A 43,611-nucleotide genomic window follows, 5' to 3' on the forward strand; every position below is an offset into this window, starting at 1 on the left:
GTGACTGTCGATCATCGACATGGCGAGCAACCGCAGAAAATTTGCAGAATTCTAGCATGGCACCTGTGGCACCGGTTTACCGCGATAATCGCAACGCGGATAATCTGTGCGACTATCTATGCACTATGCAACGTCAAACTGCGCGCCGTTGCCACTTGACTTTCCCACGAGGCCTACCTTGCTCGAAACGCTGCTGCCGATCGCCCTGTTTGTGTTTTCAACCAGTATCACACCCGGGCCGAACAACCTGATGATGATGTCGTCCGGCCTCAATTTCGGGGTCGGTCGTTCAATGCCGCACTTCCTAGGGATCTGCCTCGGTTACCCGGCCATGATCATTGCCATCGGCCTTGGCCTCGGCGCACTGTTCAGCCAGTATCCGATATTGCACGAGGTGGTTCGCTGGGTTGGTATCGCCTACCTGCTTTATCTGGCATGGATCATTGCCAATACGCGCGAGGTGGGCTCTGCGGAAGGAAAGAAGCCATTTACCTTTTTACAGGCAGTGGCTTTTCAATGGGTGAACCCCAAGGGCTGGATTATGGCGGTGGGCGCACTTGCGGCGTTTACCACACCGGACGGCGCCATGCTGATGGAGGCCGGACGCATTGCCCTGGCGTTCATACTGATCGGCGGCCCCTGTATCGTGGTCTGGTTGATGTTTGGCGTGGGCCTGAAACAACTGTTCAAAGAACCCCGTTACCTGAGGTTTTTCAACATCACCATGGGCGTGCTGCTGGCCGCCAGCGTAATCACCATGATCCGCTAACGGCGCAAACGCACACTCACATTCAGCGGTCAGCCACCTGTGCTGCCCGCCCCACTTCCAGCTCCACGCGGAAGTTTTTCACCATCTGGCGCAGGAACAGTTTCGGCGCAAGCTTGTACAGGTAGGCCCCCAGCAGGGATTTGTCGCGCGGGAACAGGCGCTCCTTGCCTGCGACCAGTGCGCGGACGATCTCACCCGCCATCCAGTCGGCACTGCGCACCTGGCCAATGGTGCTCTGGGCGTGTTTGGCGCGACCACCGTCGCCCGCCAGGGCGTTGGTGTCGATATTGGTGGCGACGAAGCTCGGGTAGACCATGAGTACACGCACGCCTTCTTCGCGCACTTCCTCGCGGAAGGTCTCGAAGTACTGGTGCAGCGCACTTTTGGCAGCACAGTAACCCGCACGCCCCAGTACCGGCATCCAGCCTGCCATGGAGCTGATATTGATGACGCAGCCAGAAGCCGCGCGCAGCTCTCCCATCAGGCCCTGTGCCAGCTCCACCGGCGCGTGGTAATCCACCGCCATCACCCGACGGATGACCGCGTTGCTGGTCTGGGTCGAGAGACTTCGGTGGGTGATGCCGGCGTTATTCACCAGCAGGTCGACCGCACCGTAGAGGTTGCGCAGTCGTGCGCACAGTTCCGCCACCGCGCTTTCCGAGGACAGATCGGTAACGAATACATCCGCGTCGATATTCCGCGCCTCCAGTTCCCGCGCACGCGCGGCCAGGGCTTCCGCATCCATATCGACCAGCGCGAAGCGCACCGGCCCCTGGGCGACGAAGGCCGTTTCAAGCGCGCGCACCAGTGCCCAGCCGAGCCCACCGGCAGCACCGGTAACCACAAAAATCTTTTCCCGGTTCTGCGGAGTGATCAAGGGGGCGCTCATGCGGCCTGGCCTCCCGCCACCGTTGCAGTTGCGGGATCGGCATGGGTAACCCGCGCGCTGCCCGCATCAACATCGACACCGAGAACGTTTTTTGCGAAATAGGCGAAGGCTTCCGCAGAGGTTTTGCGCGGGCGGTAGCCTAACTCGCTCTTCAGGCGGGTATTCAGCAATACCGGACGGTATTGCAGAAACATCACCTGTGCCGGTTGCACATTGCCGAATCGCAGTCCGTAGCTGATACCCAATAACATTTTCACCAGCCACACCGGTGGACGGCGCAGGGGCTTGTTCAGCAGGCGGGCGATTTCCGCAGGCGTCAGCGCACCATCACCGGCCAGGTTGTAAATGCCGCTGGCATCTTCGACCACCCCGTGCTCGATCGCGCCGACGACGTCTTCATCCCAGATAAACACAAACGGTGAATTGTGGCCGCCGGGATCGAGGATACTGCTGCCAGTAAACAGGTCGCTGATCTTGCTGTTGGTGGTGGCGCCGATAATCGAGCAGGGACGGAGGATGAGCTGACGTAACTGCGGATGCTTCTGGCGGTAATCCGCCAGCATTTCCTCCACCAGACGCTTGTGGTCCGAGTAGGCAAATTCAGGGTTGCCGCGCAGAGGGAGATCCTCCGTGAGCCAAGCGGGATTGTCCGCATGGTAGCCGTAGGCCGCACCGCTGCTGGTCAGGGTCAGGTGGCCCACGCCGGCGGCGATACAGGCTTCCAGTACATTGCGCGTGCCGTCCACATCGATACGGTACTCACGCGCGCGATCGCGACCAGAGGCCATGACCGAGGCCAGGTGCACCACATGGGTAATGCGCTCGGCACGCATCAGCTCCGCCAGCGCCGCATCGCAAATATCCATCTGGAAGATGGGGAACGCCGCCTCGCGCTGTGCGATATCGACACCGACCACGTCCATACGTGTCGCCAGCGACTCCCCCAACAGGCGACCGACATAGCCTGCCGCCCCGGTAATCAATACCCGCTTATCACTCATGTTCTGCTCTTCTTGTTATGGCCAGAGTTGTTATGGACCAGGTTGTTATGGGCCAGAGTTTTTGGCCTGGCTGCCAGCGCCGGCCGCGCCAGCGAAATCTTCAGATCGAATCCGCGGCCTGTGCATTCGCGCCCGCAATGCGCCGATCGCTGTAGTTCCAGTAGCCGGCAAGACTGAGCCCGGACACCAGATGCCAAACGCCCCAGAAGCCCGCCACCACCAGCATCTCCCCGGACCCCGGGTAGAAAGTGAACAGAATGGCGAGCGCCAGTCCCGAGTTCTGGATGCCCACCTCCATGGTCACCGCCCGCCGATCCCCCTGGGGCAGGCGCGCCCCGCGGCTGGCGAGATCGCCAATCATGAAAGCAATGGCATTGTGCGCGATCACCAGCACCAGTACCGAGCCCGCAATCTGCAGTGCGGTCTGCCAGTGCTTGCTGAAGGAGATCACCACAAACAGCAGGAAAACGAACAGCGATGCGGTGCGGAAATGCCGCTCACTGCGCTCGGCAAAGCGCGGGAAGCGCCCCCCCACCAGCATGCCGAGCGCCATGGGCAGCGCCAGCACCAGCACCACCATCAGCACCATGTTTTCCGCCGGCAGGTGAATGGCCTGCAGGGCTTCACGGGTGTTCGGGTTGAGGCTGCCGTAGAGGGCGAAGTTCAGCGGTGTGAGCACCACTGCGGCGAGACTGGATATGGCCGTCATGCTGACCGAGGTGGCCACATTGGCGCGACCGATCCAGGTCATCACATTGGAGAAGGTACCGCCGGGGCAGCAGGCCACCAGAATCATGCCAAGCGCCAGTCCGGGGCTGATGTCCAGTGCCCAGGTGCCGAAACAGGTAATGGCCGGCAACAGCAGGAACTGCGCCACCATCCCGGTCACCGGCGCCACCGGGCGGCTCAGCACACGGCGGAAGTCCGCGGTGCGCAGCCCCAGCGATACACCAAACATCATGAATGCCAGCACGGCGTTGAGGGCGATCAGCGCCGCCGGCGACATCTGGAAACTGTCGATAGAAACGGATAAAGCGGGATTCAAGTTATTCATTGTCCTGGCGACCTCAGCGGGTCGCTGCGGCCGGATTGGCTGAAAACTGTGCAGTATCCTCAACCCGGTGGTCACCGAGCAAGTCCCGGGTGTGACCAGCCAGTGCCTTCAGGTAGCTGTCCTTGTGCACGTAGTAGGCCATACGCTCCAGCTTCAGGTACTGCATGCCGCCATCGGCGCGTTCGCCCGCCTGGGCACGCTTTACCTGCTTGAGCTTCTCGGCAGAGGCTGCACCCGACGCCAGCTGGCGGATATACAGGGCCACCATCTCCGCCTGGCGGTTGCGCCCTTCCCAGCCGAGTCCCGCGGCCTCCACCATGCCCATCAGGAACAGGTTGTCGTACTCCGGATGGAACACATTCAGATACAGGCGCGGGGCAAAACCCTCCCAGTTGAGGTGGGCAGCATCGATAAACGGATAGTGCAGCTTGTAGCCAGTGGCCATCAGGATCAGGTCGTACTCGCCAGTGCTGCCGTCGGTAAAGGTCACGTTGTGGCCATCCACCGCAGTAATGTCCTTGCGCACCTTGATATCACCGTGGCCGATATGGTGCAGGATCAGGGAGTTGATCACCGGGTGCGACTCGAACATCTTGTAGTCCGGCTTTGGCAGGCCGTACTGCTCGGGCGTACCCAGCATGAATTTCGACAGCGCGGCACTGATACGCTGCTGGATAAAGCGCGGCAGTTTGATCTTGCCACCCACCGCGTCGGTGGCCTTGCCGCCGATAAACTTGGGCAGGAAGTAATAACCCCGGCGCAGGCTGATATCCACGCTCTTGGCGCGGTGCGCCGCGTCCACCGCGATATCCGCACCACTGTTGCCACAGCCCACCAGCAGCACGCGCTTGCCCTCGAACATGGCCGCGTCGCGGTAATCCGCGGAGTGCAGCAGTTCACCGGCGAACTCACCAGGCAGTTGCGGCATATTGGGATGATGCAGGGTGCCATTGGCGATCAACAGGCCGCCGAACACTCGGGTCTGCTCTTCGCCCTTGCAGCGGGTGGTAATGTGCCAGTCTTCGCCGATGCGCTCGCAATTAAGCACTTCGGTTTCAAATTCATAGTGGCGGTACAGATCGAATTTCTGCGCATAGGCGCGGAAGTAGTCACGCATTTCGCGGTGACTGGGGAACAGTGCCACCTCATCGCCCATGGGGAATTCTGCGAATTCGGTCATGCGCTTGGACGAAATCAGGTGGGCGGATTCGTACATGGTGCTGGTGGGGCTATCGATATCCCACAGACCACCCACATCGCTGTGGATCTCGAATCCCACACAGGGGATTCCGTGCTTGGCCAGATTGCGTACACTACACAGCCCCATGGGGCCGGCGCCGATAACCGCGAAAGGTTTCATTCCCGCCAATGGCTTCATTATTGTTCTCCCACTATTACCTGTCAGGGTGAACGCCGCGCGTTCCAGCTGACTTTCTTGTCATATCACGTTGGCGATCAATATAACGTGACATTCCCAAAGGCCGTCGTCATAATCGGGCAGCATCTGGTTAATTTCGGACAACCAAATTGAACACCATCGACAGCAGAAGTGTCACACTCAGCTACACGCGAGCAGTTATCAGCGCTTTGGAGCGACTTCAACTAAAGCTCCCGCCCAAAGCCCAAGCACTCCTGACCGCCATTAACGAAAATGAGCGCGTCCCCATGAACGTCCAGGAAGAGATCTGGCTGGCGGTACAGGACGCGCACCCGGACCCATTGCTGGGTATTCGCCTGGGGCAGGCCATGCAGGGCAGCCAGATGGGGCTGGTGGGCTACCTGTTGATGACCCAGAAAAATCTCGGTGCCGCACTGGAGCAGCTGCTCATTTACCACCCGCTGCTGGGCGAGGGCGGCCAGTTCGAGATGCGCCGTGGCAGTTTTTATGTGGAGCTGTGCTACCGCCCCAACTACCTGCGCTGCGCGCGCCTGCGGGTGGAGACGGTGCTGTCCATTTGCCTGGCCCAGGCGCGCGTCATGACCGGGCGCGAGTTTCAGCCCCAGAGCGTACTCTTTGCCTACCCTACCCCGTCACTGGCAGTACAACAGCAATACCAGCAACTGCTGCAGGCCCCGGTACAGTTCAACGCGGAATCATCCGGCATTCGCTTCCGCCCGCAGGATCTCGAAATCCCTCTGGTCGCCGCCGACCGCCAGGTGATGGCACGCCTGAAACCGGAAGCAGATGCCCTGCTAAAAGCGCTTACCAGCAAGAGCCTGCAATTGCGGGTTGCCCACCTGCTGCAGCAGGAACCACAGCTGAGTCGCGAACAGGTCGCGGCGCGCCTGTGCATCAGTCCGCGCCACCTCGGCCGCAAACTGCTGGAGGAAAACGCGAGCTTCCGCGCGATCCAGGACGAAGTGCGCAGCCACTACGCCTGCCAGTGGCTGCGGGAGGGTGAAAAGACCAATGTGGATATCGCCGCCGCCCTCGGTTACTGCGACGAAAGTGCGTTCGGCAAAGCTTTTCGGCGCTGGACCGGTCTCTCACCCAAGGCATTCAAATCCGCGCAATCCTCCTGAGCGCGAGCACACGTCGGGACTAAAGTTACAAGGACCAGTGACAGGGATTAGACACATGGATGCTGTGTCACCACCAGGGGTTCCGATGCCGCTCCAGCCCGATCTCTCACAGCCGATCTCACTCGGAAAAAACAAGCTTACCGAGGCTGCCGCGGGGCAAAGCAATACCGGACAGCTGCTGCCGCAGATGTTGAACCGCCACGGCCTGATCTGCGGCGCCACCGGCACCGGCAAAACCGTCACCCTGCGCTATCTGACAGAACAACTGAGTGCTCGCGGCATCGCCACACTGGTAACCGACCTCAAGGGCGACCTGAGCGGTCTCGGCGCCGCCGGCGGCGATAGCGAGAAGGTGCGCGAGCGGCTGCCCCTGTTTGATCTCGACGAACGCTACTTTCGCGCCTTCCGCCTCACCCTCTGGGGCGCCGGTGGCCTGCCGATGCGCACCACCCCCAGCGAGCTGGGGCCGGAGCTTATCGGCCGCATGCTGCATCTGAACGACAACCAGCAAGGACTGATGCAGCTGCTGTTTCGCATCGCCGACCAGCAGGGCCTGCTGTTACTGGACTGGAAAGACCTACTGGCGCTGATCGACTACGCCGACCAGAACCGCAAGGGACTACTGGCGGAATTCGGCACTATCTCCGCCGCCAGTCTCGGCGCCATCAAACGCAAGTACCTGGCACTGGAACTCCAGGGGGCCGACGCCCTGTTCGGCGAGCCGGCACTGGACCTCCACGACCTCATCGATAGCGATACCATCCACCTGCTGGACGCCAGCGATATGCAGCCCGCGGTGTACGGCATCCTGCTGTTGTGGCTGCTGGCGGAACTCTATGAAAACCTGCCGGAAGTCGGCGACCGACAGTTGCGACTGGTACTGTTTTTTGACGAGGCCCACCTGCTGTTTGATGACCTGCCGAAAAACCTGCGCGAACAAGTGGAGCGGATCGTAAAGCTGATCCGCTCCAGGGGTGTCGGTATATTTTTTATCACCCAGAACCCGCTGGATATCCCCGAAGACATCCTCGCGCAACTGGGCAACCGGGTGCAGCATGCGCTGCGGGCCTACACCCCGAACGAGCAGCGCGCGGTCAGGGCCGCCGCCAACAGTTTCCGCGCCAACCCAGAAATCGACACCGCGCAGGCCATCGGCGAACTGGGCGTGGGCGAAGCGCTGGTGTCCTGCCTGGATGAAAGTGGCGTACCGCAACCGGTATCTCGCCTGCTCATCCACCCGCCCGCCAGCCGCCTGACGCCGCTGGACAACCGGGAACGCAAGGTGGTGATGCACGACAGCCCATTGCACAGCAAATACAGCCAGAAACTGGATCGGGATTCCGCCTACGAGCAGCTGCAGCGGCGCCGCGCGCAGGCAGAACCGGGGGCATCACAAGTGAGCAAGCCACGCGTAACCACCAGCAAACCAAGTGCACTGGAAAAATCCTTCGACAAGATGGCGGCGAGTTTCGGTCGCCAGATCGGCAGGGAGTTGATGCGCGGTATCATGGGCGCGCTGACCGGTCGCAAGCGCTAAGGCACGCTTTGCCAGACTGGTAACCAGGGAAGATTCAGGAGAGTTTGCAGGAGGAAAAGAAGCTGTCCAGCGCCGGCAACAGCCGGTTGAGCCCCATGTACACCACCTTCGGCTCACGTACCAAAGGCAGAAATGCTCCGGGGGCTGACAGATCCCGGGCAAAGCGGCGCCGATGATGCGCCACCTGCCCAAATGGGTCGGATTAATTTCCGCTGGAAATCACCGCTTTATCAGGGGCAAAAAATCGCAAAATCCCTCAGCGGGCAGCAGTGGCCTGCTGAGCCGCACGCGCCTGCTCCAGCGCCACCAGATCCTGCAGCCACACGATGTCGGTTACCGCCACTTGCTGACCGGTATATTGCGCCAGCGCCGCGCTCACCTGCTCCAGATTCTGCGCATCGATCTCTTCACCGCCGCTCACCGCTTCCAGCGGCAGTTCAATCCACGCCTGGCCGTTCTGGTCGACCACTTCTTTTGCCTGCGGCTCATTCGCGGTCAGATGACGGTCAATGGCGGAAGAACCGCCCGCCGGCAGGTAGATGGTGCCGTTGGTGATATCTACGGCAAACGCAACAACACCCGGCAGGATGCCGAACAGCAGACCAACACCATCGAGAATCACCACCACCGGATCTACACGACCACCAGACTGACCTTTACGCTCAGGATAGAGGAAGTAGCCACACGCGGTGAGGTTCAGCACCAGGGTCAGCAGACAGGAGGCGGCGATGCCGCGCTTGAGGGATCGGTTCATGAATTTGTTTCCTCTGTGGAATCCCGAAGTCATTTGCTCAGGGGCGCAAGAATACCCGATTTGGCCGAGGGGCCGAAAGTGGCGCCAATTCGCTCTTTGTGCACCAGGTCGCAGGCGCGGCGGGACATCATCGGTATTCTCGTATCAATTCCGTTACCGCCCCCAGACAGCGGCGGAAAAACCAAAAATAATGCCCACCGGGCAACCGTTTGCAAAACGCTACATCCACAACAGCCCCAGCCTGCGGGCTTTCAGGAGTAATCGCCATGCCGCACTTCCGCCTTTCCATCCTGCGCCGGGTTCTACGGCCAATTGCCGTGCTGTCGCTACTGACCCAGGTGTTTTTGATCGCCGCCTGCGCCGCCCCCGGCCAGACCCGCGACGAGCAGCGCCAACATATCCAGAGGACAGAGCGGCAGGTGCTCGACGATCTCTACCGCCTGAAGCCGGACCTGCGCAGCGATGTGGCCCGCGCCCCCGGCTACGCGGTGTTCAGCAACGTCAACCTGAACCTGCTGCTCGCCAGCGCCTCCACCGGTTACGGGATAGCGGTGAGCAAATCCGGTGAACGCACTTACATGAAGATGGGTGAGGTGGGCGTTGGCCTCGGCATTGGCATCAAGGATTTCCGCGCGCTGTTCGTATTCGACTCGCCGGAAGTCATGAACCGCTTTGTAGAGCACGGCTGGTCCTTCGGCGGCCATGCGGATGCGGCGGCGAAGGCCCAGGACAAAGGTGTCGCCGTGGGCGGTGAAGTGGTGATGGACGGCATGCGCGTCTACCAGCTCACCGAAAGCGGTGTGGCACTACAGGCTACCCTCAAAGGCACCAAGTACTGGAAAGACAGCGAACTGAATTTCGATTGACGCCGTTTTTGCCAAGGGAGTGGCCATTTCAGAACTGCATTAACTGTCTAAAAGTTAACCGATTTAACGCCAAGTTTTCGCTCCCCGGGGACGGTGCGAAGAAAGCCTGCCTAAACTTTAAACAGCACCTGCTGAGGTATGTCAGGGAGCAGTACAGGGTTTCTGAAGGTGTAATTGTGGTTCACACCGTGCAGTGACCAGGGCAGTGAGTAGTCGTCATTGGTCTGACGCCAGAAATTTTTAGGGAGCAGTAGTCTCAGCAGGTGCCGCCATGGAATGGCAGAAGCGCGGTGTTCGCAAGGGCACCGCGCTTTTTTATTGCCGCGATAATATTGGTTGTGGAGTTACTATTACCCAACCAAAAGCACCGCAACAAAATATTTCACTCAATGGGTGCCCGACAGCAGAAAATTACTCCAAGCTGCCGTGAACTATCCTGAATTTTTGTTACGAATCTGTATCCTGCTAACCAGTCCCCAAAGCAACCCGGATACACCATAGTTTCCCGGTTATACCCACCTTATCGCCAAGATTACTGCGGAGCTCACGCATGCACATCAGCAGCGCCTTTGACAGCGGCAACATCAAAGTCATCAACAAAGACAGCAATCCCATCGAGCTGGCTATCCGGATCGACAACCAGTCCGACTTCTACCAGTGGTTTCACTTCCGCCTCGAGGGCGAAGTGGGCAAGCAGTACCCGCTGCGCATTACCAACGCGGGCAAGGCAGCCTACCCGGCTGGCTGGGAAAATTACCGGGTCTGCGCCTCTTACGACCGCCACAACTGGTTCCGTATCGATGCACAGTACGACGGCAGTGTGCTGGATTTTACCGTGGAGCTGGACCAGCCCAGCATTTACCTCGCCTATTTCGCCCCCTTCTCCTGGGAGCGGCATCTCGACCTGCTGTCGTGGGCTCAGTCCGACGAGCGCGTACAGGCTGAGACCCTCGGCCAGACCCTGGACGGGCGCGACATGACCATGCTCACCATCGGTAACGCGGAGACCGCCAAGCGCAAAGTGTGGATGATTGCCCGCCAACACCCCGGTGAGACCATGGCGGAGTGGTTCGTGGAAGGTTTCCTCGAAGCCCTGCTGGACGACGCCAATCCCGCCGCGCGCAGCCTGCTGGCGAACACCGTGTTTTACGTGGTGCCGAACATGAACCCGGATGGCAGCGTGCGCGGCCACCTGCGCACCAATGCGGCGGGCGCCAACCTGAACCGCGAGTGGCAGTCTCCCACTATGGAACGCAGCCCGGAGGTCTACCTGGTGCGTGAGCGGATGCTGGCCACCGGTGGCGATATGTTCCTCGACATCCACGGCGACGAGGCCCTGCCCTACAACTTCGTCGCGGCCTGCGAAGGCATTCCCGGCTATGACGAGAAGCACGCGGCGCTGGAGAACGTCTTCAAGCAGGCGTATGAAAAATCCAGCCCAGACTTCCAGACCGAACAGGGCTACCCGCTGCACGGGCCCGGCGAGGCCAACATGACCGTGGGTACCAACTGGTGCGGACACCAGTTCCGCACCCTGGCGCTCACCCTGGAAATGCCGTTCAAGGACAACGCCAACCTGCCCGACATGGTGGAAGGCTGGTCTCCGGCGCGCAGCCGTCAGTTGGCCAAAGACATCCTGTTCCCGATCCGTGAAACTCTCGCGTATATGGACGGGTCCAACTGACTCAGCCAGAACAGTAATAACAACACCATAAGACAAGAGAAGGAAACGACCATGCAATTGCCCCAACACTGGCGGCGCCTGGCCCTGCCACTGGCCCTCGCGGGCCTGGCAGCCATCGGCGGCTGCGCCAAGAAAGAAGCCGAAACTGCATCTGCGCAAAGCGATATGCCAACGGTGAGCGAAGCTCAACAGCCAGCAGATATTGCCGCCACCGCGGAAACAGCGACCACCAGCCAGCCCACTCTGAGCGCGGAAGAACAAGCGGAAGTTGCCGAACTGGCGAAAGACCTGCACAAGCACATCGCGGTGCTCGCCTCCGACAAATTTGAGGGCCGCGCCCCCGCCACCAAGGGCGAGGAGCTGACCGTTAACTATCTCGCGGACGAGTTCAAGAAACTCGGCCTCGAGCCCGGTACCAAGGACGCCGAGGGCAACCCGAGCTGGTTCCAACAGGTACCGGTGGTGGAAATGAACATCGAAAGTACCCCGCTGCTCATCAAGGGCAAGGACTTTGAAAAGTCGCTGCAACCCCTGAGCGAGATGGTGACCTTCACCCAGCGCCAGGTACCGGAGAGCAAACTGCAGGACAGCCCATTGGTGTTCGTTGGCTACGGTATCGTCGCCCCGGAAAACGACTGGAACGATTACGCCGGCCTGGACATGAAAGGCAAAACCGCAGTGATTCTGGTCAACGACCCGGGCTACGCCACCCAGGACAAGAACCTGTTCAACGGCAACGCCATGACCTACTACGGTCGCTGGAGCTACAAATTTGAAGAGGCTGCACGCCAGGGGGCCGAGGGCGCGATCATCATCCACGAGACGGGTGCCGCCGGTTACCCATGGGAAGTAGTCAGTGGCAGCTGGTCCGGCGCACAGATCAGCCTTGCGGCAGATAACAAGAACGCCGACCGCGTGGCTGTAGAAGCCTGGATGACCGGCGACGCAGCCAAGGAACTGTTTAGCGCCGCCGGCCTCGATCTGGCGCAGGAAATGGATGCCGCCAAGCAGCGCGGCTTCAAGCCCAAGGCGCTGGACCTCAGTGCTTCGGTAGACCTGAAAAGCAAGGTGCGCACGTCCAACTCCCGCAACGTGGTGGCCAAGCTTCCCGGCAGCAAATATCCGGATGAAGCCGTCATCTACACCGCACACTGGGATCACCTGGGCGTAAACAACCACGCTGATGGCGGCGACCACATCTTCAACGGCGCGGTCGACAACGCCACCGGCACCGCCGGCCTTCTGGCGATGGCACAACAGGTATCCAAACTGCCACAAGCGCCCGAGCGCTCGCTGGTATTCGTTGCTGTGACCGCCGAAGAGTCCGGCCTGCTGGGCTCCAAGTACTACGCGGAAAATCCGGTGGTACCGCTGGAGAAAACCGTCGCCGGTATCAACTTTGACGCCATGGGAGTCCTCGGCCCGATGCGTGACGTGATCGTGGTTGGCTACGGCAACAGCGAACTGGAGAAGTTGCTGGAGACAGCGGCGTCCAAACAGGGCCGCTACCTGGCACCGGAAGATCATCCGGAGCGCGGCTACTTCTACCGCTCAGATCATTTCAGCCTGGCCAAGAAAGGCGTGCCCATGCTGTATTTCGATTCAGGAACTGACAGCTTCGAGCACGGCCGCGACTGGGCGCAGAAGAAAGGCGAAGAGTACACTGCACACGCCTACCACAAGCCTGGCGACGAGTACGATCCACAGTGGAACCTGGAAGGTGCCGCGCTGGATCTTGCCCTGGGTCTCGATCTCGGCCTGGAGCTCGCCAACAGCCGCGACTGGCCAAACTGGTACAGCGGTAATGAATTCCGTGCAGCGCGCGACGAAAGTGCAGAGACCCGGAAATAATATTGGACAAGAAGCCAATAAAAAAGGGCGCCATTTGGGCGCCCTTTTTTTATCAGAAATTAATAGTCAGGTTTATTTTTCCTGATCCTCCAACAGACTGCGTCGCTCGCTATAGGTAAGCATCTCCTTCTTTGCCACCAGCCAATAGGTTACCCCCAGCGCCATAACCACCGCTGCAATACCCAGGATATACATTGGCCCTGTATCATCCAGATCAAGAACGATAACCTTCCGCGCGATCGCCATCAGTGCCGTCGCCACCACCAGCTGAATAGGAATCACATTGGACCCCAGGTAAAGACGAATGTTGATGAAGATCTCGATGGAGATAAGCACCAGCATAATCGCCCCAAACACATCAAATAGATCGTTGTGGTCCAGTAGCAGCACCGGCTCGGTACTCAGGCGCTGATAAAGCACCCAAACCACATCCGCGACACTCCACATGATTACCAGAGCCATCAACACGGATAGAAAGCGTACGGAGCTGCGGATGACAATATGCAATACACGAATCAGCGGATCTTCGTGCTCCGCAGGCAACTCCTCGTGGATCAAGGTAGGCCGCTGTTTTTGCTGTGCCATTTCGCGCTCAACCGTAAATTTTTATCTCCTAGTTATAGCGCAGTAACCTACTGTCCGGTGTCACACGCCTTAACATCATTGTCGCACGATGAAAATTTTGCATAAAAAAAACCCGCTGCAAGCAGCGGGTTTTTAGTGGTGGAAGCCTTCACGCTCAGGCGCTGACTTCCGCCTCAACCTTTTTCAGTTCTTCATCGCGAAGCTCACGACGCAAAATCTTGCCCACATTGGTTTTCGGCAGATCTTCGCGGAACTCGATATTTTTCGGCACCTTGTACGCAGTCATGTTTTCACGGCAGTAGGCAATTACCTCTTCCGCAGTCAACGAAGCATCCGCTCTCACCACGAACAATTTGACCGATTCACCGCTGCGCTCATCGGGAATACCCACGGCGGCAGCCTCGGTCACTTTCGGGTGCGCGGCGACGATATCTTCGATTTCATTTGGATAGACGTTGAATCCGGACACGATGATCATGTCCTTCTTGCGGTCAACAATCTTGATGTAACCGTCATCCTGGATAACCGCCATATCACCGGTTTTCAGCCACCCTTCCGCATCGATGGTTTCAGCGGTGGCTTCCGGGCGCTCCCAGTATCCCTTCATTACCTGCGGGCCGCGAACACAAAGTTCTCCCGGGGTGTTGTTCGGCAGGTCATTGCCGTTTTCGTCAGTGACCTTCACCTCGGTACCCGGCACAGCAATGCCCACCGTACCCAGCTGTACGGCTTCCGCGGGGTTGAAGGAAACCACTGGCGAGGTCTCGGTCATACCGTAGCCCTCGGTAACCACACAACCGGTCATTGCCTCCCATTTTTCTGCGGTGGCGCGAGTCAGCGCCATGCCACCGGAACAGGTGGTGTGCAGCTTGCTGAAATCGAGATCGGCGAATTCCGGGCAGCGCATCAGACCGTTAAACAGGGTGTTCAGGCCACAGAAACCGGTGAAACGCTTGCCCTTCAGGGTTTTCACAAAGCCCGGGATATCGCGTGGATTCGGGATCAGCAGCGAGTGATTGCCAGTGGTAAACAGGCACATGCAGTGAATGGTAAACGCGTAAATGTGGTACAGAGGCAGCGGAGCGATATAAAACTCCTCGCCCTCTTTCATGGAGTCACCCAGGGCTTCTCGCACCTGTTCCATGTTCGCAACCAGGTTGCGGTTGGTAAGCATCGCACCTTTGGCAACGCCGGTAGTACCACCGGTATATTGCAGCACGGCGATATCGTCGGGAGTGCGCACCACATCCTGATGCGGCTTCTTGGCACCGATTGCCATGGCATCGCGGAAATCCACTTGGTTAGCAAAATGGAATGCCGGCACCATTTTCTTGACGTACTTCGCCACACTGTTGATCAACACGCGCTTGAGCGGTGCATGCAGGTCGGCAATTTCGGTAACGATGACCTGCTCTACGGATGTCTCCGGGATCACCGCGGACGCGGTATCGGCAATATTGGCCAGCACGACCAGGGCCTTGGCACCGGAGTCATTTAGCTGGTGCTTGAGCTCACGGCGGGTGTACAGCGGGTTGGTGTTGACCACAATGAGGCCTGCACGCAGTGCACCAAATACAACAACGGGGTATTGCAATACGTTGGGCAGTTGTACGGCGATACGATCACCGGGCTTGAGATTTGTGTTGTTCTGCAGGTAGGAGGCAAAGTTGGCGCTGAGCCGGTCGATGTCGCCAAGAGTAAGCGTGTGACCCAGGCAGGTAAACGCGGGCCGCTCAGCATATTTCGCCGTGGCACTGGTGAGCACGTCAAGAATACTGCGTTCGATGTCCAACTTATTTCTCCCAATGTTGTTTTTGTGGTGCTGTCCGCCAGACTGGCGCCGAACCTTATCCTGCGAATTATCGCTCACGCTGCAGAACGAAGAAACCTGTACCGTGCAGCTCCACTGGAATACGCCAGCAAAACACTACGAGCCGATACGAAATTCCTTGTCCGTTTATAGACGAAATCTTAAGGACACGGTTATGCGAACAGATAATTATTGTATGTTTTGATAGTTATCCGATGAATATTCTAGAAAGTGGAAAACAGGTCTGCCAATGCTGCCGCCAGTTCGCGATTACCGGCGTAGCGAATATCCCCCAGCAAAAAGGCATGCCGAGCACTCAGCTGGCCGTCGATGATGTCATTTAGGGTCTGGAAAGACATCTCGAGTTCCAGGTCAGCAGATTCTACCTCCCCAGAATTCTGTACAGCATGGATGGCGCCGTCAGCATCATCTGAGCGCTGTACCTGCAAGTAAAAATCACTGCCATCTGGCAAACGAAACTGTACCCGAGTGGTTATGGGCAAACAAGGTAATGCCTGCAGCCGCTCGAGAATGTGCGCCGGTAATTGCATCGGTGCTCCGGATATTCTTTCATCCCGCTTTCACCGCCATTGGTAAAAGCCAGATTCAAAAACACCGCCGCTGTTTCCAGCGGCGGTGTTTAAAGTGACATCAGGCTCAGAATACGAAGTGTTCCGCATCCAGGCTCATCAGGTTGTCAGCTCCACTCTGCATCGCAATCGCGTGATACGCGGTGCGCGGCAGGATGCGCTCGAAGAAGAAGCGCGCGGTAACGAGCTTGGCGCGGTAGAAGTCTTCTTCCGCAGTGCCCGCGGCGAGTTGTTCGTTCGCCACTTTGGCCGCCAGCGCCCACAGGTACGCCTGTACCGCATAACCGGAGTACATCAGGTAGTCCACGGATGCCGCACCGACTTCGTCGGGGTTTTCCATGGCTTTTACGCCGACATTCATGGTCAGCTCGCCCCACTGCTGGTTGATTTCCTGCAGTTTGGTAACGAAAGGTGCCAGTGCCTCGTTGTCTACCTCGGCCTTGCAGAACTTGTGCACGACTTTGGTGAATTTGCGCAGCAGTTCGCCCTGGCTCATCAGTACCTTACGGCCCAGCAGGTCGAGCGCCTGAACGCCAGTAGTACCTTCATAAATGGTGGAGATACGGGCATCGCGAACGTTCTGCTCCATACCCCACTCGGCAATATAGCCGTGACCGCCGAAGCACTGCATACCCAGGTTTGCGGATTCGTAACCGGTTTCAGTCAGGAACGCCTTGGCAATCGGGGTCAGGAACGCCAGCAGGTCGTCTGCTTCTTTACGCTCTTCCTCGCTGCCCACCTGGGTGCGGTCTACCTGCTGCGCGCACAGCATGACCAGCATGCGACCACCTTCGGCAAACGCCTTCTGGGTCAGCAGCATACGGCGCACGTCCGGATGCACGATGATCGGGTCGGCCGCGCCATTCGGGTTTTTCGGGCCGCTCAGGGAGCGCATCTGCAGGCGGTCTTTGGCGTAGGCCAGTGACTTCTGGAAGCCCGCTTCGGCGTGCGCAACACCCTGCAGGGCAGTACCCAGACGCGCGGTATTCATAAAGGTGAACATGCAGTTCAGGCCTTTGTTCGGCGGGCCGATCAGGAAGCCTTTGGCGCCGTCGAAGTTCAGCACCGCGGTGGCGTTGCCGTGAATACCCATCTTGTGCTCGAGGGAACCACAGGTCACGCCATTGCGCTCACCCAGGGAACCGTCTGCGTTCGGCAGGAACTTGGGTACGATAAACAGGGAAATGCCCTTGGTCCCAGCGGGGGCATCGGGCAGGCGCGCGAGAACGATGTGGACGATATTCTCGGCCATGTCGTGCTCACCGGCGGAAATGAAAATCTTGGTGCCGGAAATGGAGTAGGAGCCGTCGTCATTGGGCTCGGCCTTGGAGCGCAGGATACCCAGGTCGGTACCACAATGCGGCTCGGTCAGACACATGGTGCCAGTCCAGCTACCCTCGACCAGTTTGGTCAGGTAAGTGTGCTTCTGCTCGTCGGTACCGTGGGCTTCCAGGGTATTCATGGCGCCATGGGACAGGCCGGGGTACATGCCCCAGGACCAGTTCGCGGTACCCACCATCTCACTCAGGATGGTGCCGAGGGACGGCGGCAGACCCTGGCCACCGTGATCAACGCTGTGCGCCAGAGAAGGCCAGCCGGCCTCAACGAACTGCTGGTAGGCTTCCTTGAAGCCCTCCGGAGTGGTGACTTCACCGTCTTTCCAGGTACAGCCCTGCTGGTCACCGATCTGGTTCAGGGGGGCGAGCACGTTTTCACAGAATTTGGCGCCCTCTTCCAGGATGGCGTCCACCACATCCGGACTCGCATCTTCATAACCCAGAGACGCATAGTGCTGATCCCAGTTCAGCAGCTCGCGCATGGCGAAGCGCATGTCGCGCAGCGGAATCTTGATCTCGCTCATCCTGATTACCCTCTTCTAGCAATTTTTACTCAGTGGACCTGATGGAGTTCACGGCGTTTACCAGGGGTATCGAAAGGCGATACCGGGCCGTCACACCTGTGACTCAACTTTTGGTTTTATTCATATTAGTTGCAAATGGGCAAAAGCCACTATGGCGAAAAATGCCCAAACCACTAACAAAATACGGCGGACAAATGACCGACATGATGCTGACGGATGAGTCACAATGAGAGGCGATACCAGCTGAAAAAAACGCTAAAAGCCCACAGCGATGCGAGAAATATCCGCCAATGTAACGGCGTCAGATACCTGCGGATGTCGAGCGGGGGCTTTTGCGGTACTCGCCGGGGGTAACCCCCGTCCACTTCTTGAAGGCACGGAAGAATGCACTGGCCTCATCGAAACCGAGCATTTCCGCAATCTGGGTGTTGGAGAGATCCGGGCAGCTTAGATAGTGGAACGCGGCTTCCATGCGGCACTCGTCCTTCAACTTCTGATAGGAGGTATTCTCCTGCTGAAGTTTGCGCCGCAATGTAGTTACCGACATATTCAGGCGCTCGGCAACCGCTTCTGCCGCCGGCATGGATTCGCTCACATCCCGGTTGAGAATGGTCTTCACCTTGGTCTTGATACTGTTGGCATTGCCATCGCTGATGACCAGATGGTAGGGCGCGGTGCGGATAAAATCCTCCACGGTCTGGGGGCTCTGCACAATCGGGTAATCCAGGTAGCGACTCTCGTATTCCAGCGCATTGCCAGGCTGATCAAACATCAGCTCCCCCGCCTCACTCTGGGCGAGAGCGAGGAACTCCTCCGGGCAGGGAAAAGAAAAGTGCAGTTTCGCCAGCGGAATCTCCCGACCAACCAGCCAGCAATAGAAACGGTGCCACACCGCCAGAGTGGTGCGAATCACCCCGGGCGACGTCTCGGCGATCAACTGGTCGAACTCCCCCGGTGCCAGGGAACTGATGCCCTGAATGACCACCCTGTCACGGTCTCCATCCCGCCGCAGCACCGGCTTGACGCGGAACCCCCGGCAGATTTCCATAAATTCCGCGCTCAGGGTAATTGCCTGGCGCACGGTGGCGCAGTTCACCACCGTAAGGCACAGCAGGCGAAAGGACCCGGAGCGCACGCGACCGCCACTCAGCATTCCGAACCACTCGTCCTGCGCGAGCCACATCACCCGCTGATAAAGGCGCCCGTATTTGACGGCGGAAAAAGCCGCAGTGTCTTCCAGGTCCTGCTCGGAAATATCCACCGACGCCAGCAACTCGCCGCGGTCGCACCCGTGCTTAGAGGCCTCGTCCAGCAGTCGCTGCACATAGGCAATGGGAATGCGGATATCGTCGTTGGCGCTTTCCATTTTCGCGGCTAATTCCCGTCGGGCTCCCGATTCTGCGGACTCAATACTGGCCTGGTGGCCGCGGTTTCACTTATCTCGGCGATTGCGCAACCAGTTCAGCAGCGCACCGAACCCCAGCGCGAAGGCGACAATAGCCACGAGAAACAGCAGCATCAGCACCAGATAGCTGAGCACATCCGCCACCGGCAGATCCCAGCTCCAGATTGCAGCGGCAATAAAGGCGATGCATGCAAGCACACTGGTAATGAATGAACGGCGGCGTTTGTTGGCCATAGCAGCAACACTTCCAGTGAGAAATGAATGGATGGTCGGCGGCGGGCGCCAACACTACCCTTTGAGGGTGACTATCACTAAGGATAGGTACTTGGCACAGGGGTATGCCGGCGACACGGCGCCGAATCCTGCAACATCGCGACATCACTGTCAACGAAACGGCGGCAACCACACAGCCAACAATAGGGAAAGCGGCCTGATTTCACGATTGAGGTCGAGGAGATGTGCCCATGAACGATCGACTTGTCTATCGACAGGAAGATAGGAAAACACTCCGCAAGCTGGCACTTTGGATCGGGTGCATGATGCTGCTCACCGTTTTCATTTTGCTCGGCATTCTGGTGCTGAGCTGAAAAGCTATCCCGGGCACATCGCCCGCCGCGTCCCTGACGCCACAGGCAACCAAACTAACAGCGCGTCAGCCTACCCATTCACTTTCCACCAACGATACCGCCACAACTCAGGCGAGCCGGATCCAGCAGCTGTTCCAGCTCAGCGCGGGATAAATCGGTCATTTCCACGGCCACTTCCAAAACCGGGCGTCCGCTGGCATAGGCATTTTTCGCTATCTCTGCCGCCTTCGCGTAGCCAATAACGGGGTTGAGCGCAGTCACCAGTATCGGGTTTCTCGCCAGCGCCTCGCGCATACGCGCTTCGTTAACGGTAAAGCCGCTAATGGCCTTGTCCGCCAGCAGGCGCGCTGAGGCCGTGAGAATCCGCACACTTTCCAGCAGCGAAAAAGCGATCACCGGCAACATCACATTGAGCTGAAAATTGCCACTCTGCCCCGCCACGGTAATGGTGGTGTCATTGCCCATCACCTTGGCCGCCACCATCGCCACCGACTCAGCAATAACCGGATTTACCTTGCCGGGCATGATGCTGCTGCCGGGCTGCAGGGAAGGCAGTGCGATCTCGCCAAACCCCGCCAGTGGCCCGCTATTCATCCAGCGCAGATCATTGGCGATCTTCATCAGCGCCACCGCCAGGGTTTTCAGCTGTCCGGACACCTCCACCGCAGTATCCTGGCTGGAAATGGCGGCAAACGGATTTTCAGCGGGACGCAGGGAAACCCCGCAGGCACTGCTCAGCTTGCGTGCAAACATTACCGCAAAATCCCTGTGCGCATTCAGCCCGGAACCCACTGCCGTCCCCCCCTGCGCCAGCGCCTCCAGGCGCGGCAAGGAGGATTCAATCCGCTCCTTGCACAGCTTGATCTGCGCCGACCACGCCAGCAGCTCTTGCGCGAGGGTGACAGGAACCGCATCCATTAAATGAGTGCGCCCGGTTTTTACGATGCCATCCACCGCTTCAGCTTTCGCGTCAATCGCGTCGATCAAATGCACCAGCGCCGGCAACAACCGATTCTGCAACGCGAGCAAAGTAGAAAGGTGAATCGCGGTTGGTATCACGTCATTACTGCTCTGGCACATATTGACGTGGTCGTTGGCGCTGACCGTTTTACCGGCCGCTTCGGAAGCGAGATGCGCGAGCACCTCGTTCACATTCATATTGGTACTGGTACCGGAACCGGTCTGGAAAACATCGACCGGAAATTGATTCTGGTAATCCGCATCCGTGAGCTGGTCGCAGGCCTGAACGATGGCCTCTGCCAGGTCCACATCCAAAATTCTCAAACGGCTATTGGTTTCTGCCGCCGCGCGCTTGATCGCCACCACCGCGCGCAGAAATTCCTGTGGCAGCCGATAATCACTCACCGGAAAATTTTCGACCGCGCGCTGGGTCTGAGCGCCATAGCGCGCACCCTGCGGGACCCGAACCTCCCCCAGACTGTCTTTTTCTATACGGAAACTATCTGCGCCGTCAGACGACTTAGCGGGCATGAATCACCTCTGTCGCGCTGTAGACAAATGGGCACACAAATCGTGCAAACGGAAAACCGTCACAAATTTAGCGTGCAGTGCGGGAAATTGGAAATCTGAAGATTGAAATTCAATCAGACGCTGACGCGACCTTCCTGGGTCCACTCACAGCGCACCTGCATCTCACCGCAGCCGGGTTCGTGATAGAGGCCCGCAGCCTCCCAGTTGAAAGAGTGAGTGCCGGAGAGTTCGGTTTCCAGGTGCACTGTAGCGGAAACCCAGTACATACTGCGCAACAGTTCTTCGAATTTCTGAATCCAGTGATTCCATTCATATTCGATCGCGCGATAGGACGCGCCGAAGTGAATCACATCAGTCTGATACTGGGACTGCTTGACCTTGATGGTCGGAATGGAAAACATGTCGCGGCAAAGAAAAGGCCACTCGTCAGCGCTGGGCAGCGCCAGAATTGCTTCGCGATTGACCCGGCGGCGTTCGCTGCCGCCAGTCAGGCTGTTGCTGTCTTTGATACAGCCGTAAACGATGGATTCCTGATCGCCCTGAATCACGCTGCGCCAACCCCTACCCTTACCTGCCGCGCAAACAAATTTGTCAGCAGGCACTGTCGAAAAAACTGATTTCCGCAACTGTAACGGCGCTCAAGCCAGAAAGCCACCTTCGAATGGCGTCAAATTCACGATTCGATCGCATTTCAAACAACCCGCCACGGACAGGATAATTTCCCATCAAAATCCGTGGCGGTATCGCTATCAGATCTCGATGCCCCGCTCCCGCAGCATCGCCATGAGCCCCTCTTCATCCAGTACAGGAAGATCCAGCTCACGCGCTTTGTTCAGCTTGGAGCCCGCGCCGGGGCCCGCCACTACCGTGTGGGTATTGGCGGAAACGCTGCCGGCAACCTTCGCACCGAGCCGCTGCAGGTAATCCTTCGCCTCGCTGCGGGAAAGGGTTTCCAGCTTGCCGGTGAGCACCCAGGTCTGGCCGGCGAGCGGTTGCTCACCAGCTTCCTGTACTTCATCTTCCCAGTGCACGCCGGCCTGCTGTAGCGCAGCGACTTCCTCCAGGTTGTGCGGCTGCTCGAAGAATTCGGCCACATAGTGGGCAACCACCGGCCCCACATCCTCCACTTGCTGCAGAGCCTCGGTATCCGCCTGCATCAGTTTTTCCAGCTGGCCAAAATGCCGCGCCAGGTTGCGCGCAGTGGCCTCGCCCACTTCGCGGATGCCGAGGGCATAAAGGAATTTCGGCAGTGTGGTCGCCTTGCTGCGCTCCAGCGCATCCAGCAGGTTCTGCGCGGATTTCTCGCCCATACGCTCCAGTGCCACTAGCGGCTCCAGAGACAGGTGATAGAGACCGGAGACGGATTTGAGCAATCCTTCATCCACCATCTGCTCCACCAGCTTGTCGCCGAGACCATCGATATCCATCGCCTTGCGCGAGGCAAAATGTTTGATCGCCTGCTTGCGCTGGGCGCTGCAGATAAGTCCACCGCTGCAGCGCGCGACCGCTTCGCCGGGCGAGGCTTCCACTGGCGAGTCGCACACCGGGCAGTGGCTGGGAAATTCGATATCCCGCGCGTCGGCGGGACGGCGGCTCTCCACCACGGAAACCACCTGTGGAATCACGTCGCCAGCGCGGCGGATAATCACCGTATCGCCAATTTTCACTCCGAGGCGCTCGATTTCATCGCGGTTGTGCAGGGTGGCGTTGGAGACGGTTACGCCACCGACAAACACCGGCTGCAGGCGCGCCACCGGGGTAACCGCGCCAGTGCGGCCCACCTGGAATTCCACATCCAGCAGCTCGGTCATTTCCTCTTGCGCAGGGAATTTGTACGCGGTGGCCCAGCGCGGTGCCCGCGCCACAAAGCCGAGGCGCTTTTGCAGCGCGATGCTGTTGACCTTGAAAACGATACCGTCGATATCGTAAGCGAGCTGCGCGCGCTTCTCACCGAGCCTGCGGTAATATTCGATACAGGCCTGGATATTTTCTGCTACTGCCATTTCGCTGTTGATACGGAAACCCCATCGGTTCAGCTGCTCGAGAATTTCCGTGTGGCGTTCCGGCAGATCGCCACCCTCCACAAGGCCGACACTGTACACGCACAGTTCCAGCGGACGCTGGGCAGTAATCCGCGAGTCCAGCTGGCGCAGGCTACCGGCAGCGGCATTGCGCGGATTAACAAAACCTTTCACCCCCGCTTTCTGCGCCTTTTCATTCAGGGCGGCGAAGCCGGCCTTGGGCATATAGATTTCACCGCGTACTTCCAGCACCGCTGGCACATCATCGTCCAGCAGTTTGAGTGGCACCGAGTAGATGGTGCGCACATTCTGGGTGATATCTTCTCCTACAGTGCCGTCACCGCGGGTAGCCGCGCGCTCGAGAATACCGTCGCGGTACAGCAGGCTGACGGCGATGCCGTCCAGTTTCGGTTCGCAGGCATACTCCACCGGATCACTGCTGTTCAGACGATCGCGAATACGGCGATCGAAATCCTCCAGCTCCTCATCGCTGAATGCGTTGTCCAGCGACAACATCGGCATTTCGTGACGGATCTGGGTAAACGCCGCAAGCGGTGCGGCACCCACCCGCTGGGTAGGGGAATCACTGCTGATCAGCTGCGGATATTCATTTTCCAGCGCCTGCAATTCGCGCAGGCAGCGATCGTACTCGGCATCCGGAAGCTCCGGCGCATCCAGCACGTAGTATTGGTAGTTAGCGCGGTTGAGAATGTCATGCAGTTCCAGAGCACGTTGCTGCGTCTCCGGGGGAATAGTTTTTGTCATTTTAGGTCCGCAAAAATGGGGGATTCTTGCCGGTGGAGAGGGGGTGGTATTCCGCAGGTGCCAGCTGGCCGCCAGGCTCTTCCCGTTTGAACCGGGAGTGCCCACTTGCGAGCTGGCGCCTGCGTATATCAGTCGTTACTACGGACTTCAGGCCTGCGCCCTGGCCAGGGCCTTGCGACGCTGAAATTCCATCACTCGCTGACGGTAGTGCTCCGCTGTCTGCGCAGTAAATACGCTACGGTTTTCGTCCTTGAGCTCTCCTGCCAATTGCTCGGCAATGTAGCGGGCGGTAGTCAGCAATGTGTTGAATGCCTTCAATGCCTCCACTTCCGCCGGCAGGGCCAGGAACAGGCTGACACCCGGGGTGGTGAAGTCTTCCATGGCAGACATGTCAAATGTGCCCGGCACCACGATATTCGCCAAGCTGAACAGTGCCGGTCCCTCACCATCCTCACCGGTGTGATAGTGGAATATATTCATATCACCAAAGCGCATTCCGCTGGCGAACAATACGCGCAGCAGGTCATTGCCCTCAAAGCAGTCGCCTGCCGGCGCCATGATATTCAGGATCAACACTTCTTCCACGGCACGCTCCTTGCGGGCGACGGCTTCGCGCTTGCCGGCGCGACCTTTGGCCGGCGCCTCTGGCTTTTCATGGTTTTCCCGCGCCGGGGTTACCGCTTTTTTAAGGTCCGGGAATTTGAGTTCCGGCAACTTGATTTCGGCACTGGCCCACAGGGATTTGGTTGTCCGCGGTTTATCTTCCGGCGCATCGACCGGCGCGACAGGCTCATCCACGCTCGCATGTAGTGAATCCAGGCTTACAGACTCATCCAGCGAGGGTTCGCGACGACCGCCAGACACCGGCTCATCCGCCAGACTGGCAAGGGGATCGACATCACCGTGCACAGCAAATTCGGCTTCCCGTCCAACTTCCGGGGAAGCTACGCCGGCCGGCTCTGGCAAATCCTGCTCGGTGGACGCCTGCCAGAAGTGCGGCTGCGATTCCTCCCGAGGAGCCTGCTCCACGTACCCGGACTCATCATCAACGATGGAATCCATCAGTACCGGCACCTGCTCATCCAGATTCAGGCTTGCCTGCTCCGGCGCACGCGTGGACGCTGAACGCGGCTCAGCACGGGGCTCCGAACGCATGGGGGAAACGTCGACAGCATCCTCAGATTCCCTGCGATCGGGGCGACTGCCCGCCAGCGGCTTGCGCGAGGAATGGAAGTTCTGCTGCACCTGACGATTGACCTGACTCGCATCCTCCGGCTTGCGGCGCTGCACCACACGCACGGTGCCGGGCAGTTCCGCAGCAATCTGGCGGCGCTTTTCCAATTCTTCCGGGTCGATATATTCCAGCGGTGAATCTGCCAGCGCGGAGCCGTAATCCGGGCCGTCATCACAGGCGAAGTCTTGCGCGGCATGCGAAAAGCTCTCGCTTACCCTAGGGGACGGACGCTCGGCAGATTCCACCACTCGGGGTGGGGAGAGAACATCGTTGTCGTAGTCATCCACACCCCGACGCATGGAACGGGACAGGTTACGCGACACCTTCATGCTGTCGCGGTGCTTCAGCCAGGCCCGGCGCGCGCCGTCCAGTACAACGGCAAACAGCACCAGTGCCAGCAGATTGATCAGCCAGTTATCCATTTGTGCTCCCCTCTCCCTTTGCCGACTTCCATTGACTCCGCCAAGCCAGATTCCACTCGCCGCAATTCACCGGGATCTTCCGGTTACAACCATTTTGAACCTTCATCACGCAGACGCCAGCTCCGCGGCTTCCTCTACGTTTACGGATACCAGACGGGATACGCCCGGCTCGTGCATGGTTACACCCAACAGTTGATCGGCCATCTCCATCGCGATCTTGTTGTGAGTAATGTAGATGAATTGCACGTGCTCGGACATTTCTTTCACCATCCGCGCATAGCGACCCACGTTGGCATCGTCCAGGGGCGCATCCACCTCATCCAGCATACAGAAAGGCGCCGGGTTGAGACGGAAGATGGAAAATACCAGGGCAATTGCGGTCAGCGCCTTTTCACCACCGGAAAGCAGGTGGATGGTACTGTTCCGCTTGCCCGGTGGGCGCGCCATGATGGCGATACCGGTATCCAGCAAATCATCACCGGTCAGTTCCAGATAGGCGTGACCTCCACCGAAGACTTTCGGGAACAGTTCCTGCAGGCCGCCGTTCACCTGATCGAAGGTTTCCTTGAAGCGGGTGCGGGTTTCCTTGTCGATCCGGCGGATCGCATTTTCCAGGGTTTCCAGCGCATCGTTCAGGTCGCCGAACTGGCGATCCAGGTAGTGCTTGCGCTCGGATTCCTGCTTGTATTCGTCGATCGCTGCCAGGTTGATGGGACCGAGACGGGAGATCCGCGCGGCCACCAGTTCGATGTCCTGCTGCACCGCGTCTATCGTCAGCTCTTCCGGAAGCTCTTCCAGCAGCTGCGCAACATCGTGATCGGATTCGCGCAGCTGCTCTACCAGGCCGTTGCGCTGGGTCTCCAGGGACTTGGCTTCCAGGCGCTGCATTTCCAGCTGGGCGCGTACGCCCTGCAGGGCAGATTCCGCTTTCTGACGCTCCTGTTCGTGGCCGCGCAGAGTGGTTTCCACCTCTTCGAGCTTCTTGCGCGCTTCAACCAACTCCTGCTCGACGTCGATGCGCTGGGCGAGCTTTTCTTCCAGCTCGCCCTGGTAATCCTGTGACGGATCCTGGGCCTCTTCCATCTGCAGATGCAGTTGTTCACGGCGCTCCTGCAGCCGCTCGACCTGCTCCCGCAGCACCTGCAGGGTGCGCTCCAGCGATACTTTTTGCGTGCGCACGGATTGCTCGCGCATGGCCAGCTCGTGAGAGCGGTCCTTGTCTTCGCGGGCGCGCTGGCGGGCGGCATCGAGGGCTTCGCGCAGGGCCTCGCGGCGCGCCAGCATGGTTTCACGGCGATCGGTATCGTCGCTCATGGCCTCAACCGCCTCCTGCAAGGCGATGCGGGCCTCGGAAATGGATTCGGATTCGGCCTCTTTCTGCTCGCGTACCTCGGCAATTTCCTGCTCGATGCGGCGGCGGCGCTCGTCCATCTGCTCCTGGCGCGCACGCTGTGCAGACAACTGGCTGCGCAGGTCGCCGGTGCGGCGATTCAGCTGTTCGGCGTTGTTGCGGGCCTGTTCGATACCGGTTTCGAGCTCGCCGGCGCGGCTGCGCAGCTGCTCGCGCTGCTCGGTCAACTCCTCGATCCGCGCCTCGCATTCCTCCAGAGACCGGGAGAGATTCTCCAGCTCCTGCTTTCGCGCCAGCACCCCGGCCTCGGCATCGGCGCCGCGACTGACCCGCAGCCAGTTGGGCCCGACCCACAGGCCATCGCGGGTGACGATGGACTCGCCCCCGTTCAGCTGGTCGCGCTGGGCCAGTGCCGCGTTCAGGTCTTCCGCGGTATAGATGCCATCAATCAGTCCCGCCAGGGACAGCGGCGCCTCAACTACGTCGGCCAGTTTGGGCAGGCTGCCGGCACGGGAAGACGCCACACTGCGGCCGTCGACAAATACCGCCTGGCCGCCCTCGAAGCTTGCGAGGGATTCCTTCAGGGATTCTATCTGGTCAATGCAAATCGCTTGCAGCTGGGCTCCGAGCACGGTTTCCACCGCGGTCTCCCAGCCGGATTGCGCGCGGATCTGCTCTGCCAGACGCGGGCGACCCTGCAGATTGTGCTGCTCCAGCCAGCCGGCAACCGCCTTGCCCTGCCCCATAGCGGCCTGCTGCAGTGCCTCGAGGGAGGCCTGGCGTCCGCGACTGGTCTGCAGTTGCAGGCGCTCTTTGTCGAGATCACTGGCGATGTCGGTTTCCTGGCGGCGCAGGTCAGACAACTGCTCCACCTGCTCGGAAATGGAATCGCGCAGCTCACTGAGCTGCATCTCCATTTCCGCCAGCTCTTCATTCTGCTGTTCCAGTTCGCTATCGTCGGCGGAACCGCTGAGGCTTTCCAGTTCACTCTGCAGTTTATTGATGCGATCGCGCAGGCGCTGGGAGGAAGTTTCCAGGTGCTGGATACGGGACTGCTGAACTTCCGCGCGCTGACGGGAGTCAGAGGCGCCCTGATTGAACTGGTCCCACTCGTTCTGCCACTCGCGCATCTGGTCTTCGGCGGTGAGCAGGGTCTGGGCAGACTCTTCTTCTGCCGCCTGGACCATATCCAGGTCCGGCACGATCACTTCCAGCTCGGCCTCAAACTCCAGCGCCCGCTCCTGATCCGCCGCCAACAGCGACTGGGATTCCGCGAATTCCTGCTCGGTGCGTGCGAGATCCGACTGCAACCGGGAATTGCGCTCCCGGGCGTGGGAAATGCTCTGCTCCAGACGCGCGATATCCGCGCCCACGGAGTAGAAACGGCCCTGCACTTCGTTGAATGCATCGGAAAATTCGTGATATGCGACGCGCTGGGTTTCGATCCCTGTGTCACAGCTCACCTGGCGGGTCACCAGCTCTTCCACGGTGAGTTCGAGCTCACCGATCTGCTGCTGCTTGGCCCGGGTCTGATCGTCCAGTTCGCGATATTTCAGTGCCTGCAGGTGCGCTTTGTGGGTACGCTCTTCCTCTTTGAAGCGGCTGTACTTCTCCGCTGCCGCGGACTGGCGCTCGAGGCGCGACAGCTGGCGATCCAGTTCGTCGCGGATATCGGTGAGACGTTCCAGGTTTTCCTTGGTGCGACGCATGCGGTTTTCGGTGTCGCGGCGGCGCTCCTTGTACTTGGAGATGCCCGCGGCTTCTTCGATAAACACCCGCAGATCTTCCGGCTTGGCCTCGATCAGCTTGGAGATCATCCCCTGCTCGATGATGGCGTAGCTGCGCGGCCCCAGTCCGGTACCCAGGAACAGGTCGGTTACGTCGCGGCGGCGGCACTTTTCACCATTCAGGTAATAAATGTTCTGCCCGTCGCGGGTTACCTTGCGCTTGATGGAAATTTCGCTGAACGCCGCGTACTCGCCGGTGAGTTTGCCGGCGGAGTTGTCGAACACCAGCTCAATGGAGGCCTGACCAACAGGCTTACGGCCACTGGAGCCATTGAAGATGACGTCGGTCATGGAGTCGCCGCGCAGGTTTTTGGCGGACGATTCCCCCATTACCCAGCGCACGGCGTCGATGGTATTGGACTTGCCACAGCCGTTGGGGCCGACCACGGCGCTGAGATTGGAGGGGAAGTAAACGGTGGTCGGGTCAACGAAAGACTTGAACCCGGCCAGCTTGATGCACTTCAAACGCATGGTCTTGAAACTCGGTAATACACGGCGTCCGTACGGTCACTGTGCACCGCCGCCGAACGCTCTTCGTTGTAATCTCCGGGTGATCCGGACACCTAATTCAATAGATAGACGCCAAATCGCCGCTTTGTTTTTGCAAACCGCCGATTGTACATGGCTGCGGGCAGGGTTTCAGCGCTAATTTTGACCGCACAGGCCAAAGCCCGCGGCCACGCTAGTGGTTCCGGGTTAGCGGTCGCGGGGCGTGCGCGAAACCGTCACATTTGCTGGTCGATGGCGATATGCACCGGTTTCGACCAGTCGCTGCGGGGCAGCAACTTGATTTCGCCCTGCCAGTCACCCGGGGCCGGGCGAGCATTGCCATTAATGGCGAGGCGCGCCACCACCTGCACCTGGTCTACCGTCTTGAGGCTGCGTCCAGGCATCATCGCCTTGGACTCATCCAGCACCACTTCCGTCGGCAGGTCTGCCGCGGCGAGGCGCACGATGGCGAGCGGCATGGGACTTTCTTCGGTGCGAGCGTAAATAAAGACCGGGGTATCCGGGGAAGCCTGCACCGCCTCGGACAGGGTGACCTTGACCGAAATACGATTCTCACTGCCAGAGACAGCTGACTCTTCCGCGCCGGATGTGGACGCCGCGGGCACCTGAGCAATCGGCTGCTGCAGCTGCCCGCCGCCGGCTTCTGCCAGCGCCTGCTCCGCGCGAGCAACACCGGCAGACAAAGCTTGGGCGGCACTGGAGCCTGGGGGCATCTGCGCAAGCGCGCGCTGCCAGTGGGCGCGCGCTGCGGCAAAGTCTTCGCGCTCGAATGCGGCGATACCCGCTAACCCGAGCGCGGTGGCATTATCCGGCTGCGCCTCCAGCACCAGCGCCACCTCCTTAACAACTTCCGGTGACACCTGCGAACCACTGGCAAAAAACAGCGCCTGCGCAAGCTCCGCGCGGACATTCGCAGCCTGAGGCTCGCGCGCGACAATATAGCGGTACTCGGCAATCGCACCAGCCAGATCATTGCTGACCAGCAGGCGCTGTGCCAACACATAGCGGCTGGTCAGATCTTCAGGATGGGAGCCTGCACGAGCGCGCAGCTGCTGTGTAATGCGCGCTTCCGCCACCAAATCGGTTGCACCGGTCTGACTGGCGGCAATATCGCGATACAGAGCGAGATCGCTGTAAGAGCCCCAATAGAAATACAGCCCAACCGCGGTAAACGGCAACAGGAACGCCAACGCAAACAACAGACCGCGCCCTCCCTGACGCGCAGCGGCCATACGGTAACCACCACCCTCTTCCGAAAGCAGTTTGCGCGCGAGCTCGGTTTTGAGCGACTGGTACTGCGTCTCATCCACCACACCGCTGGCCCGCGAGGCCTCCAGTTCGGCAAGATGCTCGCGATACAGCACCGCGTGCGCCTGCAAATCAGCGCTAGCGTTCGAATCCACTGCATTTGCCCCGGGCGCAACTGGGCGCAGCAACGGCCAGGCGATAATAGCCGCCAGAGGCAACAGCAACAGGGCCAGTATTAACCAGAGATCAGTCATTGTTTTTGCCTCCGCGCTGCTCACCGGTATTCAGCAACTCTTCCAGACGCCGCTGCTCTTCTACGCTCAACTCCTGCGCGTCTTGATCCTGCCTGCCGCCGCGACCGTTGCGCGAGCGCACGACAATAACGATCAACGTAAGCAGTCCTAACGCAGCGAACACACCGGGCGCGAACCACAGCGCCATGGTGTTACGTTGCAGTGGGGGTCGATAGAGGACGAAGTCGCCATAGCGCGCCACCATATAATCCTGGACTTCCACATCACTGAACCCCTCCTCCAGCAAACGGCGAATCTCGCGGCGCAGGTCCATGGCCACCATGGAGTCAGACCCCGCCAGATTCTGATTCTGACACTTGGGGCAGCGCATCTCCTCAATCAGCACCTGATAGCGCGCCTGTAGTTCTGCACTGGACAGAGGCTCTACCTCCACCGACGCCCAACTGGCACCTGCGCACATGACCACAGCCAGCAGCAATGTCCGCACAGCGCCCAGCGGCTTCTTTTCGATCTTGTTCAGCACTGATCTTCTCCAACGGAAAGTCGGGCGATTATAGCAGTGCCAGGCCGCCCCGACACACCCGCTCAAAACCGGCGCAGGAAGGGCCGAAGACCGCCATAACCCATTGAATAACAATATTTTTTTCAAAAAGCGTTGACGCCCCAAAAAATATCATTACTATACGCAGCTCCTGACGCGGGGTGGTTAGCTCAGTTGGTAGAGCGGCGCCCTTACAAGGCGTAGGTCACAGGTTCGACCCCTGTACCACCCACCACTCCCTTTCATCTGCTTGGCAGAGTTTCAAAGGGTGATCAGGAATGCGGACCGGTAGTTCAGTTGGTTAGAATGCCGGCCTGTCACGCCGGAGGTCGCGGGTTCGAGTCCCGTCCGGTCCGCCACATACGAAAAAGGCTCACACGAAAGTGTGGGCCTTTTTCGTATGTGGCGGATTCACCCGCAATAAAAAGGACCCCTAAGGGCCCTTTGAGACTGTGAGTCGAGACCGCGGAAATGTCTCAACCCTCACCAAACACCTGACCAATCAACACACTACCCCGGGCCACCGGGTCCTTTCGGATCAGCGCCTCTTCTTCACCGATACGAGTAAACAGCGTAGCCATGCTGCTATCCAACACATAGCGCTCTACGTCCATATTCGGCTTGTTGGCAATGGGCAGGCTTTCGTACACCGACAGCATGCTTTTGTACTGCTCATAGAAGCCGGTCTTCTGCAGGTTGGCTTCAACAATCGGCTGGAACCGTGAGCGCAGCGCACTTTCGGTCTGCCCGCGGAAATAATTGGTTGCAGCGGTGTCGCCACCACGAACAATCCCCAGCGCATCATTGACCGTCATCCCGGCAATGGCCTGCTTGAATACCGGCGCCGCTTCAACCGCTGCCTGCTCAGCCCCCCGGTTCATCGCCTGTTCGAGCTGATCCACATAGCTGCCAAATCCGTATTGGCGCAGGCTATTGGCTACGGGCTGAGCGGATGCCGGTAACCGCAGGTTAAATGCACCCTGCTGTGACAACCCCGCACTCGCACGGTCGGTACTGGCATTCAGCGTATCCTTAATAGCGCGGGACAGTCTCGAATCGGTATCGTAGCCGGCATTTTTGGCAACCTGATTCCCCAGGTCCACCCACGGGGAAACCGCTTCCATATTCTGGCAACCCGCCAGCGCGCCCATCATCGTGCCAGCTAACATTCCGACAACAACCCAACCATGCTTCATGGAAACACCTTTCAATCAAGAAAAATAAAATACTACCGGTTAACAAAAGTCGCGGCAGTGACGCGCTTCCGAAACCACCGGACTGAGCGGCATTAGAATTCAGCGCACCACTGTCGTCAAAAAAATTGAAAAGAATTTTTCTCCAACAGTTGCATCTCTCAAAACTATCATTAATATACGCAGCTCCTGACGCGGGGTGGTTAGCTCAGTTGGTAGAGCGGCGCCCTTACAAGGCGTAGGTCACAGGTTCGACCCCTGTACCACCCACCACTCCCTTTCATCTGCTTGGCAGATTTTTCAAAGGGTGATCAGGAATGCGGACCGGTAGTTCAGTTGGTTAGAATGCCGGCCTGTCACGCCGGAGGTCGCGGGTTCGAGTCCCGTCCGGTCCGCCACATACGAGAAAGGCTCATACGAAAGTGTGGGCCTTTTTTGTTTCCATCCAATAAATTCAGCCATGTATTAAAGGCTGCCAAAAAATTCGCGCGATACTTAACAGGAAATTAAAAGTTGCCGAATTTTCGTCGACTCCTGTTGTGCGACGAAATTCGAAGTCAGTCGAGCAACTCAAAGCCCTCAGCCTGCAATTGCAACTGCAGCATGGGCCAGCGATCCTCAGGAAGAACCACATCGAGTTCAACACGAGTACCGTAATCGGCACTACCGCATTCACCACCCTGCTGTGTCACCAGAAAACGCAAACGGGACTCACCAGAAAAATCACAAGCGATACGCAGGGGTAAACGCGGCACATACTGCTTAAGCTCCGCAAGCTGCAATGCTGCACCCACAGCGCCGCGATATGCACGCATCAGGCCGCCCACCCCGAGCTTGGTTCCACCAAAATATCGAGTAACGATAGCGCCCACATTACCCACTTCCTGCTTCAGCAACAGTTCCAACATGGGTCTGCCAGCGCTGCCGCCAGGCTCACCGTCGTCATCTGCCTGCATCACTTCAGGATTCGCGGGATTGCCGATCACCAGCGCGGTGCAGTGATGGGAGGCATCGGGGTAACGGGCGCGGATGCTTTCCAACTCACGCAAAAAAGCCGCTTTATCAGTTACTGGCCCCAGCCAGCAGATAAAGCGGCTCTTTTTTTCTTCCGTTTCAGTGACAACGGGCGAGCAGGGAATCTGATAGCTCACCAGAAAATTCGTCCCAGGATTGTTTTTGCAGCTTTTCATACAGAGGTTGCAGCTTGGTCTGCCACACCCGATCGTCCACCACACCTACGTGCTTACAGCGAATGGTACCGCCGGCATCAACCAAGAAAGTTTCTGGCGCGCCGAAAACACCCAAATCGAGTGCCAGGCGCCCTTCCACATCGGCGACAGAAAACAAATAGGGATCGTGGAATTTATCCAGCCACTGCTGCGCTGCGGCATTGTCATCCTTGAGGTTGATACCGACGATGGGCACACCCTCTTCGGCCAACTTGTTGAGATAGGGATGCTCCACCCGGCAGGAGATGCACCAGGTAGCCCACACATTCAACAACAGTGGCTTTCCGGGAAGATCCGCCTTGCTTAATTCGCGCGCGCTCTCCACATCCTGCAGCGCAAATTCCGGCACCGGTTTGTTCACCAGTGCCGAGGGCATATCCTGCGGGTTCAGGGAGAGACCGCGCCAGAACAGCAGTGCCAGCGCGGCGAATATGATCAGTGGCAGAAAGAGTTTCAGCCTTGCCATCAGTTGTGTGATTCCTTATTAACCTACCCGGATCAGGTGCCGGCCAGTGATCCGCTTTGAGCCCCAGTCACCACGGCCTTGCTCGCGCGCGCCGCCTTCACTTTGCGATAGCGTTTATCGGCCACCGCAATGGCACCACCCAGGGCCATCAACGCAGCGCCCAGCCAGATCCAGACAACGAATGCCTTGTATTGCAGACGCACCGCCCAGTCTCCGGCCAGGTTGTCCTTGTCCATTGGCTCGCCCAGGGCCACATACAAATCGCGGAACAGGCCGCTGTCGATTGCCGCCTCTGTCATCACGTTACCGCCGGAAAGATAGCTGCGTTTCTGCGGGTGGAGCTCGGCAATCATTCGACCACCCTCACGCACCAGGATCACCCCTTCGGACGCGCGATAATTGGGCCCACGCGCCTCACGCACACCCTCGAAAGTAAACTCGTAGCCGGACATTTCCGCGCTCTGCCCCGGCGACATGCGCAGATCCTTTTCCACGCTATAGACCGTAGTCAGCGCAACACCCAGCACGGAAATCGCAAGACCGATATGCCCGAGGTGCATGCCGTAATAACTCGCGCGCTGGCGCTTGAGACCAGCCCACAAAGAGTCTGCATTGCGGGATTTGGCCAGCACATCGGCGACACTCGCGGCGATCACCCAAAGGCCCGCAAAAATACCCAGCAAGGCCCCCCAGTGAAAATCACCTGCCAGCAGGGTCAGCAGCGGTGCGCCAATGATGGCGACCAGCGCCGGCAGGACCCAGGCTTTTGCCAGCTTCTGCAGCTGACTGTCTTTCCAGTTGGCGTGAATACCGAGCCCGAGCAACAGGCACAGCACCAGCATCAGCGGTATAAAGAACAAATTAAAGAACGGCGGACCCACGCTGATTTTGCCCCAGTTGAGCGCATCCGCCAGCAGCGGATACAGGGTGCCAGTGAGCACCACTGCCATGATCAGCACCAGCAGAACATTGTTACCGAGCAGGAAGGTTTCCCGTGCCCGCGCGGAAAACACGCTGCCCGCACTCACGGTCGGTGCGCGCACGGCAAACAGCAGCAGCGAGGTACCTACCACGATAGCGAGGAATACGAGAATAAATCCCCCACGCAGCGGGTCGGTTGCAAAAGCGTGCACTGAGGTCAGTACCCCAGAGCGAACCAGGAAGGTTCCCAGCAGGCTGAGACTGAAAGCAAAGATCGAAAGCAGGATGGTCCAGCTGCGGAACAGTCCGCGCTTTTCTGTGACCGCCAGGGAGTGCAACAGCGCTGTGCCGACCAGCCACGGCATGAAGGAGGCATTTTCCACCGGGTCCCAGAACCACCACCCGCCCCAGCCCAGCTCGTAGTAGGCCCACCAGCTGCCGAGCGCGATCCCCAGGGTCAGGAAAGACCAGGCCACCGCCGTCCACGGACGCGCCCAACGGGCCCAGGCACTGTCGAGGCGCCCTTCGAGCAGTGCTGCGATGGCAAAGGCAAAGGCCACAGAGAAGCCCACGTACCCCATATACAGCAGCGGGGGATGGATGATCATGCCAGGATCCTGCAACAGCGGATTCAGGTCGCTGCCGTCATTGGGCGGGAATGGCAAGATGCGGTCGAACGGATTGGAGGTCAGCAGGATAAACAGGAAAAACCCGATCAGCAGCATACCCAGCACGGACAGCACCCGTGCCACCAGCACCGCCGGTAACTGGCGGCTGAACAGGGCCACCGCAGAGGTCCAGCCCGCCAGCATGAGCAGCCACAACAGAATCGAACCCTCGTGGCCACCCCAAACGGCGGTCACCTTGTAGATCATGGGCAGAATGCTGTTGGAGTTCTGCGCCACGTAGGCGACGGAAAAGTCGCTGTTGACGAAGGCCACGGTCAGGCACACAAACGATAACAGGGTGAACGCAAGCACCCCGAGCGCCAGTGGACGGGCGGTCTCGATCCACAGTACACGCCCGGTGTAGGTGCCAAGTAGCGGCAGAACGGCCAGCGCCAATGACAGCAGCAGGCCGACGATCAAGGCAAAATGGCCGAGTTCCGGACTCATATCTTGGCATCTCCCTGGCAACTGGCCTTGCCGGACATCGATTCCGCCACTTCCGGCGGCGTGTAGGATTCGTCGTGTTTTGCCAGCACCTGATCGGCGCGAACAAATCCACCTTCCTGCAGTTTGCCGGTCACCACGGCAGCCTCACCCTCGGCGAAAAGGTCCGGGAGAATCTTGTCGAACACAACTTCCAGCTCCGCCTCACCATCGGTGAGCGCAAAGCGCACATCCAGGGAACTCCCATCGCGCACGATACTACCGGGAACCACACAACCGCCGGCGCGAATGCGCTTGTCAAAAGGCACCTCGCCGGCAGCGAAGGCCTTGGGCGCGTAGAAGTAGTCCATATTGGATCGCATGGCGTAGGTCACGAACCCCACCGCAGCGGAAGAAAGCGCCACCAAAATGACCACCAGAATCAGGCGTTGTTTACGGGCTGGGTGCATGGTTGTCCTGCCGTCGAAAAGGATATCTGTCTGCCGCGCACAGCAGCAGACATGGAAACCGCCCCGCTAATAAGGGGCAGCATGACTTATTGAAAAATCTTTACTCCGCAGCCATCGCCGCTGGTTTGGCGTTGCGCTCCGCACCGGTGCGACGGCGCGCTTCCTCCTGGCGGATCTGGCGTTGGAACTGCTCGCGCATTTTTCGCTGCCGCAGTAATGGCACCAATACCAGCGCGACCAGAACTGCAATGGTCACCCCGTAGGAGATCCAGACGTAGGGACCGTGGCCGCTCATGGCCAGGAAGCTGGCGAAATCATCAAATTGGAATTGCATGGTTCGTTTCAACTCCCTCAGGGCTTCGCCGCAGGCACAGATTGCCCCAGCAGTTCACGCACCCACTGGGTACGCCACTCGCGCTGCAATATCAGGCTGCGGGTATGCAGGGTCAGCACCCAGGCGTAGAAAAGGTAAAAGCCCGCGATCATGGTGATCAGCGGATAGAACATGCTGGGATCAATTGTGCTCGCCTGGGTCAGCTTCAGGGTCGCCGGCTGGTGTAGGGTGAACCACCAGTCTACCGACTTGTAGATGATTGGAATATTGACCGTACCCACCAGAGCCAGTAGTGCGCTGGCCTTATCCCCGGACTGCTCGCGACTGAAAGCCCCGGAAAGCGCCATTACCCCGAGGTAGAGAAAAAACAGGATCAGCATGGAAGTAATGCGGGCATCCCATACCCAGTAAGTACCCCAGGTAGGTTTGCCCCACACGGCACCGGTCACCAGCGAAACAAAGGTCAGTGCCGCACCAATGGGGGCCGCCGCACGCATCACCACGAACGACAGCTTCATTTTCCAGATCAGGCCGATGGCTCCGCAGATGGCCATGATGTAGTAGCCGGCGAGGGCCAGGAAAGCCGACGGCACATGGATATACATGATGCGGTAGCTATTGCCCTGCTTGGCATCCTGGGGCGCAAATCCGAGCCCCCAGATACAACCTACGGTAAGCAGTATCAGGCCGGCTCCGCCGAGCCACGGCAGCCAGACACTGGATTTCTGATAAAACCAGCGCGGCGATCCCAATCTGTGAAACCATTGCCAGGACAATTTTGTGCTCCTAAGCCTTATTCATCGGCCCTTTTCCCACCCGGATGTCGCACCACAGGCACGGAAAAGGATCAGTTTTCTAAGCTGATGCGGATAGCACCCGCCGCTGCCAGCGGAGCCAGTGCCGCCGCGGCTGCGAGAATCGCACCAAGAATGGCCAATTGCGGGCCGTAACTATACCCATCCAGTGCCGCTTGCACCGTTCCGGTGCCGAAGATTAACACGGGTACATAAAGCGGCATAATGATCAGTGCCAGTAGCAACCCTGGTCGCCTAAGCGCCACGGTAAGCGCTGCGCCCACGGCACCGATCAGACTCAGGCTTGCGGTACCCAGGGCCAGGGAAATCAGCAACGGCCAGTAACCGGCCTGCCCCAGGTTCAACATCATCCCCAGCAAGGGGGACAGCACCGCCAGGGGCACGCCAGTCACCAACCAGTGCACCAGCACCTTGGCCAGTACCGGGAAATACAGCGGCTGCGGCTGCAAAGCCAGCTGTTCCAGCGAGCCATCTTCGTAATCACCGCGGAACAGGGACTCCTGGGACAACAGAGTCGCCAACAGCGCCATCACCCAGATCAGCCCTGCAGCCATACGCGACAACATCTCGGGCTCCGGCCCGATGCCCAGCGGCATCAGCGCCAGCACAGTGACGAAAAACAGCAGCGGATTGACAATATCGGAGCGTCGACGCACCGCTAGAGTGAACTCTGTACGGAACAGGGTATAAAAACCCGGCGTGGCAGCCGGCGCAGTGGGAATCGAATCCGCTTCGCACATAGCCTCGGTGCCCCTGACTACTGACTCAACCGACACAGTACGACTCCTCTGCCGAGAAGTGCGGTTGAAATTCCGCAAGATTGACCCGCAGCAACGGCGCAACATTGACTGGCTGATGGGACGTAAGCAGCACGCAACCTCCCCGCTGAAGATGGCGATTCATCTGCGCTTCGAGGCTCGCCACACCCGCCACATCGAGGGCGGCGAGAGGCTCGTCGAGAACCCACAGTGGCGGCGGCGCAGGCAGATACAGGCGCGCCAACGCCACCCGACGATTCTGCCCGGCGGAAAGTTGCTGGCAAAGCACATCTTCAAAGCCGTAGAGCCCAACCTCATCCAACGCCCGCAGCGCTTCTTTCCGCCCCGCGCCGTACCAGGCGAGGTTTTCCAGGGGTGTGAGACCGCGTCGGACACCAGCATTGTGGCCTATATAGAGCAACGAGCAGCGCATCGCCGCCAAGCCACCGGGATAGGCCTGCCCCCGCCAAGCGATGGTTCCGCTGTAGTCGGAGACACTACCGATCAGGGTACGGATCAGCGTGCTCTTGCCTGCACCATTCGCACCCTCCACTTGCACTGCCGTACCCGGTGCCAGCGTGAACTCAAGCCCCTCGAACAGCACACGCCCATCCCGCTCACAGGCGAGCCCGCGCACAGCGAGGGACTGCCCACATGCAAGCTGGGTTTCTGGTGCCGCTTTTTCGGGCGTTTGAGGGAATTCGGATACCATTGCTCACCGCAATTGATGAAAAACTGAGCGCGATTATACCGGCACTGAGGAGTTTTGTACGGGATTCGCAGACGATTCACAGGGATCTGCCGCTTCTGCAGACCTGCCGGTACGCCAGCGAATGATCGCCTCCACTCGACTACTACCGGGGACCAGGTGCACCTCACTGCAAACTGTCTGCAATAGCGCGAGACCACGGCCGGCGTAAACACCCTTGGGCTCACGGGCTTCCTGGAACCCGGAACCGCTGTCTTGCACCACCAGGTTCAGCTGCCCCCCCTGCTCGCTCTCGGTGCAGCTGAGCACAATACTCACCCAGCCATGATCAAGGCGACTGCGCCGCTCTGCCAGCAGGTCGTAGTAGCGGATAAAGCCATCGTCAGTGGACTTGATGGAGGAATCCAACTCCAGCACACCGTGCTCGAGTGCATTGCGGAACAACTCCCCCAACGTGATGGCGAGGTCTTCCTGAAAACGAGCCGCCCCGGGCATCTGTGCCAGTACACTCAGCAGATGCGGCAATGGGTCAGCGGTGCGCAGCTCCTCGTGCGCCAGGCGTAACTCGATGGACCAGTTGCCGATCCGCCCCCCCTTGCGCTCACCGTTCTGGTCCGCTGCCGGCAAGTCGCTGCGACACAGCGATGCATCGGTCAAATCCAGCTCCACCAGCGACAGGTCGTCGTGCTGTTCGGCCGCATGGGCATTCACCGCCATCAGAATCTGGTCGAAGGCCTGGGTGCCGCCACAGTCCGCCCGCAGCAACTCCATCAGGCGGGACTCGCCAAAATGCTCACCCTTGCCATTACGCGCCTCGTGAATCCCATCACTCCAGAGATAGAGCCTATCGCCAGGCAGCACCCGCAAATTGACGATGGCATTGTCAATCTGGTCTGTCGCCAGCACACCGAAGGGCAAATGGCGGGACTCCAGCAGACGCAATTCACCACTGGCACGCTTGAGACAGGGGCTTGGCATACCAGCATTGAGAAGCCGCAAGTGCATGCGACGGGGATCCAGTTCCAACATCGCCAGGCAGCAGAACATCTGCCGCGGCAGGATGTCGTAGAGCTTGCGGTTGATCTCCCGCAGCACCCGCCCCATGGAGAAGCCCCGCGGCATCATGGAATAGAAGATGGACGTGAGCGGTACCGCCCCCACCGCTGCCGCAAGCCCGTGCCCAGCAAAATCCCCGAGCATCAGTACCAGCTTGCCATCTGGCGTATAGGTGGCGGCGAGCAGGTCCCCGTTCAAAACTGCCCGCGGCGACAGGTGATAGCGGATGGCAGGACTACCGTCGAGACAGCTTTCGTTGCCGAGATTGGAGAAGATTTCCCGCGCATTGGCCTGTTCCTGCAGGAAATCGGCGTGGTGGCGGCGCAGGCGGTCACGCTGGGCCATCAGTGAGCGACTGAATTCGCAGAAGCGACGGATGGATGCCAGTTTGAGCTGAACCAGAGATGGACTGTAGGGTTTGGTGAGAATGTCGTCGCAGTCTGTCGGTGGCGCCGAGGGCTCACCACCAGAAAGATCCTGCACGAACAGAATGGGTACCGGCTCGATCCCGCTACTCTGCCGCAACTGGCGAATCTGGCTGCTGGCTACCTCCACCGCAGACGTGGGCCCAAAGATCAGCAGATTTGGCTGAAACTCACCGTAGGCTTGCAGCGCCATTTCCGCCGATGGAACCGAGTCGATAACCGCCGGCAAGTTGTACCCTGCGGCACCGGTGTACTCCCAACTGTGAATCAGCCCGCTCAGCTCGGCTGCTTCACCGGCTTCGCTTTCGACGATTAAAATCCGGAAGGCTGACATGGTCCTGGGCCATTCTCAGCGTATGCTGAAAATCCGGTCGAAATTGGAAACAGACAAAATATGGGATACATGGGCATTGGCATTCATCAGCTCTACCTCGGGCTGGAACCCCTCTCGCCCCATTTCCACACAATAGTCCCGCAAGAGCAGCAGCATACCCAGTGCAGCACTGTCGAGATGATCGGTTGCAGAAAGGTCTACCAGGAACATCTTGGGGGGCGGCGCCACATTGCGATAGGCCCGCTGAAATTCCCGGTGCATATTGAAATCGAAATTGCCGGCCACGCGGATAATCACCGCATCCCCATTCTCGGAGATTTCAGAAGTCACCCGGCTTTCAAACCTGTCGGAAACCACCATCTGAAGGTCCCTTTTTCCATCCCTTCCTGACCAATGCAGCCAATATACACCCCCCCGGCGAGCGTGCAAACTGGCCAGTCCAGACGCCTTACCAAAGTAGGATGGCTTACCCCGGAGTCAGGGACCCAAACAGAAAAGGGTGCCGCCGGCACCCTTTTCGTATCCCCGACGCTGGTCCGGGTTATGCGTAGGCCGAAAATTCCGGCCCCGGCCTAAAAGTCATACTGATAATCCAGCAGTTCCCGTCTGAGACGCATTTCCTCCAGCTTGTCTTCGACCATCCGGCGGGCATCCCTAGGGCTCTTGCTTGACTTCAGTACCTCTTCTGCCAGAGAGGAATCAGAATCATCAAAATCAATGTCATTTTCGATAACGTTGCCGCTCATAGAAAACTCCACAATCTCGATCTGCCAGGGCAGAAACTGTTTGTCTGTTGTTGTTATTGTGCCGTTAGGCACTTGGAGATTAGCCAGCTCCGGCTTTCCCGGTCAAGCATCTTTTTCACCCTGGAAAGCAGTTTTTCATCACGGTCACAGCGACCCTCTTTGGCTGCGCCCCAAAGCGGGTAAAACATCATGCGACTTGCCCAAGGCCGGTGCAAAAATACCCCGTTTTTGTTACCACTTCGCGACAAAATTTCCTGTGGTCAGCTAAGACAGGTTCAGCCAACAAACAAATATCAGGCGCTACTATAAGCCCATTGGTGTTACCGTTAGTTACAACACCCGCTGCAGCTGAACGACCTGACGGACAACCACCGATACCCGGTCATTGGCCAAGCAATTCTCCTCTGATATGTTTGCGGGATTGACGCCTACCTTGCAGCACCATTCCGCAAGGTATTCCAGGAAGAGGATTGCTCGCTATGACCGCACTTGTTGCTGACGCCCGGGACTGGCTCCAGGCCGCCGCGCTGACCCACCAGGAAACCCTGGTAAAAGCCGACCCCTTCAACTTTATGGTGGCCAAGGACCTTCTGCCGACGGCTATCATGCCAGCCTTGTTGGCGGATTTTCCGCAGCTCAAGGGCGCGGGTTACCTCCCCTATGAAAGTGAACAGTGCGGCTCAGCGGTAAACGCCCTGATTGCGAGACTGCAGGAGCCTGAGTTTGCGGATGCGATCGGCGACCGCCTGGGCATTGAGCGCCTGTCACAGTACCCGACGTTTGTGTCCATCTCCCGCTCCCTGAAAAAACGCCATGGCAATATCCACACCGATGGCAAATCCAAAATTGCCACTGCGCTGCTGTACCTGAATGGCGACTGGGCTGAGACCAGCGAAGGCTGCCTGCGCTTCCTTAATAGCATCAACGACTTCGAAGACACCGTGGTACCCGAGATTCCACCAGTCTACGGTACGCTGGCCGCGTTCAAGCGCGCCGATAACTCCTTCCACGGTCACCTGCCATTTGAGGGCGAGCGCCGGGTGATCCAGATCGCCTGGCTGGTAAGCGCCGACGACAAGGCACGCAAGGCCAAGCGCGGGCGCTTGGCCCACAAGCTGAAGCAGTTGCAACAATGGTTGGGAGAAAAATTCGGCGGAAGCAGCAAGCCGGAGATGCAATAGACCAGTAACAATCACTGAGGCGGGGTGGGACATCGCCCCCCCCTTCGAATCACGGAAATCTGCTCTCAATCGCTACAGACGCTGGTCGACATGACAGCTGGAAGTCTAGCCGTTAGAATGGCGCCTCCCCGAAATTGCCCAGCGGGCAATTTCGAGGTATTTCTGACTCGTCCCCGTCGGTTAACAGGATAAACCACGGACCTCCTAAGTCCGGACTGCCCGTTCGAGTCGGGCCGGGGACGCCATAATATCCGAATGCCAGCTATCCGACTGCCAGGCGGCATGCATTCGAAAACGTTGAGAAGTAAGTTTTAGCATCGGCATCTGGCGCGCAGAATTAGAGTCCAACTTCGCCCCCCCTGTTCTCCAGCCCCCACCCGCAGCTGACCATCCTTTCTGACAGTCATTACCAATGCCGCGCTCGACGTAACTGGGCCATCAATAGATCATTTGGCCACTTCATAATTCGCTTAAAAAAAACGGATAAACAGGC

Annotated in this window: 40 protein-coding genes and 5 tRNA genes (1 of these 45 cut by a window edge); 14 read left to right on the forward strand and 31 right to left on the reverse strand. The window is 58.9% G+C overall.

Annotated elements, in window-relative coordinates; all coding sequences use genetic code 11:
- Positions 1-21, reverse strand: the beginning of a protein-coding gene (locus VIL80_RS11360; RefSeq protein ID WP_332036225.1) for a TatD family hydrolase. 765 nt of this gene lie to the left of the window's left edge; the window shows 21 of its 786 coding nt (coding positions 1-21); its start codon is at positions 19-21; its stop codon lies off the left edge, out of view.
- A 157-nt stretch (positions 22-178) separates the two neighbouring features.
- Between VIL80_RS11360 and VIL80_RS11365 the strand changes: the two genes are divergently transcribed.
- Positions 179-769 (forward strand): LysE family translocator, encoded by a 591-nt coding sequence (locus tag VIL80_RS11365; protein ID WP_332036226.1) that lies wholly within the window; start codon positions 179-181, stop codon positions 767-769.
- A 22-nt stretch (positions 770-791) separates the two neighbouring features.
- Here the strand turns inward: VIL80_RS11365 and VIL80_RS11370 are convergent, their stop codons facing one another.
- From VIL80_RS11370 to VIL80_RS11385, 4 genes are all read right to left on the reverse strand, one after another.
- A complete protein-coding gene (locus VIL80_RS11370; protein ID WP_332036227.1) occupies positions 792-1,658 on the reverse strand; it encodes an SDR family NAD(P)-dependent oxidoreductase in 867 nt (288 codons plus the stop codon).
- Positions 1,655-2,659 (reverse strand): SDR family oxidoreductase, encoded by a 1,005-nt coding sequence (locus VIL80_RS11375; RefSeq protein WP_332036228.1) that lies wholly within the window; start codon positions 2,657-2,659, stop codon positions 1,655-1,657. The genes VIL80_RS11370 and VIL80_RS11375 overlap by 4 nt, the downstream gene beginning before the upstream one ends.
- A gap of 100 nt (positions 2,660-2,759) precedes the next feature.
- Complete coding sequence (locus VIL80_RS11380; protein WP_332036229.1) at positions 2,760-3,713, reverse strand: bile acid:sodium symporter family protein; 954 nt, start codon at positions 3,711-3,713, stop codon at positions 2,760-2,762.
- Positions 3,714-3,726: 13 nt separating this feature from the next.
- Complete coding sequence (locus VIL80_RS11385) at positions 3,727-5,091, reverse strand: flavin-containing monooxygenase (protein WP_332036230.1); 1,365 nt, start codon at positions 5,089-5,091, stop codon at positions 3,727-3,729.
- Positions 5,092-5,300: 209 nt separating this feature from the next.
- Here VIL80_RS11385 and VIL80_RS11390 point away from each other — a divergent pair, with 209 nt between their 5' ends.
- Positions 5,301-6,236, forward strand: coding sequence for a helix-turn-helix domain-containing protein (locus VIL80_RS11390; protein WP_332036231.1), 936 nt, complete (start codon positions 5,301-5,303; stop codon positions 6,234-6,236).
- A gap of 85 nt (positions 6,237-6,321) precedes the next feature.
- Complete coding sequence (locus VIL80_RS11395; protein ID WP_332036232.1) at positions 6,322-7,773, forward strand: helicase HerA-like domain-containing protein; 1,452 nt, start codon at positions 6,322-6,324, stop codon at positions 7,771-7,773.
- A 256-nt stretch (positions 7,774-8,029) separates the two neighbouring features.
- Here VIL80_RS11395 and VIL80_RS11400 read toward each other — a convergent pair whose 3' ends face one another.
- Complete coding sequence (locus VIL80_RS11400) at positions 8,030-8,527, reverse strand: hypothetical protein (RefSeq protein WP_332036233.1); 498 nt, start codon at positions 8,525-8,527, stop codon at positions 8,030-8,032.
- 266 nt (positions 8,528-8,793) lie between these two features.
- Between VIL80_RS11400 and VIL80_RS11405 the strand changes: the two genes are divergently transcribed.
- The 4 genes from VIL80_RS11405 (at position 8,794) to VIL80_RS11420 (ending at position 12,928) form a co-directional block, all read left to right on the forward strand.
- Positions 8,794-9,393, forward strand: coding sequence for a lipid-binding SYLF domain-containing protein (locus VIL80_RS11405; RefSeq protein ID WP_332036234.1), 600 nt, complete (start codon positions 8,794-8,796; stop codon positions 9,391-9,393).
- Between the two features lie 271 nt (positions 9,394-9,664).
- On the forward strand, positions 9,665-9,823 hold the full coding sequence (locus tag VIL80_RS11410; RefSeq protein WP_332036235.1) for a hypothetical protein: 159 nt from the start codon (positions 9,665-9,667) through the stop codon (positions 9,821-9,823).
- A gap of 120 nt (positions 9,824-9,943) precedes the next feature.
- Complete coding sequence (locus VIL80_RS11415) at positions 9,944-11,077, forward strand: M14 family metallopeptidase (RefSeq protein WP_332036236.1); 1,134 nt, start codon at positions 9,944-9,946, stop codon at positions 11,075-11,077.
- 51 nt (positions 11,078-11,128) lie between these two features.
- Positions 11,129-12,928 (forward strand): M28 family metallopeptidase, encoded by a 1,800-nt coding sequence (locus tag VIL80_RS11420; RefSeq protein WP_332036237.1) that lies wholly within the window; start codon positions 11,129-11,131, stop codon positions 12,926-12,928.
- Between the two features lie 72 nt (positions 12,929-13,000).
- On the opposite strand, the gene VIL80_RS11425 is transcribed toward VIL80_RS11420, so the two are convergent.
- The 6 genes from VIL80_RS11425 to VIL80_RS11450 form a co-directional block, all read right to left on the reverse strand.
- Entirely contained in the window at positions 13,001-13,513 is a 513-nt protein-coding gene (locus VIL80_RS11425) for a phosphate-starvation-inducible PsiE family protein (protein WP_332036238.1), read from the reverse strand.
- A 154-nt stretch (positions 13,514-13,667) separates the two neighbouring features.
- Positions 13,668-15,305, reverse strand: coding sequence for an AMP-binding protein (locus tag VIL80_RS11430; RefSeq protein WP_332036239.1), 1,638 nt, complete (start codon positions 15,303-15,305; stop codon positions 13,668-13,670).
- Between the two features lie 242 nt (positions 15,306-15,547).
- The gene (locus VIL80_RS11435; RefSeq protein WP_332036240.1) at positions 15,548-15,874 is read right to left on the reverse strand and encodes an SCP2 sterol-binding domain-containing protein; all 327 of its coding nucleotides are present in this window, start codon (positions 15,872-15,874) and stop codon (positions 15,548-15,550) included.
- Positions 15,875-15,980: 106 nt separating this feature from the next.
- Positions 15,981-17,774, reverse strand: coding sequence for an acyl-CoA dehydrogenase C-terminal domain-containing protein (locus VIL80_RS11440; protein WP_332036241.1), 1,794 nt, complete (start codon positions 17,772-17,774; stop codon positions 15,981-15,983).
- Between the two features lie 301 nt (positions 17,775-18,075).
- Positions 18,076-19,140 (reverse strand): AraC family transcriptional regulator, encoded by a 1,065-nt coding sequence (locus VIL80_RS11445; protein WP_332036242.1) that lies wholly within the window; start codon positions 19,138-19,140, stop codon positions 18,076-18,078.
- A gap of 66 nt (positions 19,141-19,206) precedes the next feature.
- The gene (locus VIL80_RS11450) at positions 19,207-19,413 is read right to left on the reverse strand and encodes a hypothetical protein (RefSeq protein WP_318953806.1); all 207 of its coding nucleotides are present in this window, start codon (positions 19,411-19,413) and stop codon (positions 19,207-19,209) included.
- A 230-nt stretch (positions 19,414-19,643) separates the two neighbouring features.
- Here VIL80_RS11450 and VIL80_RS11455 point away from each other — a divergent pair, with 230 nt between their 5' ends.
- Positions 19,644-19,766: a hypothetical protein gene (locus VIL80_RS11455; protein WP_332036243.1), complete on the forward strand. Its 123-nt coding sequence runs from the start codon at positions 19,644-19,646 to the stop codon at positions 19,764-19,766.
- Between the two features lie 78 nt (positions 19,767-19,844).
- Here VIL80_RS11455 and VIL80_RS11460 read toward each other — a convergent pair whose 3' ends face one another.
- The 7 genes from VIL80_RS11460 to VIL80_RS11490 all read right to left on the reverse strand — a co-directional run bounded on the left by VIL80_RS11460 (position 19,845) and on the right by VIL80_RS11490 (position 31,372).
- Positions 19,845-21,257: a class II fumarate hydratase gene (locus VIL80_RS11460; RefSeq protein WP_332036244.1), complete on the reverse strand. Its 1,413-nt coding sequence runs from the start codon at positions 21,255-21,257 to the stop codon at positions 19,845-19,847.
- Between the two features lie 113 nt (positions 21,258-21,370).
- A complete protein-coding gene (locus tag VIL80_RS11465; RefSeq protein ID WP_332036245.1) occupies positions 21,371-21,805 on the reverse strand; it encodes a hypothetical protein in 435 nt (144 codons plus the stop codon).
- Positions 21,806-22,006: 201 nt separating this feature from the next.
- The gene (gene ligA, locus VIL80_RS11470) at positions 22,007-24,043 is read right to left on the reverse strand and encodes an NAD-dependent DNA ligase LigA (RefSeq protein ID WP_332036246.1); all 2,037 of its coding nucleotides are present in this window, start codon (positions 24,041-24,043) and stop codon (positions 22,007-22,009) included.
- A 147-nt stretch (positions 24,044-24,190) separates the two neighbouring features.
- Positions 24,191-25,699: a cell division protein ZipA gene (zipA, locus tag VIL80_RS11475; RefSeq protein WP_332036247.1), complete on the reverse strand. Its 1,509-nt coding sequence runs from the start codon at positions 25,697-25,699 to the stop codon at positions 24,191-24,193.
- A gap of 105 nt (positions 25,700-25,804) precedes the next feature.
- Positions 25,805-29,308: a chromosome segregation protein SMC gene (smc, locus tag VIL80_RS11480; protein WP_332036248.1), complete on the reverse strand. Its 3,504-nt coding sequence runs from the start codon at positions 29,306-29,308 to the stop codon at positions 25,805-25,807.
- Positions 29,309-29,562: 254 nt separating this feature from the next.
- Complete coding sequence (gene ccmI / locus VIL80_RS11485; RefSeq protein ID WP_332036249.1) at positions 29,563-30,849, reverse strand: c-type cytochrome biogenesis protein CcmI; 1,287 nt, start codon at positions 30,847-30,849, stop codon at positions 29,563-29,565.
- On the reverse strand, positions 30,842-31,372 hold the full coding sequence (locus VIL80_RS11490) for a cytochrome c-type biogenesis protein (protein WP_332036250.1): 531 nt from the start codon (positions 31,370-31,372) through the stop codon (positions 30,842-30,844). Before VIL80_RS11490 ends, ccmI begins: the two co-directional genes overlap by 8 nt.
- A gap of 177 nt (positions 31,373-31,549) precedes the next feature.
- Here VIL80_RS11490 and VIL80_RS11495 point away from each other — a divergent pair.
- Together VIL80_RS11495 and VIL80_RS11500 are read left to right on the forward strand one after the other, a co-directional pair.
- Positions 31,550-31,625, forward strand: a tRNA-Val gene (locus VIL80_RS11495).
- Positions 31,626-31,672: 47 nt separating this feature from the next.
- Positions 31,673-31,749: transfer RNA gene (locus tag VIL80_RS11500), tRNA-Asp, on the forward strand.
- 117 nt (positions 31,750-31,866) lie between these two features.
- Here VIL80_RS11500 and VIL80_RS11505 read toward each other — a convergent pair.
- Positions 31,867-32,559 carry a DUF4197 domain-containing protein gene (locus VIL80_RS11505; protein WP_332036251.1) on the reverse strand — a complete coding sequence of 231 codons (693 nt, stop codon included), beginning with the start codon at positions 32,557-32,559 and terminating at the stop codon, positions 31,867-31,869.
- 221 nt (positions 32,560-32,780) lie between these two features.
- Between VIL80_RS11505 and VIL80_RS11510 the strand changes: the two genes are divergently transcribed.
- Positions 32,781-32,856, forward strand: a tRNA-Val gene (locus VIL80_RS11510).
- Positions 32,857-32,904: 48 nt separating this feature from the next.
- Positions 32,905-32,981, forward strand: a tRNA-Asp gene (locus VIL80_RS11515).
- Positions 32,982-33,140: 159 nt separating this feature from the next.
- Here the strand turns inward: VIL80_RS11515 and VIL80_RS11520 are convergent.
- From VIL80_RS11520 to VIL80_RS11570, 11 genes are all read right to left on the reverse strand, one after another.
- Positions 33,141-33,773 carry an IMPACT family protein gene (locus VIL80_RS11520; RefSeq protein ID WP_332036252.1) on the reverse strand — a complete coding sequence of 211 codons (633 nt, stop codon included), beginning with the start codon at positions 33,771-33,773 and terminating at the stop codon, positions 33,141-33,143.
- Positions 33,697-34,278 (reverse strand): DsbE family thiol:disulfide interchange protein, encoded by a 582-nt coding sequence (locus tag VIL80_RS11525; RefSeq protein WP_332036253.1) that lies wholly within the window; start codon positions 34,276-34,278, stop codon positions 33,697-33,699. The genes VIL80_RS11520 and VIL80_RS11525 overlap by 77 nt, the downstream gene beginning before the upstream one ends.
- Positions 34,279-34,310: 32 nt before the next feature.
- Positions 34,311-36,314: a heme lyase CcmF/NrfE family subunit gene (locus VIL80_RS11530; protein WP_332036254.1), complete on the reverse strand. Its 2,004-nt coding sequence runs from the start codon at positions 36,312-36,314 to the stop codon at positions 34,311-34,313.
- Positions 36,311-36,760 (reverse strand): cytochrome c maturation protein CcmE, encoded by a 450-nt coding sequence (locus VIL80_RS11535; protein ID WP_332036255.1) that lies wholly within the window; start codon positions 36,758-36,760, stop codon positions 36,311-36,313. The genes VIL80_RS11530 and VIL80_RS11535 overlap by 4 nt, the downstream gene beginning before the upstream one ends.
- A 100-nt stretch (positions 36,761-36,860) precedes the next feature.
- Positions 36,861-37,094 carry a heme exporter protein CcmD gene (ccmD, locus tag VIL80_RS11540; RefSeq protein ID WP_332036256.1) on the reverse strand — a complete coding sequence of 78 codons (234 nt, stop codon included), beginning with the start codon at positions 37,092-37,094 and terminating at the stop codon, positions 36,861-36,863.
- Between the two features lie 17 nt (positions 37,095-37,111).
- On the reverse strand, positions 37,112-37,870 hold the full coding sequence (locus tag VIL80_RS11545; protein WP_332036257.1) for a heme ABC transporter permease: 759 nt from the start codon (positions 37,868-37,870) through the stop codon (positions 37,112-37,114).
- 71 nt (positions 37,871-37,941) lie between these two features.
- Positions 37,942-38,649, reverse strand: a complete 708-nt coding sequence (gene ccmB / locus VIL80_RS11550; protein ID WP_332036264.1) for a heme exporter protein CcmB — start codon at positions 38,647-38,649, stop codon at positions 37,942-37,944.
- Positions 38,650-38,674: 25 nt separating this feature from the next.
- The gene (gene ccmA, locus VIL80_RS11555; protein WP_332036258.1) at positions 38,675-39,379 is read right to left on the reverse strand and encodes a cytochrome c biogenesis heme-transporting ATPase CcmA; all 705 of its coding nucleotides are present in this window, start codon (positions 39,377-39,379) and stop codon (positions 38,675-38,677) included.
- 33 nt (positions 39,380-39,412) lie between these two features.
- A complete protein-coding gene (locus VIL80_RS11560; RefSeq protein ID WP_332036259.1) occupies positions 39,413-41,191 on the reverse strand; it encodes an ATP-binding SpoIIE family protein phosphatase in 1,779 nt (592 codons plus the stop codon).
- A gap of 15 nt (positions 41,192-41,206) precedes the next feature.
- Positions 41,207-41,521: an STAS domain-containing protein gene (locus tag VIL80_RS11565; protein ID WP_332036260.1), complete on the reverse strand. Its 315-nt coding sequence runs from the start codon at positions 41,519-41,521 to the stop codon at positions 41,207-41,209.
- A 242-nt stretch (positions 41,522-41,763) separates the two neighbouring features.
- Positions 41,764-41,937 carry a PA3496 family putative envelope integrity protein gene (locus VIL80_RS11570; RefSeq protein ID WP_332036261.1) on the reverse strand — a complete coding sequence of 58 codons (174 nt, stop codon included), beginning with the start codon at positions 41,935-41,937 and terminating at the stop codon, positions 41,764-41,766.
- 479 nt (positions 41,938-42,416) lie between these two features.
- On the opposite strand from VIL80_RS11570, the gene VIL80_RS11575 reads away from it, so the two are divergent.
- Both VIL80_RS11575 and VIL80_RS11580 read left to right on the forward strand, forming a co-directional pair.
- Positions 42,417-43,118: a 2OG-Fe(II) oxygenase family protein gene (locus tag VIL80_RS11575; RefSeq protein WP_332036262.1), complete on the forward strand. Its 702-nt coding sequence runs from the start codon at positions 42,417-42,419 to the stop codon at positions 43,116-43,118.
- A gap of 169 nt (positions 43,119-43,287) precedes the next feature.
- A tRNA-Arg gene (locus tag VIL80_RS11580) sits at positions 43,288-43,363 on the forward strand.
- Positions 43,364-43,611: the final 248 nt, after the last annotated feature.

Origin of the sequence: Microbulbifer sp. (genome assembly GCF_036563125.1) — a bacterium.
Lineage (GTDB): Bacteria > Pseudomonadota > Gammaproteobacteria > Pseudomonadales > Cellvibrionaceae > Microbulbifer.

Excerpts from the sequence above, each read along its gene's own strand:
- VIL80_RS11370 (WP_332036227.1), bottom strand. The coding sequence starts at position 1,658 with ATGAGCGCCCCCTTGATCACTCCGCAGAACCGGGAAAAGATTTTTGTG.
- VIL80_RS11375 (WP_332036228.1), bottom strand. The coding sequence starts at position 2,659 with ATGAGTGATAAGCGGGTATTGATTACCGGGGCGGCAGGCTATGTCGGT.
- VIL80_RS11380 (WP_332036229.1), bottom strand. The coding sequence starts at position 3,713 with ATGAATAACTTGAATCCCGCTTTATCCGTTTCTATCGACAGTTTCCAG.
- VIL80_RS11385 (WP_332036230.1), bottom strand. The coding sequence starts at position 5,091 with ATGAAGCCATTGGCGGGAATGAAACCTTTCGCGGTTATCGGCGCCGGC.
- VIL80_RS11395 (WP_332036232.1), top strand. The coding sequence starts at position 6,322 with ATGCCGCTCCAGCCCGATCTCTCACAGCCGATCTCACTCGGAAAAAAC.
- VIL80_RS11400 (WP_332036233.1), bottom strand. The coding sequence starts at position 8,527 with ATGAACCGATCCCTCAAGCGCGGCATCGCCGCCTCCTGTCTGCTGACC.
- VIL80_RS11405 (WP_332036234.1), top strand. The coding sequence starts at position 8,794 with ATGCCGCACTTCCGCCTTTCCATCCTGCGCCGGGTTCTACGGCCAATT.
- VIL80_RS11410 (WP_332036235.1), top strand. The coding sequence starts at position 9,665 with ATGGAATGGCAGAAGCGCGGTGTTCGCAAGGGCACCGCGCTTTTTTAT.
- VIL80_RS11415 (WP_332036236.1), top strand. The coding sequence starts at position 9,944 with ATGCACATCAGCAGCGCCTTTGACAGCGGCAACATCAAAGTCATCAAC.
- VIL80_RS11420 (WP_332036237.1), top strand. The coding sequence starts at position 11,129 with ATGCAATTGCCCCAACACTGGCGGCGCCTGGCCCTGCCACTGGCCCTC.
- VIL80_RS11425 (WP_332036238.1), bottom strand. The coding sequence starts at position 13,513 with ATGGCACAGCAAAAACAGCGGCCTACCTTGATCCACGAGGAGTTGCCT.
- VIL80_RS11435 (WP_332036240.1), bottom strand. The coding sequence starts at position 15,874 with ATGCAATTACCGGCGCACATTCTCGAGCGGCTGCAGGCATTACCTTGT.
- VIL80_RS11440 (WP_332036241.1), bottom strand. The coding sequence starts at position 17,774 with ATGAGCGAGATCAAGATTCCGCTGCGCGACATGCGCTTCGCCATGCGC.
- VIL80_RS11445 (WP_332036242.1), bottom strand. The coding sequence starts at position 19,140 with ATGGAAAGCGCCAACGACGATATCCGCATTCCCATTGCCTATGTGCAG.
- VIL80_RS11450 (WP_318953806.1), bottom strand. The coding sequence starts at position 19,413 with ATGGCCAACAAACGCCGCCGTTCATTCATTACCAGTGTGCTTGCATGC.
- VIL80_RS11455 (WP_332036243.1), top strand. The coding sequence starts at position 19,644 with ATGAACGATCGACTTGTCTATCGACAGGAAGATAGGAAAACACTCCGC.
- VIL80_RS11460 (WP_332036244.1), bottom strand. The coding sequence starts at position 21,257 with ATGCCCGCTAAGTCGTCTGACGGCGCAGATAGTTTCCGTATAGAAAAA.
- ligA (WP_332036246.1), bottom strand. The coding sequence starts at position 24,043 with ATGACAAAAACTATTCCCCCGGAGACGCAGCAACGTGCTCTGGAACTG.
- zipA (WP_332036247.1), bottom strand. The coding sequence starts at position 25,699 with ATGGATAACTGGCTGATCAATCTGCTGGCACTGGTGCTGTTTGCCGTT.
- smc (WP_332036248.1), bottom strand. The coding sequence starts at position 29,308 with ATGCGTTTGAAGTGCATCAAGCTGGCCGGGTTCAAGTCTTTCGTTGAC.
- ccmI (WP_332036249.1), bottom strand. The coding sequence starts at position 30,849 with ATGACTGATCTCTGGTTAATACTGGCCCTGTTGCTGTTGCCTCTGGCG.
- VIL80_RS11505 (WP_332036251.1), bottom strand. The coding sequence starts at position 32,559 with ATGTTAGCTGGCACGATGATGGGCGCGCTGGCGGGTTGCCAGAATATG.
- VIL80_RS11520 (WP_332036252.1), bottom strand. The coding sequence starts at position 33,773 with ATGAAAAGCTGCAAAAACAATCCTGGGACGAATTTTCTGGTGAGCTAT.
- VIL80_RS11525 (WP_332036253.1), bottom strand. The coding sequence starts at position 34,278 with ATGGCAAGGCTGAAACTCTTTCTGCCACTGATCATATTCGCCGCGCTG.
- VIL80_RS11530 (WP_332036254.1), bottom strand. The coding sequence starts at position 36,314 with ATGAGTCCGGAACTCGGCCATTTTGCCTTGATCGTCGGCCTGCTGCTG.
- VIL80_RS11535 (WP_332036255.1), bottom strand. The coding sequence starts at position 36,760 with ATGCACCCAGCCCGTAAACAACGCCTGATTCTGGTGGTCATTTTGGTG.
- ccmD (WP_332036256.1), bottom strand. The coding sequence starts at position 37,094 with ATGCAATTCCAATTTGATGATTTCGCCAGCTTCCTGGCCATGAGCGGC.
- ccmB (WP_332036264.1), bottom strand. The coding sequence starts at position 38,649 with ATGTGCGAAGCGGATTCGATTCCCACTGCGCCGGCTGCCACGCCGGGT.
- ccmA (WP_332036258.1), bottom strand. The coding sequence starts at position 39,379 with ATGGTATCCGAATTCCCTCAAACGCCCGAAAAAGCGGCACCAGAAACC.
- VIL80_RS11560 (WP_332036259.1), bottom strand. The coding sequence starts at position 41,191 with ATGTCAGCCTTCCGGATTTTAATCGTCGAAAGCGAAGCCGGTGAAGCA.
- VIL80_RS11570 (WP_332036261.1), bottom strand. The coding sequence starts at position 41,937 with ATGAGCGGCAACGTTATCGAAAATGACATTGATTTTGATGATTCTGAT.
- VIL80_RS11575 (WP_332036262.1), top strand. The coding sequence starts at position 42,417 with ATGACCGCACTTGTTGCTGACGCCCGGGACTGGCTCCAGGCCGCCGCG.